General features: G+C 68.0%; 50 protein-coding genes and 5 pseudogenes (1 of these 55 running past the window's edge). 27 read left to right on the forward strand and 28 right to left on the reverse strand.

Features of this window, described 5'->3' with window-relative positions:
* Positions 1-365: 365 nt before the first annotated feature.
* A pseudogene (locus tag GVY64_RS38185) lies at positions 366-767 on the reverse strand (transposase); the annotation flags it as partial.
* A 326-nt stretch (positions 768-1,093) separates the two neighbouring features.
* Here GVY64_RS38185 and GVY64_RS31930 point away from each other — a divergent pair.
* Together GVY64_RS31930 and GVY64_RS31935 are read left to right on the forward strand one after the other, a co-directional pair.
* Positions 1,094-1,684 carry a hypothetical protein gene (locus tag GVY64_RS31930; RefSeq protein ID WP_159849610.1) on the forward strand — a complete coding sequence of 197 codons (591 nt, stop codon included), beginning with the start codon at positions 1,094-1,096 and terminating at the stop codon, positions 1,682-1,684.
* Between the two features lie 68 nt (positions 1,685-1,752).
* Complete coding sequence (locus GVY64_RS31935) at positions 1,753-2,304, forward strand: Fic family protein (protein ID WP_159849612.1); 552 nt, start codon at positions 1,753-1,755, stop codon at positions 2,302-2,304.
* Positions 2,305-4,590: 2,286 nt separating this feature from the next.
* On the opposite strand, the gene GVY64_RS31940 is transcribed toward GVY64_RS31935, so the two are convergent.
* From GVY64_RS31940 to GVY64_RS31955, 5 genes and pseudogenes are all read right to left on the reverse strand, one after another.
* Entirely contained in the window at positions 4,591-4,740 is a 150-nt protein-coding gene (locus GVY64_RS31940; RefSeq protein ID WP_159849614.1) for a hypothetical protein, read from the reverse strand.
* A 69-nt stretch (positions 4,741-4,809) separates the two neighbouring features.
* A pseudogene (locus tag GVY64_RS38190) lies at positions 4,810-5,108 on the reverse strand (hotdog fold thioesterase); the annotation flags it as partial.
* 61 nt (positions 5,109-5,169) lie between these two features.
* Positions 5,170-5,346: pseudogene (locus GVY64_RS39240) on the reverse strand (EthD family reductase); the annotation flags it as partial.
* A 43-nt stretch (positions 5,347-5,389) separates the two neighbouring features.
* Positions 5,390-5,937: pseudogene (locus GVY64_RS31950) on the reverse strand (MaoC/PaaZ C-terminal domain-containing protein); the annotation flags it as partial.
* 138 nt (positions 5,938-6,075) lie between these two features.
* Positions 6,076-6,435 (reverse strand): annotated as a pseudogene (locus GVY64_RS31955) (IS5 family transposase); the annotation flags it as partial.
* Between the two features lie 104 nt (positions 6,436-6,539).
* Between GVY64_RS31955 and GVY64_RS31960 the strand changes: the two are divergent.
* The gene (locus GVY64_RS31960) at positions 6,540-7,046 is read left to right on the forward strand and encodes a reverse transcriptase domain-containing protein (RefSeq protein WP_236567418.1); all 507 of its coding nucleotides are present in this window, start codon (positions 6,540-6,542) and stop codon (positions 7,044-7,046) included.
* A 1,089-nt stretch (positions 7,047-8,135) separates the two neighbouring features.
* Here the strand turns inward: GVY64_RS31960 and GVY64_RS31965 are convergent.
* Together GVY64_RS31965 and GVY64_RS31970 are read right to left on the reverse strand one after the other, a co-directional pair.
* Positions 8,136-8,855 carry a winged helix-turn-helix domain-containing protein gene (locus GVY64_RS31965; RefSeq protein WP_236567419.1) on the reverse strand — a complete coding sequence of 240 codons (720 nt, stop codon included), beginning with the start codon at positions 8,853-8,855 and terminating at the stop codon, positions 8,136-8,138.
* Between the two features lie 1,006 nt (positions 8,856-9,861).
* A complete protein-coding gene (locus GVY64_RS31970) occupies positions 9,862-11,061 on the reverse strand; it encodes an esterase/lipase family protein (RefSeq protein WP_159849616.1) in 1,200 nt (399 codons plus the stop codon).
* Positions 11,062-11,419: 358 nt separating this feature from the next.
* On the opposite strand from GVY64_RS31970, the gene GVY64_RS31975 reads away from it, so the two are divergent.
* Complete coding sequence (locus GVY64_RS31975) at positions 11,420-12,025, forward strand: YdcF family protein (RefSeq protein WP_159849618.1); 606 nt, start codon at positions 11,420-11,422, stop codon at positions 12,023-12,025.
* A gap of 46 nt (positions 12,026-12,071) precedes the next feature.
* Positions 12,072-13,109, forward strand: a complete 1,038-nt coding sequence (locus GVY64_RS31980; RefSeq protein WP_159849620.1) for a fused (3R)-hydroxyacyl-ACP dehydratase subunits HadA/HadB — start codon at positions 12,072-12,074, stop codon at positions 13,107-13,109.
* A 10-nt stretch (positions 13,110-13,119) separates the two neighbouring features.
* Here the strand turns inward: GVY64_RS31980 and GVY64_RS31985 are convergent, their stop codons facing one another.
* Genes GVY64_RS31985 through GVY64_RS32000 form a run of 4 tightly spaced genes read right to left on the reverse strand, consistent with a single transcriptional unit; the run spans position 13,120 to position 17,228 of the window.
* Positions 13,120-14,172: an LLM class flavin-dependent oxidoreductase gene (locus GVY64_RS31985; RefSeq protein WP_159849622.1), complete on the reverse strand. Its 1,053-nt coding sequence runs from the start codon at positions 14,170-14,172 to the stop codon at positions 13,120-13,122.
* A gap of 42 nt (positions 14,173-14,214) precedes the next feature.
* Positions 14,215-15,225 (reverse strand): alpha/beta hydrolase, encoded by a 1,011-nt coding sequence (locus GVY64_RS31990; RefSeq protein ID WP_236567426.1) that lies wholly within the window; start codon positions 15,223-15,225, stop codon positions 14,215-14,217.
* A 14-nt stretch (positions 15,226-15,239) separates the two neighbouring features.
* Positions 15,240-16,190, reverse strand: a complete 951-nt coding sequence (locus GVY64_RS31995) for an acyl-ACP desaturase (protein WP_159849625.1) — start codon at positions 16,188-16,190, stop codon at positions 15,240-15,242.
* A gap of 57 nt (positions 16,191-16,247) precedes the next feature.
* The gene (locus tag GVY64_RS32000) at positions 16,248-17,228 is read right to left on the reverse strand and encodes a transcriptional regulator (protein ID WP_236567420.1); all 981 of its coding nucleotides are present in this window, start codon (positions 17,226-17,228) and stop codon (positions 16,248-16,250) included.
* 529 nt (positions 17,229-17,757) lie between these two features.
* Here GVY64_RS32000 and GVY64_RS32005 point away from each other — a divergent pair.
* Positions 17,758-19,308 (forward strand): acyl-CoA carboxylase subunit beta, encoded by a 1,551-nt coding sequence (locus tag GVY64_RS32005; protein ID WP_159849627.1) that lies wholly within the window; start codon positions 17,758-17,760, stop codon positions 19,306-19,308.
* 211 nt (positions 19,309-19,519) lie between these two features.
* Here the strand turns inward: GVY64_RS32005 and GVY64_RS32010 are convergent, their stop codons facing one another.
* The 7 genes from GVY64_RS32010 to GVY64_RS32040 all read right to left on the reverse strand — a co-directional run bounded on the left by GVY64_RS32010 (position 19,520) and on the right by GVY64_RS32040 (position 27,295).
* Entirely contained in the window at positions 19,520-20,101 is a 582-nt protein-coding gene (locus tag GVY64_RS32010) for an Rv1733c family protein (protein WP_159849629.1), read from the reverse strand.
* Entirely contained in the window at positions 20,083-20,742 is a 660-nt protein-coding gene (locus GVY64_RS32015; RefSeq protein ID WP_159849631.1) for a TetR/AcrR family transcriptional regulator, read from the reverse strand. Before GVY64_RS32015 ends, GVY64_RS32010 begins: the two co-directional genes overlap by 19 nt.
* Positions 20,743-20,932: 190 nt before the next feature.
* Positions 20,933-21,883, reverse strand: coding sequence for a helix-turn-helix domain-containing protein (locus tag GVY64_RS32020; RefSeq protein WP_236567421.1), 951 nt, complete (start codon positions 21,881-21,883; stop codon positions 20,933-20,935).
* Between the two features lie 99 nt (positions 21,884-21,982).
* Positions 21,983-22,927 carry a helix-turn-helix domain-containing protein gene (locus GVY64_RS32025; protein WP_159849633.1) on the reverse strand — a complete coding sequence of 315 codons (945 nt, stop codon included), beginning with the start codon at positions 22,925-22,927 and terminating at the stop codon, positions 21,983-21,985.
* A 316-nt stretch (positions 22,928-23,243) separates the two neighbouring features.
* The gene (locus tag GVY64_RS32030) at positions 23,244-24,308 is read right to left on the reverse strand and encodes a fused (3R)-hydroxyacyl-ACP dehydratase subunits HadA/HadB (protein ID WP_159849635.1); all 1,065 of its coding nucleotides are present in this window, start codon (positions 24,306-24,308) and stop codon (positions 23,244-23,246) included.
* 175 nt (positions 24,309-24,483) lie between these two features.
* Positions 24,484-25,884 (reverse strand): lipase family protein, encoded by a 1,401-nt coding sequence (locus GVY64_RS32035; protein WP_159849637.1) that lies wholly within the window; start codon positions 25,882-25,884, stop codon positions 24,484-24,486.
* Between the two features lie 235 nt (positions 25,885-26,119).
* On the reverse strand, positions 26,120-27,295 hold the full coding sequence (locus GVY64_RS32040) for a lipase family protein (protein WP_159849639.1): 1,176 nt from the start codon (positions 27,293-27,295) through the stop codon (positions 26,120-26,122).
* 344 nt (positions 27,296-27,639) lie between these two features.
* On the opposite strand from GVY64_RS32040, the gene GVY64_RS32045 reads away from it, so the two are divergent.
* Positions 27,640-27,882, forward strand: a complete 243-nt coding sequence (locus GVY64_RS32045) for a hypothetical protein (protein ID WP_159849641.1) — start codon at positions 27,640-27,642, stop codon at positions 27,880-27,882.
* Between the two features lie 10 nt (positions 27,883-27,892).
* On the opposite strand, the gene GVY64_RS32050 is transcribed toward GVY64_RS32045, so the two are convergent.
* Complete coding sequence (locus tag GVY64_RS32050) at positions 27,893-29,002, reverse strand: alpha/beta hydrolase (protein WP_201298250.1); 1,110 nt, start codon at positions 29,000-29,002, stop codon at positions 27,893-27,895.
* Between the two features lie 165 nt (positions 29,003-29,167).
* Here GVY64_RS32050 and GVY64_RS32055 point away from each other — a divergent pair, with 165 nt between their 5' ends.
* The 4 genes from GVY64_RS32055 to GVY64_RS32070 all read left to right on the forward strand — a co-directional run bounded on the left by GVY64_RS32055 (position 29,168) and on the right by GVY64_RS32070 (position 31,282).
* Positions 29,168-29,695, forward strand: a complete 528-nt coding sequence (locus tag GVY64_RS32055) for a DUF2599 domain-containing protein (protein ID WP_236567422.1) — start codon at positions 29,168-29,170, stop codon at positions 29,693-29,695.
* A 34-nt stretch (positions 29,696-29,729) separates the two neighbouring features.
* Positions 29,730-30,389, forward strand: a complete 660-nt coding sequence (locus tag GVY64_RS32060; protein ID WP_159849645.1) for an SDR family oxidoreductase — start codon at positions 29,730-29,732, stop codon at positions 30,387-30,389.
* Between the two features lie 64 nt (positions 30,390-30,453).
* Positions 30,454-30,756, forward strand: a complete 303-nt coding sequence (locus tag GVY64_RS32065) for a putative quinol monooxygenase (protein WP_043690427.1) — start codon at positions 30,454-30,456, stop codon at positions 30,754-30,756.
* A 298-nt stretch (positions 30,757-31,054) separates the two neighbouring features.
* Positions 31,055-31,282 (forward strand): hypothetical protein, encoded by a 228-nt coding sequence (locus GVY64_RS32070; RefSeq protein WP_236567423.1) that lies wholly within the window; start codon positions 31,055-31,057, stop codon positions 31,280-31,282.
* Positions 31,283-31,512: 230 nt separating this feature from the next.
* On the opposite strand, the gene GVY64_RS32075 is transcribed toward GVY64_RS32070, so the two are convergent.
* Positions 31,513-32,400 carry a helix-turn-helix domain-containing protein gene (locus tag GVY64_RS32075; protein ID WP_159849649.1) on the reverse strand — a complete coding sequence of 296 codons (888 nt, stop codon included), beginning with the start codon at positions 32,398-32,400 and terminating at the stop codon, positions 31,513-31,515.
* Between the two features lie 90 nt (positions 32,401-32,490).
* A complete protein-coding gene (locus GVY64_RS32080; RefSeq protein ID WP_063019990.1) occupies positions 32,491-32,712 on the reverse strand; it encodes a DUF397 domain-containing protein in 222 nt (73 codons plus the stop codon).
* 326 nt (positions 32,713-33,038) lie between these two features.
* Here GVY64_RS32080 and GVY64_RS32085 point away from each other — a divergent pair, with 326 nt between their 5' ends.
* The 4 genes from GVY64_RS32085 to GVY64_RS32100 all read left to right on the forward strand — a co-directional run bounded on the left by GVY64_RS32085 (position 33,039) and on the right by GVY64_RS32100 (position 36,332).
* Positions 33,039-33,836, forward strand: coding sequence for an SAM-dependent methyltransferase (locus tag GVY64_RS32085; protein ID WP_159849651.1), 798 nt, complete (start codon positions 33,039-33,041; stop codon positions 33,834-33,836).
* Between the two features lie 314 nt (positions 33,837-34,150).
* Complete coding sequence (locus GVY64_RS38200) at positions 34,151-34,294, forward strand: hypothetical protein (protein ID WP_236567424.1); 144 nt, start codon at positions 34,151-34,153, stop codon at positions 34,292-34,294.
* Between the two features lie 239 nt (positions 34,295-34,533).
* Positions 34,534-35,796 carry a PucR family transcriptional regulator gene (locus GVY64_RS32095; RefSeq protein ID WP_159849655.1) on the forward strand — a complete coding sequence of 421 codons (1,263 nt, stop codon included), beginning with the start codon at positions 34,534-34,536 and terminating at the stop codon, positions 35,794-35,796.
* A gap of 101 nt (positions 35,797-35,897) precedes the next feature.
* A complete protein-coding gene (locus GVY64_RS32100) occupies positions 35,898-36,332 on the forward strand; it encodes a CBS domain-containing protein (RefSeq protein WP_159849657.1) in 435 nt (144 codons plus the stop codon).
* On the opposite strand, the gene GVY64_RS32105 is transcribed toward GVY64_RS32100, so the two are convergent.
* Positions 36,329-36,760, reverse strand: a complete 432-nt coding sequence (locus GVY64_RS32105; RefSeq protein WP_159849659.1) for a pyridoxamine 5'-phosphate oxidase family protein — start codon at positions 36,758-36,760, stop codon at positions 36,329-36,331. The genes GVY64_RS32100 and GVY64_RS32105 overlap by 4 nt on opposite strands.
* A 188-nt stretch (positions 36,761-36,948) precedes the next feature.
* Here GVY64_RS32105 and GVY64_RS32110 point away from each other — a divergent pair, with 188 nt between their 5' ends.
* Genes GVY64_RS32110 through GVY64_RS32125 form a run of 4 tightly spaced genes read left to right on the forward strand, consistent with a single transcriptional unit; the run spans position 36,949 to position 42,226 of the window.
* Positions 36,949-38,145: an aminotransferase class V-fold PLP-dependent enzyme gene (locus GVY64_RS32110; RefSeq protein ID WP_159849661.1), complete on the forward strand. Its 1,197-nt coding sequence runs from the start codon at positions 36,949-36,951 to the stop codon at positions 38,143-38,145.
* Positions 38,142-39,428 (forward strand): heavy-metal-associated domain-containing protein, encoded by a 1,287-nt coding sequence (locus GVY64_RS32115; RefSeq protein WP_159849662.1) that lies wholly within the window; start codon positions 38,142-38,144, stop codon positions 39,426-39,428. Before GVY64_RS32110 ends, GVY64_RS32115 begins: the two co-directional genes overlap by 4 nt.
* Entirely contained in the window at positions 39,425-40,906 is a 1,482-nt protein-coding gene (locus GVY64_RS32120; RefSeq protein WP_159849664.1) for a decarboxylase, read from the forward strand. Before GVY64_RS32115 ends, GVY64_RS32120 begins: the two co-directional genes overlap by 4 nt.
* Positions 40,907-42,226: a pyridoxal-phosphate dependent enzyme gene (locus tag GVY64_RS32125; protein WP_159849666.1), complete on the forward strand. Its 1,320-nt coding sequence runs from the start codon at positions 40,907-40,909 to the stop codon at positions 42,224-42,226.
* Between the two features lie 15 nt (positions 42,227-42,241).
* On the opposite strand, the gene GVY64_RS32130 is transcribed toward GVY64_RS32125, so the two are convergent.
* Positions 42,242-43,747, reverse strand: a complete 1,506-nt coding sequence (locus GVY64_RS32130; RefSeq protein ID WP_236567425.1) for a condensation domain-containing protein — start codon at positions 43,745-43,747, stop codon at positions 42,242-42,244.
* A gap of 173 nt (positions 43,748-43,920) precedes the next feature.
* Here GVY64_RS32130 and GVY64_RS32135 point away from each other — a divergent pair, with 173 nt between their 5' ends.
* A complete protein-coding gene (locus GVY64_RS32135) occupies positions 43,921-44,550 on the forward strand; it encodes a TetR/AcrR family transcriptional regulator (protein WP_159849668.1) in 630 nt (209 codons plus the stop codon).
* 27 nt (positions 44,551-44,577) lie between these two features.
* On the opposite strand, the gene GVY64_RS32140 is transcribed toward GVY64_RS32135, so the two are convergent.
* On the reverse strand, positions 44,578-47,604 hold the full coding sequence (locus tag GVY64_RS32140) for a tetratricopeptide repeat protein (protein ID WP_159849670.1): 3,027 nt from the start codon (positions 47,602-47,604) through the stop codon (positions 44,578-44,580).
* A 108-nt stretch (positions 47,605-47,712) separates the two neighbouring features.
* Here GVY64_RS32140 and GVY64_RS32145 point away from each other — a divergent pair, with 108 nt between their 5' ends.
* The 5 genes from GVY64_RS32145 to ligD all read left to right on the forward strand — a co-directional run bounded on the left by GVY64_RS32145 (position 47,713) and on the right by ligD (position 51,704).
* Positions 47,713-47,946 (forward strand): hypothetical protein, encoded by a 234-nt coding sequence (locus tag GVY64_RS32145; protein WP_039797937.1) that lies wholly within the window; start codon positions 47,713-47,715, stop codon positions 47,944-47,946.
* A gap of 19 nt (positions 47,947-47,965) precedes the next feature.
* Positions 47,966-49,066 carry an SPFH domain-containing protein gene (locus GVY64_RS32150; RefSeq protein ID WP_159849672.1) on the forward strand — a complete coding sequence of 367 codons (1,101 nt, stop codon included), beginning with the start codon at positions 47,966-47,968 and terminating at the stop codon, positions 49,064-49,066.
* Between the two features lie 32 nt (positions 49,067-49,098).
* On the forward strand, positions 49,099-49,500 hold the full coding sequence (locus tag GVY64_RS32155; protein WP_159849674.1) for a cold-shock protein: 402 nt from the start codon (positions 49,099-49,101) through the stop codon (positions 49,498-49,500).
* A 120-nt stretch (positions 49,501-49,620) separates the two neighbouring features.
* Positions 49,621-50,706, forward strand: a complete 1,086-nt coding sequence (locus GVY64_RS32160; RefSeq protein ID WP_201298251.1) for an ATP-dependent DNA ligase — start codon at positions 49,621-49,623, stop codon at positions 50,704-50,706.
* Complete coding sequence (ligD, locus tag GVY64_RS32165) at positions 50,703-51,704, forward strand: non-homologous end-joining DNA ligase (RefSeq protein WP_159849676.1); 1,002 nt, start codon at positions 50,703-50,705, stop codon at positions 51,702-51,704. The genes GVY64_RS32160 and ligD overlap by 4 nt, the downstream gene beginning before the upstream one ends.
* 6 nt (positions 51,705-51,710) lie before the next feature.
* Here the strand turns inward: ligD and GVY64_RS32170 are convergent, their stop codons facing one another.
* From GVY64_RS32170 to GVY64_RS32180, 3 genes are all read right to left on the reverse strand, one after another.
* Positions 51,711-52,463: a DUF4190 domain-containing protein gene (locus GVY64_RS32170; protein ID WP_159849678.1), complete on the reverse strand. Its 753-nt coding sequence runs from the start codon at positions 52,461-52,463 to the stop codon at positions 51,711-51,713.
* Positions 52,464-52,834: 371 nt separating this feature from the next.
* On the reverse strand, positions 52,835-53,530 hold the full coding sequence (locus GVY64_RS32175; RefSeq protein WP_159849680.1) for a TetR/AcrR family transcriptional regulator: 696 nt from the start codon (positions 53,528-53,530) through the stop codon (positions 52,835-52,837).
* Positions 53,514-54,659 (reverse strand): acyl-CoA dehydrogenase family protein, encoded by a 1,146-nt coding sequence (locus GVY64_RS32180; protein WP_159849682.1) that lies wholly within the window; start codon positions 54,657-54,659, stop codon positions 53,514-53,516. Before GVY64_RS32180 ends, GVY64_RS32175 begins: the two co-directional genes overlap by 17 nt.
* 363 nt (positions 54,660-55,022) lie before the next feature.
* Here GVY64_RS32180 and GVY64_RS32185 point away from each other — a divergent pair, with 363 nt between their 5' ends.
* Both GVY64_RS32185 and GVY64_RS32190 read left to right on the forward strand, forming a co-directional pair.
* Entirely contained in the window at positions 55,023-55,955 is a 933-nt protein-coding gene (locus GVY64_RS32185; protein WP_159849683.1) for an alpha/beta fold hydrolase, read from the forward strand.
* A gap of 89 nt (positions 55,956-56,044) precedes the next feature.
* Positions 56,045-56,996: the 5' portion of an SDR family NAD(P)-dependent oxidoreductase gene (locus GVY64_RS32190; protein WP_159849685.1), read on the forward strand. 479 nt of this gene lie beyond the right edge of the window; only the first 952 of its 1,431 coding nucleotides appear in the window; it begins with the start codon at positions 56,045-56,047; its stop codon lies beyond the right edge, outside the window.

Here is a 56,996-nt window from a genome sequence, read left to right on the forward strand (position 1 = left end):
AAGCGGGTGCTGCAGATCGCGGAGATCCGCCAGGGCATCACCGGCCAGTTCCCGGTCCTGGCGGAGCGGCCGCTCCGCACGACGGGCGACCCGGTGGTGATCCTCGACAAGCCCGACGACGAAGAGTGAAATGGTGCGCTGACAGCGGAATGTCACAGGATTAGGCTGGTCAACAACGCACCGACTACCGCGACACGTGCGCGGTCGCCACCATCATGAGTGGGCTACGCGCCCCAAAGGCTGGCCAACGGCCATCAAGGCCGACGGCCAGCGCACACTGCACTGGTCACGGGCCAAATTCGGCAAGCACCCTCACGCTCGATAAGGTTCGCCATCGGTGGATCTTGGCCTGTGAACGTCAAGTGACTCTCCCAAAGACGCACGGATCGCCCCGTATTTCGAGCCCCACCGCTCGGTGAGTTCATCCAGGGCCGCGCGTGCCGCGCTGGCATTGACGGCGGTGTAGATGGGTTTCACATCCCGCCGCAGCGCGCCTCAAAGCTGACTCGCGGCCAGGCGAAAGGTGATCAGCGGAATTAGGTTCGACGTAGCCAGCGGCCACATGTTCCCTACCACCTCTGTACCTTTGAGACCGCAGACGAGGAAGAACGCATCCTCGACCCCGCGGTTGCGGATGTCGAGTGAGCACGCTGAGCCAGAACTTCGCGCCTTTACCGTCGGCGCTGGCTCACAACCCCGAGGATGTCCTTCGCACCGGTGACGGCGACTCCGATCGCTGCGTAGATCGGCCGGTTAAGGACAAGCCCTGCTCCTTGGCCGTCCGCACCAGCTCCGCCGCTGCCAGCCTCTCAGCCGAAGTCTCGGCCTACTTCTCGCCACGGCATCAAGTGTCTTCGTCACGGCACCTCCCGCTGAACGTTGTTCGGCGCCTCAGGCCGCTAACACTGTTAGCTCCACAGTCCCCTTGAGTGGGCGGTTGTGGCGGTAAGTCATCGGCGAGGCAGCCGGTGGATTGCCGCGACTACGACGCGGATCAGGGCCACCGCAGTCTCTCACCGAACTGTGGAGACCATAAGAGCCACCGCCCTAGTCTTCGTCGATCTGCCGACAGCTGTGGATCTAGTGTGGTTCCGTGGTTATCGGCAAGTGGTTCTGTAATCGTGTTCTCCGGCGGCTGACGGACAATGCCATTCCTGGCGCCGCTCGTGTGGCGGAGAGTCCGACTCGTCAGACCGCGGGCGCCCTGAAGAAGGCCATGGGGGACACGGTGCCCGACGCGGACCTACGCGGCGAAAGTGAGGTCAGACGAGCAGGTGAGGGCCTGGGGGCGGCACGTAGTCGGGCCTCCCCTCTCGACCCTCGATCCTGGGTCGCGAACCGATCTCCGGCGGGGGTGATCGCGGCACGATCAGCGGAGTTGAAATTGCACACCCCAGCCCGGCGTGCGTTGGAATCAAGTCTGCTGGTCGATGAGCCGTTCCTGAATGTGGCCCTGGTCTCGTCTCATCCGCGCCCCGAGCTGGTTTTCGGCGAGAAGGAACTGGCCGGTTATCTGGATGCCCGCGCCTTCACTCGCCGCTATGGTAACCGAGAGCTGACCGTGCGGTTCATGACCGACATCCACCGGCGGTTGTCACGTTTCACTGCACCCGAGACGGCGGTGTCCTCAGCCGCTGCAAACGATGGTCTCCTCAGAAGTATCCTTTCACCGACGAACAGATAGCTCTCATCGAGGCGAATCCCTACCTTGAGGTCCGGCCTCCAGGGACCATACCCACCATCCACGGTGCATTGGTATATCGTCTAGCTTCCCCGAAGGCGGTGCGTGCCGAACTTCGGTCCCTGTGCGACTGGTATAACTCCGCCAGGACCCGTCCCAGCACCACCCCCTACCGGCTCGCCGCCGAACTCCAGCAACGGTTCATCTCTATCCACCCCTTCGACCACGACTACAACGGCCGGTCCTCGCGGCTGCTGATGAACTGGGCGCTCGAGCGCGAGGGACTGCCACCCAGCGCCGTCGCCGATTTCGACAAAGACCTGTTCTCCACGACCGAGGAATGGACCGAGGCCGTTCGAGCCGGCAGCGACGCGTTCGCCGCACGCGCGGCTCGCCTGGAACGACTAGGGGACGACGCCGACCCGATCACGGTGTTCGACCTGGAACACGAACGCGAACGCTACCTGGCCTGCCATCAGACCCTCAGGGAGAATCCCGCACAATCGTTACACATCCCTGGGCACAAGCACGATATCCACGCGCACCGTGCGCTACTGGAACAGCTGCGAGGAAACAGAAAAGCAGAAGCGGGTTCCCTCGGCTCGCAACCCGATCCCGGCTGAGATCCAGACGGGAGTCACGAGCCGACGAGTGCCCTGCGTGGTGTCCGCAGAACCGCGGTAGGGATCGCATCGTAGAGATTGTCTCCTTGGAGCCTCTCTCCTCTTGCTTGGCGACCGCTTGCATCCAAGTACGACTCGGATTCTCCGTGGCAAACATATTGTCCTTCAGGGTAATTTAAGCAATGGGCTGTAGGGATTCCCCCATACCGTCCTCGCTCGCACCCTGCGACGGTCATCGTGTAGCAGACTCTATTACTTTCGACTCTTCACGCGGGTGCGCACCTTGGTGTGTCTTTGGGGGAGCAACCCGCCATGCTGCGGTTTCGCGACCACACGCGATCTCGGATGACTCGAGCCATGGGTCGCGGCTCGGGGGCGAAGCCTCATCCGATGCCCACTTTCCGGCTCCGCAGGAGAGTAGTAGTTCACGTGCAGTATCTCGTATTGCGCTTTTGAAGGGCTTGGACATTGGTAGGTTGTGATAGTTGTGTCTACCGGTCGGCCGCGCCTGGGGTGCTCGGCTCTAACCCGAGTGGCGCTGAGCTGATGACAATGGCCATCTACAGGCACGGCGACGGCGTCGTGTGCAACCTTCGTCCGCTCCAGTGCATGATTCTCGCCATGGCTGCAGTAAGTCTGTTCGAGACCGAGTGGATCAGACGGGTGCGTGCCACGGGCACGATCCTGCGCCCACGAGTCAACGTCATCGACGGGTCGATAGCGCGGGATACATAGCCCAAGTGCGTGAACAGAATAGTGGCCGACTCGGACCGATGGTTACAGATTATCAGGTGGGCAGCGAACTGACCCTGCCGAACCTTCGAGATGGATGGGGAAATGATGCCCGGGCCATGGCGGAGGCGCATGGAGAATGGATGCTTCCGCGATCTATCGAACCATCCGCCAGAGAAGCGGTGCCATCTGCTGATCCGGCGTGGTGGAGCCGCGCTCTCGACGACGCTCAGAGGTTCAATGCCACTTCGGCGAGGTTTGCGGCGGATGATCGACCCGCATGGCGGTGGGTAGCCGCTAGGGTCTCGGGAGTCTTGGCGATCTGGGCTCGGCGGATCGACCATCGTGGACGAGAGATGCTCGCTGCTACCGCGCAAGACCTAAGGCTGTCGGCGCTCGCGGCCGGAAGTCGGCGACGGCCGGCAACGCTTCGGCCCTCGGCATCGGATCTGGCCCAGACCGCGTTCGTTTTGGCCCACCTCTGCAGGGAGGTCCGAGATCCGCGGTTCGAATCTCTTCTGTTAGGACAGCTGACAATAAGTACCGTCGCGGTGGCGCGAGCACATCGCGAACGCGGTGAGCTTGCCTGGGCGCGGCGTGCCAATTGCGAGGTCGTTCGCCCCCTGAAGTCGATACACCGAGAGATCCGCACGGTGACTTCGCCGGCGTTTATCGGCTGTCAACTCCGGCTCGATAGCAGATCATGACCGCATCCATGCAGATGCTGGCCGTCTCGACCGGCTGAGCAGGAGAAGCACGCCCCGTGACCTGCAGGCAACGACGCGGTGCTGTTGCACCAGCCACTGGACACCGTGGTGTTGTGGGACCTCCAATCGTTCCGACAGGGGCACTGCCGCCGGTAGAGACAGTGCCGAACGGGCGGGGCCTCGTGCCGATTCCGATTCGAATCCGTCAGCCGACTCCTGCTGCAGCCTGGGGTGAGCGAAGCACACAACGGTGCACAAGGTCAGAGGCGGCGTCGATACCCCCAGAAGAGTCCTTGGCATGGCATCTCTGGATAGTTGTCTTCCACCTGCTCGTCTATAACTGCTGACCTCACCCAGCCACTGGCACACGCCTCACGGACGAATGCTTCGGCCGCATCGGGTGAAGCAACGTAGTGCAGCGGCTCAGGTAACCCGATGTCAATCGTCACGTGACACTGTCGAACAGACCAGGTGCCGGTCGGCAGACCGCTGTGGCCAGGCGAAGGATTCGAGTCGGGGTGGGCACCATGGGGACGGCTATGTGCGACCATGTTTTGAGCTTCGACGTATGCTGGCGATTTGCGTATGGGGGAAGTTCCTACAATCTCTCGGATGCGGCTCATCGCAGAAGCTAGACCGCGCGAGCGATGACCACTTCGGACGGGCTTGACAGCCTGGTCAAACAGTCGGCTGGTCATGTTTGCCGACGATGCGAACCGCGGAGAAGTTGCGCGATGACGTGCTCCGTGATTCGCTCACCGAGCCGTCAGTGCTGAACAACGACCGCTGAGCGGAGCATCCGCTTCGCACTTGAGCAGCGAGTCTGCACGTCGGCCCTTCCCTGTCCTCAAATCCAGTTCAATGCTCCTTGACCGCGGTTAACGGGGAAGCGATGCTTGCGAAGACGTTGAGCACTGGAGTGGAGCTCCAGCGCATGGTCCTTCGTGTCGAACGCGGCGGCGGACAGTTGTGGTGTCATGCCGGTGAACGAATCCACGCGCATCACCGGCCAGTCGCCTATGGCCGCGGCTGGTCGGTAAGAAGTGTGCGACCAGGGCGGGGCTTGTCAACGTGCTGTGATCTGTCTGCTGTCTCCCCGGAACTCGGCGACCACCCTGCCCTCGGCGACGGTGACTGTCAGGTCGTAGATCCCCTGGCGGGGGTATCGCGCCCGCTCCACGGCTTGCGCGATGAGGGTTTCACCGGCGTGGGTGGGGCTTAGGTAGCGGATGTCGGAGCGGGCGGCGACCGCGCGGGCCGGCCGTGACTGTTGCAGGCCAACGCGAAGGTAGTGTCGGCGAGGAGGGAGACATAGCCGCCGTGGGTGATGCCGTGGCCGTTCACCATGATCTCGGTGATCGTCATCCGCAATGGTCACCGAGCCCGTGGCGAAGTTGCGCACGTCGCGTGCAGCGTCCTTCATCGCTGCAGAGCTCAGCGCCCGTTGCAGCGCCTTCTCGATCTCGAACTCCAGCCGAGCAACCGCGTAATACGGTGGGGCCGATCCGTCCAGCAATGTTCACTTCGACCAGCCGATCCGTGCGAGCCCCGGCACCTTCTGGGTTAGCGGGATGTGCACGGTGCGGTAATATTCATCGAACACGGCCGGTTCCGTGGGGGTGCCGTAGCGGACTGCGATCAGTGGCTCATACGTTTACTTCCTTCGACTTCGCGACCAATGTAAGCACCTCGTAGGTAGCGACGCGCTCGTTGTTTCGATTGGTGACCACGGTGTCCCAGCACACTTCACCGTAGTCGGCGGCGCTGCGGGCAATAATCTGCTTGGCGGTGCGGGTGACCGTGAGCTCGTCGTCGGGCTTGACCGGGGTGAGGAAGCGCAGATTGTCGACGCCGAAGTTGCTAGCACCGGGCCTGGGACGGGCTCGACGAACAGCCCGGCGGCCAGTGACACGACCAGGTAACCGTGCGCCACGATGCCGCCGAACAGTGGGTTGGCCGCTGCCGCTTCAGGATCGGTGTGCGCCTAGAAGGTATCGCCGGTGAATTCGTCGAAATGCGCGATGTCGTCCATGGTGACTCGCCGCGGGCCACCGACAATGGTGTCGCCCAGCACAAGGGTGCCGAGATCCTTGCGGAACGGGTGTACGTTGTCCTCGGTGCGAACCGATCCCGGTACCCAGCGGTTACCGACTGCGGTCAGCGCATCGGGACTGGCCTGGATCGCAGTGCGCTGTGTTGGAGCACCGCGCGACCAGCCTGCCCGCCGGTGAGCAGTACCCGTATCGACAGGCCGCGCCCGTCGAGGCAAGGTGGATCTTGGTGCTCGGCCCGCCGCGGGACCGGCCGAGCGCTTCCCCCTCGACCGCGACCTGGACACCGGACCTGCAGATGGCGCCCCCCCTTTCTTCCGGGCACCGGCGGCATGCTGGTGGGCCCGGACGATGGTGGAGTCCACACTGAGGATCCATTCGACCTCACCGATGGAGTCGTCCTTGACGATCACCTCGTCCAGGATCCGCTGCCAGATGCCGTCCGCGGTCCACATTCGCAGCCGCTCGTGGGCGGTCTTCCACGGCCCGTAACGCTCCGGCAGGTCACGCCACGTCGCGCCGGTCCGCAGTTTCCACAGGATCGCGTCGATCACCTGACGGTGATCACGCCACCGACGGCCCCGGCCCGACACCCGCAGCACGGGCTCGATTCGAGGCGATGCGTCGCCCGGGAGCTTCACCGAAGACGCGGGCTTCGATCACGCTATCACACCGTTGCCGGTCACTGGTCCGCCGCACAAACCTACCGCAAGGAGACCACCGGGTATCCCTATACCGAGTCCCGATGCGCCACGAGTCGAGGGCAACGACACCGGCACTCCGCAGAGGCGGGATACTGTCGCCACTGCTGGCCAACATCGCGTTGTCGGTGCTCGATGAGCACGTGATGGCACCGTGGAAACCGGACGGGGTGATGGGAACGACCTATCGACGTCACCACCGTCGTGCCAAGGGTCTGCCGACATGGCGGATCGTGCGTTATGCCGACGATTTCCTCGTGCTCGTGCACGGCCAGAAGCACGACGTGGCTTCGTCGCGCGAGGACGTCGCGGATGTGCTCACCCCGCTAGGGCTTCGATTCTCGGAGTCCAAGAACAGGGTCGTGTCATATGCGCGACTGATTCGACTTCCTCGGTTTCCGCATCCAGTGGAAACGCAAACGGGGAACACGGACGTCGTTCGTCTGCACGTTCATCGCCGACCGCCCGTTCCAGGCGGTGAAGGCGAAGATCCGTGCCCTGATACATCGAGTCAGCCAAGCAGACATGGGTGCGGTCATCGGCAGGATTAACCAGATCCTACTGATCGCAAGTGAGGCCATATGCATCGACCGGAGTACGCCGATCAATCGACGGCTCCGCTGAAACGAGCAGTAGTCTTAACTGACGGCTCGATGGATATCGATAGCCCGCAGATTGGTGCGAATGCCCTCCCTGCAGGGGCTTCACTTCGCCGGACATTTGCCGACGATCGATTGGCACGCACGTACGGAATAGCGCGCACGCGTCAAGCTTGGACTGCAAAATCACTCGCTTCTTCGACCGGAGGATCGTTTGGATCCAGCTGCGTGCATGGGCCACGAAAATCGGAAGAGTCCAGATGAACCGCTGCGGACCCACTGCGTAATTGCGGCTATGGCTGAGGCGATCGACGCCAAGCCAGCCAGCAGGGCCCATTGAGTGAGGCCTGCCGAAGTGTAGTCTGCCACCTTGCCAAGCCCCGGAAAGGGGAGCTTTCCCCTACCGAATGCCCAGTCCATCAATGATCCGATCTGTCCCCCGAAATCCTGGCGGCGCGAGACCATCGCCTTCAAATCCGATCGCTTACTGCTGATATGTAGTACGGCGATCAGAACGAATAACGCAGTCGCCAGTGTGGACATCGTGGCCAGGCGGGTTAGCGCATAGAGGCGAAGTCGTAGATTTATCACTACAACCAAGACCGTGATGGAGATGGCCGCGCTAGCGAGGATAGCCCAGACGCCCGCTACGTTCGCCGAGCGTGGCCTCTGCTGAGACCAAATGTTCAGAAAATTTGTGGTGGCTCGGATTTGTCCGAACGCATTGACGCTGACCGTGCCTCCAGCACCGCGAGCGCTCACCCATGGTTGGAAGAGCAGCACTAGGGTCGTCAAGTTGCCCACCGCTGCCCACACGTAACCCCAGTACCCGCGTAGCGCGACCCGGTAGGCTCCCCGCATGTGCCGGTCAGCACCGCCGTCTGCAGCTGCATGCAAGCTGCCGCTGTTTTGAATTCCCTTGGGCCGCCAAGGAGTAGGCTTCACCACCTCAGGCTAGAGCCAGCCGCATGCGCAACGTAGAAGCAAAATTACCTCTCGTCTTTCGCTTATCGCACCTGTCGCGTGAGTGCTGCGTTGTGTTCACCTGCCCGCCTCCGCCGAATGCGCATGTTGTGACAACCGACCACCGTTCGCTGGTTCTTGTTGTCCTGTAATCCCTGCTGTCCAACTCTGGTCAAGCCCCGCCGGGCGGCGCAAGCCAACGAGGAAGGACAGCAGCACGTTGAGGACCACGCGCCCGACTGGCCGACGATCCTCGTCGGTGCCGCCGTATCCCATGGCGACGAGAACGTCGAGTACCGAGTGTTCGAGGAACGCCGCATCCTGCGCGCGCAGCCGTGCCAGCAGGTCGGCGACGACCTCGGAATGGAGGCGTTCGACACCACGCTCGATCTGCTCGAGTGGGTCGACTACTTCGTCGGCGACATGTGCGTCGGCTACGGCGTCGCTATTCGAGGAGCCAGTCCGCTCCGGTGTGTCGTCCTGATACTCGGGTAGCGCTTTCGGGATCTTCTCGGTGATCCCTGCGGGGTGAGCGGCGAGCAGAGGTAGCGCGGGCTTGGCTGGCTTGTCGACGAGCTTCGCGCGGTACAGCCCGCTGAGGGCCCACCCGATCCGGTTGTCAGCGCGCCCCTGCCCCGACGGCAGCACCTCGGCCCGCTGCTCTGCTGTCAGCCCGACATGTTCCTCCGCCGCCGTGTGCAGGTCGCGCTTACGCCAGATGTGGCCGTCGGCAAGGACTTCCAGCACCGGCGTGAGAAAGCCCGACCACACCGGCATCGCCGACACCGGCGCGGTCACAGCTCGCCTCGGAAGTCGCGGAATTGGAAGGATGAAGAGGCGGGTCGAGTGCAGCGGGGATGGTGCGGTGGCACGCACCCATCGACATGACGCTTTCCAGGGTTTGCACGAACTGACCCTAGACTTCTGTTGGTGGCACTACAATTGATGCCGACTTCACCTGCGCTGCACTGATCGCGTTCAGTCCCGACGTGGTCTTCGCCGAGCGAAGAAGGGCCTACACTCTCCAGCGGATCCAGCTAGTAGGCGGCAAACCCCTGATGGATCACGTCATGGCACCGAACACGAATCAAACGGTTCTGATGCGTAACCTCCGGGATTGATCCATCCCATACGGCTACTCTCCCGATCTCGTGGGCGATGCCGTGGCCTTCCCTAACAAGCAGGCCTCCTACTTCAAGTCGGGGGACTTCGCCGGTATGCCTGGAACGCCCGGATAGACCATATCTCGGCCGATAGCTATCCGTGAATCCCGGTTGTACATCCGTGCCATTTCGCCTTGGCTGACTCGGCACCAGCAGACCCCAACCAACACCGGACCCACAGCCACTCGCAGCACCGCCATAAGCCGTACAGCGCAATACGCTTGATCGTGGGTCGCTGAGATGGGATTCCGAGCGCGGACCGGCCGAGGTTACATAGTCTCACAAACCACGATCGTTCTCCTGCATACACGTGCGGAATAAGTAAGCATAGCGCGCCGTTCGACTCGGGTCGAAAGCGTTTGATGCAGCAGCCTTCTCGGCTCGTCGAAGCAAACGGCCGACGTCCGGCGCCCCGGCGGTCGGCACTGAAAAGGTCCAGAAACCCCGATGCCCACCGAGCAGCGGGTGCGAGGAGCCGCTCGGTGGGCATACCGCCCCGCGCGGGGACGTGCGCGCCGGACAGAGGCGGGTTGAGGATCCCGTCCGGCGGGCAGCACGCGTGGCGGTCGCTGCTCCCGTCGAGCGGCGGACGGAGTCGGGGCACAAGCCACGCCGCTCGACGGGAGCAGGTCATCCGGTGATCACAGCGAGCCTCCGCCGCCGAGCAACCACGGGTTGAACGTGCAATCCAGATTCGGATGTCCGGCCGGGTCCAGCGCGCGCAGCGCGATGGACAACGCCCGCGGCGAATACATCATCGTGAGGTGGTCGGACACGTCTTGATCGCATCCGTCCTGCAGCGTGATGTTCTGCACCGTCACACCGGGCGCCGCCTTCAGGAACGTCAAATCGTAGGGATTGGTGATTTCGTCGTAGCGGGTGCCGACGACGGTGTAGTCGACACCGGAAATGGTGTCGCCGCCCGCGTTGAGTTCGTTGACGAAGTCCGAGCCGATCGTCTGCTGGATACCGGCGTGCCCGACGAAGATCTCGATGAACCCGAGGATGTCGATGCCGAAGTTGTTGATCGCCCGGCCCAGCGCACCGATGCCGTCCAGACTGGTGCCGTGATGCGTGGCACCGTAGGTGATCAGGTTCTTCACCTTGGCCGCGCCGCCCTCGAACTTGGTGTACCAGTTCGACATCGACCCGCCCTGCGAATGCGCGACGAGGTCCACCTCCGATGCCCCGGTCGCGGCCAGCACCCGATCGACGAAGGTGGCCAGCTGCTTGGCCGAGTCCTGGATGTACCCGGTGCCCATCACGCCGGGCAGCACCGATCCGAGACCACCGCCCTCGAGCAGGTTGGACCGGCCGTAGTTGAAGGTGAAGGTGCAGAAGCCCGCGTCCTTGATGGGTTGCCCCATGAAGGCGAAGCCGTTGTAGGCGTTCATCCAGGTACCGTGCACCAACACCACCGGACGCGGGTGCTCGGCGGTCGGCTTGCAGTTCCAGTCGTTGGCCCCCGGCGGCCCGACGTCCGGATGGGTGAGTCCGTAGCCGAACGCGGCCAGCCACGACGTCATCGGCGGACCGTAGCCGACGGTGTCGCTGGCGTAACCGCCGGAGGACCCGGAACTGCTACCCGACCCGCCGTAGCAGTCGCCGGAACCGTTGCCCGAGCCCGCGCCACTGCCCGAGGTGCACGCCGAGCCGGTGCCCGCACTGCCCGAATCGGCCACCGGCGCCACCTTGCGGCCGGCCGCGATGTAATCGGCCAGCTGTTGTTCGGTGGGCTTCGCCTCCGGCGCCGCGTTGGCGCCCGAGGCGCCGACGGCGAGCACCGACACGCTCAACAGCACCGCCGCCAAAGACGAGCGCCCATAGGTACTTCGTTTCATGAGTTGCCTTCCTGCAGAACCACAGTGTTCGACCACCGGCGCCGTTTTCGCTGGTCATCGGCACCGAAGCTGCGCCAACGCTAAAACCGCCGAACGCGGCGTCCTACGCGGAACGGCTGGGTCTGGAGAGCTCACGAATGCGATTTGCCCCGGCTAGGGATGGGGCACAAAGGGCGCTGAAAGGGCGATCCGGCAATTTCCCGAATAGGGCAGACGACACAAGCCGGCGGCGGTGGAACGGTGAATTATCCAGATCACCAGGCGATTACGGTTCCGCAACGACCGACGGCCGCATCATGGATGGACGCTGCACCCCAGCCATCGGTGGCCATCCGATGGCTAACCGCTTGGAGATCCCTTGTCCGCCAGTCCGGTTCCCCTCGCTCGCGCCGTGCTGGGCGCGCTCGCGGTCACCGCCGCGCTGATCCAGCTGCCGTCCGCCCATGCGGACAACTCCGGCTCCGCCGACGCCGACCCCGCGCGCACCGCACCCTTCGCCCTCGTCCCCGGGCCGCCGCCCACGGTGCGCGGGCCGGTCACCGCCATCGTCGTGCTCGGCTACGGGCTGCTGCCCGACGGCGGCATGCGCCCGGAGTTGATCGACCGGCTGCGCGCCGGATACCTGCAGGCCCTGCTGGCCCCGGTCTCGCCTGTCATCGTGACCGGCGGCAACGCGCGCAACGGCGTCACCGAGGCGCGGGCCATGGCCGACTGGCTGCTCGCCCGCGGCATCCCGGCGGCGCGGATCCACCTCGAACCGGAGGCAGGCACCACCGCGCAGAACGCGGCGCGCTCCGCCACGATCATGCGCGCGATCGGCGCACGCGACGCGGTGGTGATCACCTCCGCCGACCACGTCGACCGCGCGGTGGGCACCTTTCACGAGGCCGGGGTGGACGTCGTCGGCACCGTCACTCCCGAGCAGGTGCCTTCCCGGATCTGGCGGTTCGGCCCCTTCGCGTGAGGGCGATCCCGCACCGATCCACCGTTTTCGCAATACAGGAGCAATCATGAACGACATCGCGGTGAATCCCGCCGATCAGGCGAGGTCGCTGGTCGATCATCGTTACCGTTCCACCTTTCGCTACGAAGTGGAACGGGAAAAGATCCGCGAATTCGCTCGTGCCGTCCAGGATTCGCATCCGGCACACCGCAGCGAGGCCGCCGCGGCCGAACTCGGCTTTCCCGGACTGATCGCGCCCGCGACATTCAGCGCGATCATCCTGACCAGGGTGCATCGCGAAATTCTGGACACGCTGATCACCGGTTACGACCCGACCCGGATCTTGCACGCGGACCAAGTCTTCGACTTCGGCAGGCCGTTGGTCGCGGGCGACCGCCTGACCTGTGACATCTACTTCGAATCGTTCCGGCACTTCGGTGATTACGACGTCCTCGCGATCAAGAGCGTGCTGATCGACCAGCACGGTGCGGTGGTGCAGACCGGGTCCAGCGCGCTGCTCGCGCGCGTCGGCGGCCGCGATCAGGGGTTGGCCGACGCCGTGCGCAGAGTTGCCATGGGACAGAGTTTCCCGGACCCGACGGCAGACGGCAGCGCCGTGGTCCCGGCCGCTGCGGACCATCTCACGCCGTCGCCGACCCACCGCACGCCACGGCCGCGCATAGCGTTCGCCGACTTGTCGGTCGGCACGGAACTGCCCGTCCGCACCATGCGCCTGTCCCGGGGCGATCTGGTGAACTATGCCGGAGTGACCGGCGAATCGAATCCGGTGCTGTTCGACGAACGAGTCGCCGTCGCCAGCGGCCTGCCGACCGTGGTCGCGCCCGGCATGCTGAAACTCGGCATGGCCACCTCGTTCCTCAGTTCCTGGCTCGGTGACCCCACCGCGGTCACCCGTTTCCGCGCACAGTTCGCGCACAACACCCACTACCTGCGCGTCCCACCGCTGGGGGTGGGCACGATCCGATTCCGCGGCCGGGTCACCTCGATCGATCCGCGCAGGCGGCGGGCGACCATCGCGGTCGATGCCCGCGCCGAGGGGCGCAGGCTGTTCGGCTACGCGGCCGCCGAGGTGCTCTTCCCGTAGACGGCGGCGGTCAAGCCGCGGTACCGGAGCGCGCCCCGGCTCGATCGGCTGCGCCCGCGCCGCCTCGCGACAAGCCGGCGAGCAGTGCCAGGCGGCGATGCGATTCCAGCCGCGCCGCACGATCGTAGGTGCTGGTGTGCACGAGGATCTCGTCGGCGCCGGTCCGGTGCACCAGCCGCGCCAGTTGCCCGGCGACCTCGTCCTCGGTGCCGTACAGCTGGCCGCGCAGCCCGTCCTCGATAAGCCTGCGCTCCCGATCGGTCATGTCGCGCGCCTCGATCTCGGCGGGCGGCAGCAGGGGCGGGAACTCACCCCGAGTGCGCGCGTACGCGGCGGACCACGCCTCCGGCAGCAAGAGCCGACGGGCCTGCGCGGTGGTGTCGGCGATGACGACCGAACCGGACACCACGACGTACGGGATGGCGCCGGCCGGACCGGGGCGGAACTCCGCACGATAGCGCTCGATGGCCTCGACCATGCGGTCTTCGCCGCCGACCGCGGCGATCACCAGCGGCAACCCGAACCGGGCAGCGCGCTCGGCGCCGGACCCGGTCGCCAGCAGGAACGCGGGAACACGCAGCCCCTGAGCAGGCCAGGCGTGCACGCCCCGCCTGCCTTCGCCGAAGTACGCCAGAAGTTCGGCGAGCCGGGCGTCGAAGTCCTCCGCGTCGCCCTTGTCGTGCCCGAGCGCACGCCGCACGCCGTCGGTGAATCCGACCGAGCGGCCCAAGCCCATGTCGATGCGTCCCGGAAAGAGCGATTCCAGCACGCCGAACTGTTCGGCGACCACCAAGGGCTGGTGGTTGGGCAGCATCACGCCGCCCGTACCGACCCGGATCCGCGCGGTCGCCGACGCCACCGCCGCCGCGAGCACGGTCGGCGCCGACCCGGCCACTCCCGGCACACTGTGATGCTCGGAGACCCAGAAGCGGTGATAACCCCACTCCTCGCTGAGCCGCGCGAACTCGACCGTGTCCCGCAACGCGGCCGGATGGCCCTGGCCGCGCCGGACGCGCGAGCGATCGAGGACGGAGAACCGGACAGTGGACAGCGCCGAGGTCATATCGGTGTCAACGCGAGCGCGCCGCGCTGATTCCGCCCGCGATCACGAGGACGCGGACACCCCCAGCGCTTGCGCCAGCACCCGCCACGCCCGCGGCAGCTGCGCCTGGAAATCCGGCCACGTGTGCATGCCCTCCGCGGTGTACTCCACGGTGGCGGGAATGCCCAGTTCCGACAGCCGGCCTGCGAACCGCTCGGTGCAGGCGCGGGCGCCCGCCTCCAGCGCCGCGCCGCCGCCGGCGGTGCGCAGCGCCTCCGCGACCGTCGGGGAGTTCGCGACCGCCACCAGGTCGGCGCCGGTCGGCAGACCGGCAGCCGCCGAGAGGTAGATCGTCGTATCGCGCAGGCGTTGCGCGTGCAGCAGGCTGTCGTGCGCGGCCCATTCCGGTGAACTCGGCGGGCCCCAGAGATTCTCGACGTTGCCGCCGCGTGAGGCGACCGTGATCGTGGTGACCGCGTGACCGAGCGGGTCGGCGGTGGAATAGCAGCCGCTCATCCCGGCGACGGCGCGATACCAGCCGGGGTGCCGCTGGGCGAGCATCATCGCCGCCTGCGCGCCCATCGAGACCCCCGCGATGGCACGGCGCCCGTCGGTGCGCAGCAGCGATTCCACGATGGGCGGGAGCTCGGTGGTGAGGAACGTCTCCCAGCGGTTGAGCCCCAGCGCGGCGTCCTGCCGCATCCAGTCGCTGTACATGCTGCCGGTACCGCCGCCGGTGAGCACCACGTCGACCGGTTTACCCGCGAAGAATTCGGCGGCACCGCCCTTGGTCAGCCATGCCGACGTGGCGTCGCCGTCGACGCCGTCGAGCAGATACAGCACCGGACGCGGCCCCTCGCCGCTGCCGCGCAGCACATCGACGGTGATGATCCTGCGCATCGCCGCGGAGGCGATCGACAGGCGTTCATGACCGGCCGTGACCTGCTCGATCGAGAGCAGCCCGGTCCGGGTCATGGCCGGGTCCACCGCGGGCGGCGGGGTCGCGGGCACCGGATCGGCGAGCACCGGCGCAGCGGTGACGGCGGCGATGAGGGCCATCGCCGCCGCGGTCATCGGCACGCGCAGGCTCATCCTGCCGCGGCGGCCCGCTCCGCCTGTCTGGCCGCCGCGCGTTCGCGCTGCTCCTCGAACCGCCGCGCCCGGATGTCGAGCTCGGTGAGATAGGTGTGCAGTTCGTCACGCGCGCGTTCGCCGTCGCCGGCCAGATCGGTGCGTTCGAAGACCCGCCACGCGCGCAGCACCGGACGAACCACCACGTCGAGATGCTGGCGCAGATCGTAGATTCCGTGCTTGGCCAGCAACACCGCGTTGCGCCGGAAGCTCGGCTGGGCCGCCCCGGGCATCTGGAAGCGGGTGACCACGGAGGTGATCGCGCGCAGCGCTTCGTTCGGCACCAGGTCCAAGGCCGCGGCGCTGATGTTCCGGTAGAAGATCATGTGCAGGTTCTCGTCGGCGGCAACTCGCTGCAGCATACGCTCGGCGAGCGGTTCCGCGCAGGCCGCTCCGGTATTCCGGTGGCTGATCCTGGTCGCCAGCTCCTGCAAGGTGACGTAGGCCACCGAGCGCAGGAACTGCTGTTCTTCATCGGGTTTGGCGAACCCGGTCGTCATGTGCGCCATCCTCGCCTGCTCCAGCGACACCGGATCGATCGCGCGGGTGACGACCAGATAGTCGCGCATCACGATGGCGTGGCGGTTCTCTTCGGCGGTCCACCTGCCCACCCAGGTGCCCCATACGCCGTCGCGCGAGAACGAGTCCGAGATCTCCCGGTGATACGACGGCAGATTGTCCTCGGTGAGCAGATTGGTGATCATCGCGGTCTGCGCGACCTCGGAAAGCCGGGATTGGCCCGGGTCCCAATCGATTCCGCCGAGGGCGGCGAAATTCCGGCCGTCGTCCCACGGCACGTAATCATGGGGATTCCACGGCTTCGCCTTGCGCAGATGGTCATTGAGCAGGCGTTCGGCAGTCGGCTCGAGTTCGCGCAAGATATCGCGATCGGACAATGCGGTGGTCACTCGCACTCCTTTGCTCACCCTCGACATCAGGGCATACTCCACGATAACGGGGAGAAATCAGGCCGAACGACCGATCACGTGATCGTTGGGCGAGGTGACGATGGTCATATGGCCCGGCTGGGGCAGTTCACAACCCGGCGCCTCCCCCGCGTCGGCCACCCGATACAGCCCCGGAGCCCGGCCCGCCGCCCGCACCCGGTCCAGCAGGTCGTGGGCACGCCCCGCAAGTTCGGGGATGCGCGCGGTGCGCCCGGTGGCCACCGCCGCGGTCAACGGCACCTCGGCGGCCGCACCGACGATCGCCAGCACATCGTCGGTCATGGTGAACGCCCCGGTGCGGGCAGGCACGTCGTCGAGTGGAACGAGCACGGTGCCGCCCGCGGCGGAGAGCACCGACAACGCGCGTGAGCCGAGCGGATCGGCCAGCGCGGCCTGCACGCGACGCAGTTTGCGCCGGGCCGCCTCGGTGCCCGAGACGGGTCTTCGCTCGTCCGGATGCGCCGGAATGCCCAGCGCCACCACCTGGTAGGACCGGGCGATCGGAATGCCGGTGGCTCGGGCGAGTTCGCCGACGGCGTGGCCGCCCAGCAGCGCGGAGACCAGCGTCTGCGCGGCGGTCTGATGTTCCCGCGCGACCGCACGATGCTCGTCCACGTAAGCCGTGGACGCCGCGACGGTCACCATTTCCAGCACGTGGACCGCCAGCCGGGCACCCGCGAGAAAATGATCGGCCCGCTCGTCGGTGGCCTCGTCGGCGAGAAATTCCAAACCGTCGCGTATTTCGTCGTGATACGCGCCGAGCACCGTTTCCAGCGCGATACCTTCCCGGGCCCAGCGCGAGGCGGAACCGGCGATCTCCGGGGGTCGCGACGCGGTGGTCGCCCGGCGCGGAACCAGCCGTTCGACGGCGGCCGCCAAACAGTTTCGCGCGGTGCTCGCCACATCACCGGACGTGTCGTGACCGGAACGCTCGGCCAAATGTTCGACGAGTTTCGACGCCCACGTCTCGGTACTCGTTCTGGGCTGCCTGTCCATCATGCCTCCCAAAGGCTAGCGACGGATCGTGATGGAATCGATATATGGCGCACCGAATCGGGTAAGTCATCAGCGGCCGCCCGGCTCGTTGGGCCCGATCACAAGCGTTTCGAGGGGATTTCGCGACGGCGGCAGGCTGCTACGGAGAGAACGGCCGCGCCATCCTGGGCTTCGGATCCCGCCTGCGCCGGCGCAGGCCGCCGATTTCCGGAGTATGTGACGCAGCGCCGTCCGCGCATTTCCGGCGCTGCGTCGAGATCACCCTAGATCCGTGGGCACGGCCTGAGAAGACTCCCTCGGCGCTGTGAGGAGTGTTCATCGACGCCTGCGGGCACGATTGGGACGTCGCACAGTCCGTGTCGTCGCAGCGGACCGGACCGTCGCGTGCTATGAACCGAGGAATCGCAACGCAAGCCTGTGAGCTGTTCCACGACATCATCCGAACCGCTGTGCCGTGCATCGCGGCGCCGATAGCATCGAGCGCCGCGCTGCCGTACGGCGTCGCGACGAGTTTCGAAGGGCTACAACACATATGAGCGGTACGCGAGAGAAGCTGGACGAGCTGCGGGGGATCCTGGAGCTGGCCGAGGAGCCCGCAGGCGAGAGCGGCATCGCGAAGCGCAAGAGCAAGGGCATTCCCAGCGCGCGAGAGCGGGTGCGCGCACTCCTCGACCCCGGGAGTTTCGTGGAAATCGGCGCACTGGTGCGCCAGCCGGGCACGCCGGGAGCGATGTACGGCGACGGCGTGGTCACCGGCCGCGGCCGGATCGACGGCAGGCCGGTCGTGGTGATCGCGCACGATCAGACCGTCTTCGGCGGCTCGGTGGGTGAGATGTTCGGCCGCAAAGTCGCCGCCGCACTCGATTTCGCCACGAGGAACGCCTGCCCGGTCGTCGCGATCAACGACTCCGGCGGCGCCCGCATCCAGGACGCGGTGACCTCGCTGGCCTGGTACGCGCTGATGAGCCGCCGCCAGGAACGGCTGTCCGGCTTCGTACCACAGGTATCGATCATGCTGGGCAAATGCGCGGCGGGGTCGGTCTACGCACCGGTGAACACCGACGTCCTGATCGCGACCGAGACGTCGTACATGTTCGTCACCGGCCCCGAGGTGATCAAGGAGGTCACCGGCGAGGAAGTGACCATGGAGGAACTGGGGGGCGCGCAGGCGCAGGCGGCCACCGGCACCGTCCATCATGTCGCCGCCACCGAGCAGGACGCGTTCGACTGGGCGAGGACCTATCTGAGCTATCTGCCGTCGAGTTGCCTGGAGCCCGGCCCGATCGTCAACCCGGGGCTGGAGCCGCAGATCACGCCGCACGATCTGGAACTGGACTCGATCATTCCCGATTCCGATCGGCAGGGCTACGACATGCACGAGATCTTGCTGCGCCTGTTCGACGACGGCGACTTCCACGAGATCAGTGCGGCCACCGCGCAGAACCTGATCACCGGCTTCGCCAGGGTGGACGGGCGCAGCGTCGGGGTGATCGCGAACCAGCCCTTGGTGCTCGGCGGCGCGATCGACGCCAAATGCTCGGACAAGGCGACGCATTTCATCCGATTGTGCAATGTCTTCGGGTTGCCGCTGATCTTCGTCGTTGACACCCCCGGCGTGCTGCCCGGCGTGGAGGAGGAACGCAGCGGGGTGATCAAACGCGGCGGACGGTTCTTCCGCTCGGTGATCGAGGCGACCGTCCCGATCGTCACCGTCGTGGTCCGCAAGGCTTACGGCGGCGGCTACGCCGTGATGGGCTGTAAGCAACTCGGCGCCGATGTCAGCCTGGCCTGGCCGACGGCGCGCATCGCCGTGATGGGCGCGGAGAGCGCGGTGAGCATCGTCGGTAGACGTCAGCTCGCCCAGGTGCCCCCGGAGCAACGGGCGAGTGTGCGCGACGCGATGATCGAGCAGTACAACGCCACGGTGGCCACGCCGTGGATCGCCGCCGAGCGTGGTTACATCGACGCGGTGATCGAGCCGTCGCGGACCAGACTGGAGATCCGCGGCGCGCTGCGCCTGCTGCGCGAGAAGGAGGCGAGCGCCCAGCCCAACCCGCGCAAGCACAGCCTCTTTCCGGTCTGAGGCCACGTTCGACTCCGGTTATGGTGTGTCACAACGTAACCGGATCTATGTGGTGGGATCTCCGGCGATCGGCGCCGAATCCGGCCGCCGAGCAGGCCGATGCCTTACTCTCAGGTCAGTGCCGGGTCGCGTCGTTCGCCGCGTCGCGCCGGCACGCGACGTGCCCGCTGCGCCTGTTCCCTACCCTCGCCCGGCGGGCACGCCGCACCACTCAGCCGTGGCCCCAGGTGAGATCCGCCGCGATCCACTCGGATTCCCACCGCCGCAGCCGCCGGCGATCCAGTCCGCGCCGCACCAGCAGGTAGCTGCCCGCGAACACGACCGAGACCCCGAGCATCGCGCCCGCGGTGAGCATCACCGCCTTGCTGGCGGGCCGGCTCGGCGAGGGCGGCTCCACGATCGCACCGCGCTCGTTCAGCCAGATCGGCACGGTGGAGCCCGGCTCCACCACCGTGGTCGACTGATAATCGCCGGTGTGTGCTACGCCGTCGGCGTCCTTCCAGGACACCCGGGCCGGCACAACCGGCGCGTACAGCGGCGCCTTCCCGGTCTCGACGACGGTGGCGTCCACCTGACGCAATCGCGCCGTCTCGGCTTGCACCGCGGCCGTTTCGACGCGGTACACCCGGCCGCCGACGGTCACCGCCAGCACGGGTACGACGATCAGGAAGACCAGCGCCAGCAGCACCGCGACGCCGGTTTGCACTCGGTCTTCTTTGCGGCGCAGTGGGTTTCGATCCAAGCCGACGCGTCGGCACGTCCGGTGGTACATGTTCACCGACCCGGTAGACATGACGGTGACTCCTCGGTGCGGAATTCGGTGGTGAGGGTGACGAGGGTGTCGAAGAACTCTTCGACGAGGCCGGGCAGGCCCATGGGGTCCGGGCCCGCCGCCCAGCTCTGCAGCGCCGCGAGCAGCATGCCCGCGCCCGCGCCCACGGCGGCGGCCGGACGCGGATCGGTCAGTGGATCCACGCCGAGGCGCGCCGCGATGATCCGGACCGATTCGCGCTGCCCGTCGATGCGGATGCGCTGATAACCGGCGAACAGCCCGGGTTCGTCCTCGAAGCGCTGGAACAGGACCCAGCGGCGGGCCAGCAGTGACGCGCGTGCGCCGCCGTACTCGGCGGCGAGCCAGTCGTGGACGGCGTTGCGGTAGGCGATCAGGGGCGGCTCTGCGTGCGGGCGACGGCACAGTGCCTCGTTGAACAGGTGGACGTCCTGATCGACGTCGCCCAGGATCGCCTCCTCGATGGAGGCGAAGTGCCTGCTGAACGTGCGCCGGGTGACGCCGGCCCGCACCGCGATGTCCTCGACGGCCACCGCCTCGAGCCCCCGCTCGGTGAACAGGTCGAACGCCGCACGCGACAGCGCCTCGCGGCTGCGCCGAGTGCGCAGCCGACGACCGTCCAGATCGACACCGTCGTCGCTCATATCCAGAGCATACGCCCTATTGTCCCATTGGGACAATACTTCGCCCTTCCCCGGCATGCGGATCACCTCGCACAGGAGATGCCCGATTCGGGCAGGCTGAACCGCGGTTCGGATCAAGCGGAGGCCCGGGCCGGGCCGCGTGCCCGCTGCCCAGGAGACGCGCGGCCGTGCGCGGCGGCGCGGGAGCCGGTCACCGGCGCGGGCGGTCCACGGGTTCGTCGACGGTCGGCGGGACGCCGTCGCGCAACACCTCGATCAACCGGCGGGAATGCGCAGGCGAGGGCGCGAGCAGCGAGAGCTGGTTCAGCACCGCGTAGTAGACGTCCAAGTCGGCGATCTTGTCCAGATACAGCGCGCTGGTCAGCTGCTGGAGGTAGACGATGTCGGGCAGATCCGCTTCGGCGAAGCGCAAGATGGTGAACGCACCGTCGGTAAGCGCCGGGCCGCCCACCGGGTCGGCCAAGACCTGAATGGTGACGTTCGGCTGCGCCGCCACGCGCAGCACGTGGTCGAGCTGGGCGCGCCAGACGGTCGAGCCGCCGATCCTGCGGCGCAGCGCGGCTTCCTCGATGATCATCCACAACCGGGGCGGGTGCGGGCCTGCGAGGATGTCCTGCCTGCGCATGCGCAGCGCGACACGGCGTTCGATCGCTTCCTCCGGCTCGCCCGGATGCGAGAGGGTGAGCAGCGCACGAGCGTACTCGGGGGTCTGCAGCAGTTCGGGAACGGCCCGCGGTTCGTAGCTGCGGATCAGCCGCGCCGCCTGTTCCAGCCCGAGGTAGGTGTCGAACCATTTGGGCAGCCAGTCGTTGTCCCGCGCCCACCAGCCCGACGCACTGGCTTGCCTGGCCAATTCCACGTACCGCTCGCGTTCCGCGGGATCGCTCACCTCGTAGAGGTCGAGCAGATCGACCAAGTCGCGTTCCCGGCACCCGGTGCGCCCGAGCTCCAACCGGCTGATCTTCGAATGCGACCCGCGAATGGCTTCACCCGCCGCTTCGCGAGTGAGGCCACGGGCCTCCCGGAGACGACGAAGCTTGCCACCGAGCACCATACGAAGGACCGTCGGACCGCCGCCGGACACCGGATCAGCACCGAGTCCGGGCGCGTCGGCCGACTGTCGTACGTTCGAAGGACGCATGCCCCGAGTCTGCCATGGCGACCCGATCGTGATCTACGGCCGAAAGTCCCTGTACAAACGAATTTTCATGGTCGCCCGGGTGCGGCAGGGCGCGGCCGGTCAGGCGGAAGCCGAGGGCAGGTCCACGATCCGCGGCTCACGTTCGCGCAGCGCCGCGACGAGGTCACGGGTGTACTCGGGCGGTGCGGCGTGCACCGACAGCAGATTCGCCACCGCACGGTAGGCCGCGAGATCGGCGTCCTTGTCCAGGTACAGCGCGCCGGTGAGCTGCTGGAGGTACACGATGTCGGGCAGATCCGTCTCGGCGAAGCGCAGCATGGTGAACGCGCCGTCGGCCAGCGCCGGGCCGCCGACATGATCGGCGAGCACCTGCACCGTGATGTTCGGCGCGTCCGCGGCCCGCAGCATGTGCTCGAGCTGGTCCAGCCACACCTGCGATCCCCCGATCCTGCGCCGCAGCGCCGCCTCCTCGACGATCAGCCACATCTGCGGCGGATCGGGCCTGGTCAGTATTTCCTGGCGGCGCATCCGCAGGGCCACCCGCCGCTCGATCGATTCCTCGTCCTCGTGCGGATGCGCGAGCACGAACAGCGCGCGGGCGTAGTCCGGAGTCTGCAGCAGCTCCGGGACGACTCGCGGCTCGTAGGAGCGGATCAGTTGCGCGGCCTGTTCCAGCCCGAGGTAGGTGTCGAACCACTTCGGCAGCCAGTCGGTGTCGTGATGCCACCACCCCGACGTGTTCGCCTGCTGGGCCAGCCGCTTGAACTCCGCGCACTCCGCCTCGTCTGTGACGCCGTACAGCGCGAGCAGATCCACCAGGTCTCGTTCGCGAAAGCCGGTCCGCCCCAATTCCAGACGGCTGATCTTGGAGTGCGACCCGCGGATGGCCTCGCCCGCTTCCTCGAGCGAGATGCCGCATGCCTCCCGCAGCCGCCGCATCCGTCCGCCGAGGATCATCCGCAAGGCGGTCGGGCCCCCCTCGGCGGCGGGAGCCGTTCCACGAGCGATGGATTCGTTCCGAGGCCGCACTACCGAAGCACGCATGTTCCGAGTCTCGCACGAGCACCCCGGACACTCCAGCACCGAGCCCTGCCCAGCGACGCGAATGCGCAGGTGCAAGCACATCCGCAAGATCGTTCCCGGGTAGCCGGGGCCCGCCCTTCCGGCGCAGCACGACCGTCGCGCGAAACGATGCGGTTCGGACGGCTCTAGGCAGCGGGCCTGTCGGTACACGACTCCCGGGTCGACCGCGAGGAACCTGCCGGAAGCCCGGCCTGCACAAGCGAAAGCGCAGCCCTGAAACCCGCAGGCGACCCGGGCAGCCGATGGCGGGATGTTCGCGCCGCAGGCGGCGCTCGCTTCAGCGCAGCAGTACGTCCGCCGTCGCGCGACCGAACAGTTTGCGCTCCCCGCAGGTCGCCGTCAACGCGATGGTCGCGGCACGGCGCTCCGGATCCAATTGCTTGACCCGGCCCCGGAATTCGATCTCGCTCGCCTTGGTCGCAGGCACCGGCGCGAACCCGGCGAACCGCACCCCGTACCGGGTGAGGGCGGCCGGATCATCGAGCCACGAGGTGAGATACCCGGCGCCGAGGCCCATCGTCAGCAGGCCGTGCGACACCACGTCGGGCAGCCCGGCGCTGCGCGCGACCACGTCGCTGAAGTGGATCGGATTCGAATCTCCCGACACACCGGCGTAGTTCACCAGGTCTCCACGGGAGAGCAGCACCGTGCGCGGGGCGAGCTCCATGCCGACGGACAAGTCCTCGAAAGCGGGAGCGGTGCGGGGTGTACGCGGCTCGTCGGACGCGTCCGGGCGCAACTCCTCGTCGAAGCTCTCGACCAACCCGCCGTCGTCACCGGCCTCGCGCGCGGCCGCCGCGTCCGTGCGGTCGGCGGCCGACTGCCCGGTCATGATCACGCCCTCGACCGCCGCACGCAGATCGGCGGCGAGATCGACCCCGGTCTGCGCCACCGCCGTGGTGTGCGCGGTCTGCAGCACTTCCTTGTGCTGGTTGCTCAGCACGTTCCTGGTGACCATGAAATCCTTGTCACCGAACTGCCGGAACGACTCGATATACGAGTCGCACCGCACCTGGTCACCCGCGACGATCGGCCGGTGCACCTGGATCGACTGCTCGGTCTGCAGCACCTGGCCGAGGTCGTAGCCGGTGAGCACGGACTCGAACATCTTGCGCTGCACCAGCATCAACACGATGGAGGAGAACGTCAGCGGCGCGACGAGCCCGTCGAAGCCGAGTCCCGCGGCCGCGTCCTCGTACCGGTGCGCCGGATGACCATCCTGCAGCGCTCGCGCGAATTCCCGGATCTTCTCGCGCCCCACCTCGTACGGGTCGGTCAGGCGGTAATGCCGTCCCACCAGCGCCTTGGCTTGCTCGGACGCGGTGGTCGTGATGTCGTTCATGTGCCTCTCTCGCAATACGGGCGTTACCCCGCCCGGACCGGCCCACCGTACCGAAGCGATGACGACATCGCGGGAACGCCCTCGCCAAATCTGGGCATACGGGCCCAAGGGGACACGTGTTGATCGCAAACGCAGGCACACCGCGTTACCGGACCCTTCCGGCGCCGTCCTCCGGTCAGCACTCGTCGGGCGCCCGGAATCCCCGCAGCCGGTCGTCCAGCCAGATCATCGCGTCCGGATAACCGAGCGCACCGGCGATGATGTGCTCGCCGAGCACACTGCGGTACACCGCGGGCACCCCGAGCCCGCACTGCTCCAGGTAGAGATTGCGAGCGCCCTCGGCCGGGATCCAGAACTCCTGTTCCCCGTTGTAGATGAACAGCGGCGTGGCCGACCTCATGCCCGCCATCTTGGTCACCCGATAGATGTCCGCGGCCAGCGCGGAATGCAGTGGATCGGGGAAATTCGCGGCGATGTCGATCGGCAGCATCAGCACGCCGATCGCTCCGAAGCTGCTGCCGCACATGTTCTTCACCGGGGAGGTGGCCACCCACTGGGCGAGATTGTTCATCCCGGCCAGGATCTCCGGCCGCTCGCGGCCGATCCCGAACACCGCGCCCATGAAGATCGCCGAGGCGAGGTTGCCGTTCATGCTGCGCGCCAGGATCTCGAAGTCGGCGGGCACGCCGCCCAGTGCGGCGCCGACGATCACGTCCGCCAATTCCGGTGCGTAGCCTTCGATCAACTTCACCGCTCCGTGGGTGGCGATCGCGCCGCCGGAGTATCCCGCGAGACCGAATCGCGCGGCGCCGAACTCCTCCGGCAACAAGCCGCGCACCGCCCGGATCGAGTCGAGCACCGCGTGCCCGGCCACGATCGGTTCGGCGTAGGCCATCGAAGGACCCTCGTGATCCGGGATCAGCACGGCGTAACCGCGCAACGCCGCCACGTGCGTCGTGGGCGGCAGGAAGTCGGTGGTGCTGGTGTCGGGATTGAGCCCGTGCGCGAGGGTGTATCCCGGCGTGCAGGTACGGCCGAGGGCGTCGATGGGCAGGTTGTTCACCACCACCGGCCGCTGCCCTGGCCCCGGCCACGGTGCGGCGGGAACGATCAGCGTCGCCGTGGCGTACGACGGCGCGCCGTGGGCGTCCGTCGTCCGGTACTTCACCAGCAGCGCGCGCTCGATGGGCAGCAGCATCAACGGCGCTGCGGTCGGGCGCACGTCGCGGACCTCGATGACCTCTCCCGCGGCCAGCTCGCCGAGATTCGCGGGCCGCAGGTCGAACATCGGGTCGCCGACGGGCGCGGGCAGCGTGGCCGTGCGCAGCGCGGCCAGCGACGGCGCCAGCGTGGTCGCCTCGTGCGCGGGGAAAGCCGGCTCCGGCAGCGGCGCGATCGGCGGCGGCGGAATCACCTGATCGATGAGTTGTTGCAACGCGGGCAACAGTCCGCCGGGCGGGATGACGCCGGACACGCCGGCCGGTGGCGGGGCGGGCGGTGGCTCTGCGGCGGCGGGGACGGCCAGCACGGAGCCGGCGGCGAGCAATGCCACAGCAATGGTACGCGAGATTCTCATGGCACACGCCTTCGGGTGCGGAACGGCAACGTCGTCTGGCACCCGGGCGCACTGGCCTTCGACCCCCGAAATGTCCCCTGTCAGACCGGGAGCCAGGACGTCAGGCTACGTCAGCGCCCCGGACTGCACGCAGTAAAGCGTCCGAGTTGTGCTGTCGCGTATCCATATCGCAACAACCGGACCGAGACCCGTATCCGGACAACGGGTCCCGGTCCGGCCGTCCGCCGATCGTCGCTCAGCAATTGCTCGGCGCGGGCTCCCCTCGGAAACGGGCGTCCAGCCAGTTCAGTGCCGCGGGAATGCCGAGCACCGCCGCGGTCAAATGGTCCGGAACCGGGATCTCCTCGGTCTGCACCCTGGCGCCCGCCGCACACCACCGCTTGTCGGTGTTGACCACCGCGTCGATCGGGATGAGACCGTCGATCGGCGAGTGCCATTCGAACACCGGCGTCTTCGGCACGCCGTCGTAGAGTTCGAGGCTGTTCTCCTCGACCACGGCGCGCGCGGTGTCGTCGTTGATCATCGAGGTCGTCTTGGCGAAGTCCAGCGCGCCGCGGCCCGCTCCCGTGGCGAGGATGTCGTTGGTGCAGCTGTTGGCGATCTGCGCGCGGGCGGCCAGCCCCCGTTCGTTCAGCTGGTCGCTCAGCGGGAACCGAGTCGGATACTCACGCTCCAGCCCGAACCCGGCGGCGAACGCCAGACCGAACACCGGATGCGGGTTCAGCCCCAGTCCCTCGAGCATCTTCACCAGATTCATCGGCACGCCGCCCATGGCCGCGCCCGCGATGTCGAGCTCCGGCGCGTACTTCGGCTGCAGGGCCGCCGCCCACGCGGTGGCCATTCCGCCGCCGGAGTATCCGACCATCGCCACCGGGCTGCGCTGCACACCGAGTTCGGCGACCTGCTTCACGGCGCGGATCCCGTCGAGGGTGATCTGCCCGCCGAGTTTCGCGGCGCCGTAGGCGAAGTTCGGGCCGAGGTGGTCGGGCAGCGCGACGCTCCAGCCGCGGGCCAGCAGGACGTTCCAGCCGGGCGCTTCCCGCACGACCAGATTCGGATCACCGGTGTAGAGCACCCGGGAGACCGAGCACTCGGAGCCGAGCCCGTTGATGATGTGCTGGAACGACAGCAGCGGGCCGTCGGGCCGATGAGCCTTCGGCGTCAGCACCGTGGTGGTGGCCGCGATCGGTTTCCCCTCCGAACTCGTCGAGCGGAACCGGATCACGGTCACCGTGGTCTCCGGAAAGATCGCCAGCGGCGGCATCACCTTGGTCGCGATGACGTCGCCGGGCTTGCGGTCGGCGATATCCGCGGGTGTCGCATAGAAGGGATCCGGATCGGGCTCGGGGTACAACGGTGTGCCGACCGCCGCACCGGCCATGCTCGCGACCAGCACCAGGCCAGCGGCCATCGCTCCGATCGCACGTGCGAGACGTCGTCGCCCCACTCCCCTACCCAGCGAACGTGGGCCCTGACTCATCGACGTGTGCCTCCTGAATCATTCAACGCTGTGCTCATCCTCGGCAACATCACCGCGCCGGAACACCGCCCGCCGCGATCATGTTGACAGTTCACAACTTTCGATCGCCCGGACGGTGCCGGCCGTGCGCCTCGGCTGGTGACTGTACCCCACCGAACGAGGTCCGTTCTGTGACATTTCCAGCCGATAACCTGGAACATGTTCTCAGTAGTGGCGGCCCCTTACCGTCAGAACTACCGGCGCGGCTGCCGCACCGGCAGGAAGGAGACGGTGGCATGGACGGCACTGCGCGCAGACTCGCCGACCGCGACGACATCCTGGATCCGCCGAACCAGCGGATCACCGTCTACTTCGACGGTCCCACCCCCGAAGACGCGCTGGTCCTCGAATACGCGGCGACCAGGACGGAGGCATGGGAGTTCACCTCGGCCGCTGCCCACGCCGGACTCACCGTCACCGTCGACGGCCAGGTTCGTCCCGGCCTGCGCAGGCTACCGTGCCGATCGCTCTGGCGCTGAGTGAGCGGACTCAGGGCCGGTCGAGCACATCCCGGAGGAACGCGAGCGCGTCGGGGAACGCTTCCCGCGCCGCACCCAGATGATCACCGGGATACCAGCCCACCCGCAGATCGGTGCCGGAGGAGCGCAGTTCCGCGATCAGCTCGAGCGTGAGCGGCGCGGGCACTTCCAGATCGGTGAGTCCTTGACCGAGATACAGCGGCACGGTGTAGCCGCTCGTCGGCACCTTCAACATCGTGCGCACGGCGGCCAGCAGCGCGGGGTCCTCCAGCGGCCGCGACAACATGGCGCCGATGCCGATGCCGGACACCTGGGCATCCGCCTCGGTGGCGCAGTCCTCCTCCACGACGCGCAGCACGTCCCGGCCGATCGGGGTCAGATAGCTGTCGATGTCCAGCTCGGGCGCGCCGGCCCGCAACCCGGCCAGCAGCATGGCGAAGTAGGTCGTCGTCTTCTGCAACGGCAGCCGCGGCAACCAGGGGCCCGCCAGCGGAAACACCGCGTCCAGATTCGACGGCGTTCCGGTCGAGGCCGCACCGCGCAGATCGAGTTCGGGGGCGTCCCCAGATGCGAGGTGGGCGGTGAACAACGCCGCGTGCCCGCCCTGCGACTGACCGTATACCGCCCAGCGTGTACCGAGCGAGGGGGCGACCGCCCGTGCGGCGCGCACGCCGTCGATGATGCTGCGGGCCTGGGCGGGGCCGTCCAGATAGGGATGCACGCCGGGAGTGCCGAGTCCGACATAGTCGGAGATCACGACCGCGTATCCGGCGCGCAGCAGGTCCGGATAGACGGACGTCAGGTAGTAGTCCCGCGGTTGCAGCGTGAACGCGCACTCGTCGGCGATCCCGGAGGTGCCGTGCGCGTAGGCGACGATCGGCCAACCGCCCTCCGGCGGAGTGCCTTCGGGCAGGTACAGCACCCCGGTGCTCTGCATCGGCCCGCGCGGGCCACGCGACCAATACGTCAGCCGTTCGGCGGTCGTGGCCCCCTCCACATGCAGCCGCCCCGCAAGCTCCACCAGATCCGTCACGGTGCCCGGCGCCTCGCCCACCCGAGCGTCCGCGGGCCCTGCCAAGGCGACCGTCACCGAGACCACGACGCCTGCCGCCCCCACCATGATCCGTCCACATCGCACCGACCGACTATCCCCACCTCGGGCCCTACCGGCAAGCCACCACAATCGGTGGCCCCGCCGGGGAACCTCGCCGCGGCGGCGTGGGCTCGCTAGGCTCGGATGAGCACGCCGGAAAGCGGTGCCGAGGAGAACACAGGAGGTTCGACCGTGGCGCAGCGGTACCCGCAGGGCCTGCGCACCCGGCGGCGCGCGGCCGTTCTGCTCGCGGCCGGCCTGTTGCCCTCGGTGGTCGCCTGCGGAGCCGACGCGTCCGGGCCTCCGCCGAGCCCGACCGCGGGCACGACGACCGCGACCGCCTTCAGCAGCGCGGCGGTGTCGCCGGTCTCGACACCGCAGGCCGCCGTCCCCTCCGTCGACCCCTACGCGGGACGGCCGCTGATCGATCACGTCACCTGGACCGAGACGATCGACGGACCTCGGCTGCTGGTCTTTCCCACGCAGGCCGGTCGGCGGACCACCTTTACCGGCTCGGACGAACGGGCGTGGCAGGAGGTCGTCGACCGGTCGGCGGACGCCGACGCACCGGGCATGCGCGATCAGTTCGTCTGTCATTGGGCGTGGGCGCGGCTGGTCCAGCCGGACAAGCCGAGCTGGAACCTGGAACCGTGGCGCCCGGCGGTCGGCTACCAGGCCACCGTCGAGGCGCGCTGTAATCCCGGCGGTCCCGAGCGCTGAGCACGGGCGCCGCCCCGACCGGAAGGAGCGATCCATGCGCGTCGTCATCGCAGGCGGACATGGGAAGATCGCCTTGCTGCTGGCCCCCTTGCTCACCGGGAGCGGTCACGAGGTCGCCGCCCTGATCCGCAATCCCGAGCACACGGACGACGTGCGCGGCACCGGCGCCCAGCCGGTGCTGTGCGATCTGGAGAACGCGGGCGCCGACGAGCTGGCGGACGTGGTGAAAGGCTGCGACGCGGCGATTTTCGCCGCAGGCGCCGGGCCGGGCAGCGGCGTCGACCGCAAATACACCGTCGACCTGGGCGGCTCCGTCCGGTTGGCCGAAGCGGCGGAACGCACCGGGGTGCGCCGCTTCCTGCAGATCTCCACGATGGGCGCAGGCCGGCCCCCCGCTTCCGGTACCGACGAGGTGTGGGCGGCGTATATCGACGCCAAGACCCAAGCCGAAAACGATTTGCAGAGTCGGGATCTCGACTGGACCATCCTGCGGCCCGGCCGGTTGATCGACTCCCCCGGCACCGGGCTGGTGACTCTCGCCCCGCCCCCGGTCGGGCGCAGCGATGTCCCCCGCGCCGATGTCGCGGCGGTATCGGCCGGACTGCTGCCCGCCGTGCACACCTCCGGGCAGACCCTCGAACTTGTTTCGGGTCACACCCCGATTAGCCAGGCAATTGCACAACTGGCCGTCTGAGGTGCCGCGCAGCGCGCTACCACCCTTGCCGATCGACCGCAACGGTCACGATGGGAGAACAACCGTGTTCAGTCGAATCGTCTCGATGAAGATCCGCCCCGGCTCCCGCGCCGAGTTCCTGGCGGCCATATCCCGCAGCGCCGACGCCTCGGTGCGGACCGAGCCCGGCTGTCTGCGCTTCGACATCTGCGCAGATCGGGTGGACCCGCACCGCTTCTTCCTGTACCAGCTCTACACCGATGACGAGGCGGCGGAAGCGCATCGTTTCACCGAACATTTTCTCGCCTGGCGGGCCGCGGCGGACCAATTCGTCGAGCCCGGTACACAGATCGATTACAGCACGGACGTCCTCTTCGGCCGCGACTGAATATCCCGCGGCGGGCACCGCATCCGCAAACTTCCGGCCGCGAAATACGGCCTGCGCACGTGCAATCGATCGTGCAGATGTGCTTGCATGTGAAAGGTACAGCGGCATAAACTCGGTCCCGCAACGCTTTACAGGGGACCATCAGGGGAGGCCGCGTGGGCGAGCCGAAGGCCGAAGCCGCCATGGGTTTGCCGCCGCCAGACAAAGCAGGGGCGTTCGAATGGAACATCCACTTACCGGCGGTCGGTTCGGATCAACCGACACCGCACTGGCCGACCAGCCAGCGAACGGTAGACATATGAACACATTACCGGCCCACAGCGGCCACACCGATACCGAATTCTCCCGGGAAACCGCCGTGGCATACGTCATCGATGCCGTCGAATCCACCGGGGCGGCTACTCGGCACGATTTCGATATCGACCGGATCGTCACCACCGCGCACGCGATGGCCGACGACTGGGATTTCGAGGCATTGCAGCCCGCGACATTCTGGCGAATCGCCTCTAGTTTCATCAAGCAGTAGAACGTCCCGCCGTCCGAGCCCGGCGGGAGTCACAAAAACACGGTGCCACGAGCACATTCGTCGCGTCATCCGACGCCGGTGGAAACTTACCACCATGCCACCGACGTCGGGAGTCGACCCGAAAACGAGTATTTCCGGCGGCTACCGCCGCCGAGCGATTAGACAGCAAAGTAAAACCGAGCGGCCACCTCCGATATCGGAGGTGGCCGCTCGGTTGGTATCCCGCGATCTCAGTGCCCGTCGGCGTACTTCTGCATGATCTCGATCGACTTGTCCGGACGCTCGGCCTGCACGCTGAGCCGGTCCATCACCGACAGGTACAGCGCCAAGTCCTGCCTCCGCTCGAGATACAGCGCGCTGGTCAATTGTTCGAGGTACACGATGTCCGGCAGTTCCTGCTCGGCGAAACGCAGGATGCTGAAAGAACTCCCCGCCGCGGCATGCTCACCCGCGGTGAACGGCAGCACCTGGATCGTCACGTTCGGGAGCTTCGCCAGCCGGATCAGGTGCAGCATCTGCTCCCGATGCACCTGTGGGCCGCCGACGGGCCGCACCAGCGCGGCTTCGTCGAGCACCGCCCAGACCACCGGTGGGTCCGGGCGGAAGAGAATCTCCTGCCTGCGCTGACGTACCGCGACCCGCCGATCCATGTCGCCGTCCTCGTACCCGAGTGCCACGACGGCCCTGGCGTATTCGGGTGTTTGCAGCAGGCCGGGAACAAGATGCGACTCGTAGGTGCGAATCTTGCTCGCGGCCTGCTCCAGACCGAGATAAGTACCGAACCAGTGGGGCAGCAAGTCGCTGTAGCGATGCCACCAGCCGGGCTCGTTGGCCTGCCTGGCCAGTTCGAGGAACGACTCGCGCTCCTCCGGATCGTGGACGCCGTACAGAGTCAGCAGGTCGCGGATGTCACGTTCTTTGAAGCCGGTACGGCCGAGTTCGAGACGACTGATCTTGGCGTGCGATCCGCGGATCGCCTCGCCGGCTGCCTCGCGGGTGATGTTCTTCTTCTCCCGGAGCTTGCGCAACTGGCCGCCCAATGCGATGCGTAGCACGGTCGGACCACGTTCCGCGACAACGGATTGCACATGACCATCGTCATCGGGTTCAGCGATCATCGAGTTCGTCTCCGATACTCCGGGGGTTGCCCACAGTGTGTCACAACCACCTGTCGCGAAACACACCGCACCGACCGCCAATGTTACCGCTCAGCTAGTCAAATAGTCGAACTCCCCGGCCTTCGCGCCGCGCACGAACGCATCGATCTCCGGACGGGTGTAGATCAGGACCCCGCCTTCCGGGTCCCGCGAGTTACGCACTGCTACCTGGCCGTTGGCCGTTTCGGCCACCTCGACGCAGTTGCCGCTCGCATTACTGAAGGAACTCTTGCGCCAAGTTCCGACGATCTCGTTGGTGGATGTATCCGACATCTTCCCCACTCCTCGGTTACCGCAGTTAGGCGATTCGGTTCGTGCAGATGCACGTTCAAACGTTCTTGCATCTGCACCAACACCGGACGATAGCACGAAGTTCGCCCTCTGTGCGGCCGCCGATCGCGACCGGCGGGCCGAGGATGTGAAACACGCCCGCCTCGCCTGGCGAACACCGAGATCAGCTCCCCGATCCAGCCCGCTGGACGCGCGTGAATCTTGTACTGTCACAGAGCACATCGGATGTACCAGTCATTCGCGACACACCCACGCACCCACCGGCACGGCAGTGTCGCGGACACATTTTTGCCGAGGAGTACAACCCCATGCCCGAAGACCACAGCCCTCTCATCCGGACCGACATCCCCCACTCCGCGCGCATCTGGAACTACTGGATGGGCGGCAAGGACTATTACGAGATCGACCGCATCGCAGGCGATGCCGGCATCGAGGTCGATCCGGACATCACCACCATGGCCGTGCAGTCGCGCCAGTTCCTGATCCGCGCCGTGCGCTACCTCGCAGGCGAGGTGGGCATCCGCCAGTTCCTCGATATCGGGACCGGCCTGCCCACCATGCAGAACACCCACGAGGTCGCCCAGAGCGTGGCGCCGGAGTCCCGGATCGTCTACGTGGACAACGACCCCTTGGTGCTCACGCACGCGCGTGCGCTGCTCACCTCCACCACGCCGGAAGGCGTCACCACCTACATCGACGCCGATTACCACGATCCCGAGCGGATCATCGCCGACGCCAAGAACGTCCTGAATTTCAACGAGCCCATCGGCGTGATGTTCATGGGCGTACTCGGCCACGCCAAGAGTTACGACGAACTCCTGCGGATCGTGCACACGGTGCTCGACGCCGTGCCCTCGGGCAGTCATCTGGTGCTGTGGGACGGCACCGACGACAGCAAGGCGTACGTCACGCTGTGCGAGAACTACACCGGCACCGGTGGCACTCCTTATGTCCCCCGCCCGCAAGCGCAGATCAAGGCGGTCTTCGACGGCCTGGAGCTGGTGGAGCCGGGCTTCGTGTCCATCACGCAGTGGCGCGCGGGCGCCACGGAGGTGGGCGAGTCCCGGCCGATCTCCGCCTACGGCGCGGTCGCTCGCAAGCCGTAAGGCCCCCTGGACGCCAAACCGCAAGCGGCACAGCGGCGGTCGCCGGTCTCGCACCGGCGACCGCCGCCGCATTTTCCGGCGGCCGATCGTGCAGATGTACTTGCATTTGCAAGCGACGGAGGCATAGACTCGAACTCGAAATCGGGGAGGTACGCAGGGAGTTCGAGCTTGCGTCGCCGGCACGACGACCTCCTCGCCGCACGTCGGACGCGAGGGGTTGTCGAATGATCGAGCCATTTCGAACTTCTCCTCGGGTTGCCGTCATCGATGGTGGTGGCGAACCTTTGCGCCAGTACCCGGCACCGGAGTTCGCCATGTCCGATTGCGGGGTCGAGCCCCGCGGCCTCACCTACCGGCAGGCGCGGGACATCCTCTCCGCGCACGAGGTCCACGGCCCGCAGTGCAGGCAATGGCTGGCCGCCGCCGCCTACTTGTCAGCCGGGCTGGACGACGAGTAGATCCACCCTTCCCTCGGCACAGCAGCATTCGGCGCGGCGCGTATCCCCGCCGGCGCGGTGACGGGACTGCGACATTTCGCCCTCGGCATCTGCACGGACCCGCGCGGTCGCGGCAAAGGGCCGAGTGCCGGACGATCTCACCGATCACTCCCCCTGCCCACGCCCCTTTCGTATAGTGATCGATCGACCCGGGCGCGATATCTCGCACGCCCGGCGTGGCATTGGGGAGCGAACTCGTAATGACCTACTCCGCGTTGGATCTGTCCACCGACTCGTCCGACCCGGTGCTGGAAATCGGCGGACAGCCGGCTTCGGTGCCCCTGCAGAACACCGACAGCGTGGCCTCGCACATGGTCGGATACTTCGAGAACGTCATGGCTCCCTGCCGCACCCTGCCCGGCGAGCAATTACGCGGTGACGTCACGAAACTCACCCGCAGCTGCCTGAACCTCGCCGCCGAGATGTTCGACAAGCGCACCGTGCCGGACGAACACCAGCTCGGTCCGGTCCGGGCGGCGGCCGCCCGCTGGGCCAGGGAGGGCGTGCCGCTGAGCACCATCCTGCGCGCCTACCACGAAGGACTGCGCATCGCCTTCGGTCTGGTCACCGCGCCGGCGGAAGCCGACGACGTGGAGGAGGTCCTGGTCGCCGCCGATCTACTGCTCGAACTGCTCGAGGCGATCACCGCGGCGGTCTCCGACGCCTACGTCGACGAGCAGCACCTGGTCGCCAAGGAGCACCAGACGGCGGCGCAGACGCTCGCCTCGGCGCTGCTCAGCGGTCGCGGCAGCTCGGCTCTGGCGCGACAGACCGGCATTCCGATCGCGGAGTCGTATCAGGTTGTCGCCCTGTCCATTCCGGAACATCCGGACGAACGCGACCCGCGCGTCGACGGGAACGTCGCGGCACGCCGCAAGCTGCGTCGGCTGCAGTCCGAGCTGGCCACCGTGTTCGCCTCCCGCGCGCTCGCCCTGCTCAGCGCCAAGGGCGGCACACTGCTCATCCCACTGGGCGAGGAGGCCGAGACCGCCCTCACGGCCGCGACGCTCGAGCTGCTGGCCGACGCCGCCGAGGTCCCGCTCACCGCGACCGTCGTGCCGACCGACACCGATCGGATCCCCGAATCCGCCGACCAGGCGCACGAGCTGCTCAATCTCGTGCGCGTCGGCGTCCGGCCGCCCGGTCTGTACCAGATGTCGGATCTGGCGGTGGAATACCAGCTCACCCGCAGCGGCCCGGCCACCCGGCGGATCGCGACCATCCTCGACCCGCTCGACGCCCATCCCGAGTTGTTCGACACCATGCGCGCCTATCTCGGCAACGACATGAACCGGCAGCTCACCGCCCGCCAGCTCTACGTGCACCCGAACACCGTCGACTACCGCCTGCGCCGCATCGCCCAATTGACCTCGATCGACCTGGCGACCTCGGCGGGCATCTCCCAGGCGGCGATCGCTCTGCTGGCCCGGGATCTGGACCGCAGTGTCGCACGCCGCCTCTGACCTGCGTTCCGTGACCGAACCGCGACCTGTAACGGATTCGTGCTGGTCACCGGAGCGCTGACTTGCGATCCTGGTAGTGCCGCGACGTCTGGATGGTGAATATGCGAATTTCGGAGATCCTGCGCAGGAAGGGCAGCGACGTGGCCACGGTCGCACCCGAGACGACAGTACGCGCGCTGCTGGCCACCCTGGCCGAGCGGAACATCGGCGCGGTCGTCGTCTCTTCCGACGGCGCCGCGATCGCGGGCATCGTCTCCGAGCGCGACGTGGTGCGCAGTCTGCACGCCCGCGGCGCGGAGCTGCTCGACACGCCGGTCTCGGCGATCATGACGGCCGCGGTGCGCACCTGCGCACCGGACGACCGGGTCGACGGGCTGCGCCGCACCATGACCGAGCACCGCATCCGGCATCTGCCGGTCGTGGACGGGGGCAGGCTGGTCGGCATCGTCAGTATCGGCGACGTAGTCAAGAGCGCGATCTCCGAGTTGGCGACCGAGCGCGAACACCTCGTCGACTACCTGCAGGGCAGGTACTAGAGCGTGCTCGGGTCGCCCAGATCGGCCGACAGCCAGTGCTCCGGCCGCAGGTAGACGGCGACCTGCTCACCGTAGGCCTCGGCCGCCTTCAGATAGGCGTCCACCGATTCGGCAGGCAGGTACCGCGCGGCCATCTCGCGGTGCAGCGCGTCGGTCATCGGGGCGGTCCGGACGACCGGGCCCTCCACGCTCACGTACCGCACCGTTGGTTCGACCTGCTGCACCATCAGACTGAAACGACCGGTCTCCCGGAGATAGCGCATCTTCTGCGACTCCGGGCCGGTCAGGATCCATACCTCGCCCCCAGGCTGGTACTGGTACCAGATCGGGACGGTGAGCGGACCACGAGCGGCGCCCGCGGCCACCGAGAATGCCGCGACATGCGGCTGCGCGAGGAACTCTTGACGCTCTTGCACGGTCAGAGGCATACCTTCCAGGCTAGTCGTGAAAGACGTTGTACGCGACAAGTGTTCGAAGTTCGAACCGATAATGCGTATCGTGGGTGACGTCCGAGTTACCCGGCGAAGGGAGCGTCACGTTGCGGTCCCCCGGCCAGAGATCGCCGGCGACGCGGACGGCGGAGACTCCCCGGTTCGCCCCGGCCGCGGCGCGGTCGATGTTCCCGGCACTGGCCGACGCCGCCGAGGTCTACCTGGACAGCGCCGCCACCACGCAGAAGCCGCTGCCGGTCATCGAGACCATCCGCCGTTATCACAGCAACGGCACGGCCAACGTCGGGCGCGCCACCTACCCCTGGGCCACCGGACTCACCGCGCGCATCGCCCGGATCCGCGAACGCACCGCCGCGTTCATCGGCGCCGAGCACCCGGACGAGGTGGTCTTCACCGCCGGCGCCACCGCCGCGCTCAACGCCGTCGCGCTGTCGTGGGGCCTGGCGGCGCTCGCCGACGGTGACGAGATCTTGTACAACGCAAGCGATCACGCGTCCAACGTCTATCCGTGGCAGCACCTGCGCGGGCTGCTCGCCCGCTTCGGCCGGCGCATCCGTCTGATCCCCTACCGGGTGACCGCCGCCGGCGAGGCGGACACCGACGACATCCTCGCCAAGATCACCCCGCGCACCCGGCTGATCACGACCGGGCACCTGCATCACGTCTTCGGCGGACTCAGCACGCTGGAGGAATTGCACGGCCGGATCGACCCCGCCATCCTGCTGTGCTTCGACTGCTCACAGAGCGGCGGGCATCTCCCGGTCGACGTGACCGCGCTGGGCGCGGATTTCGCGATCTTCGCCGCGCACAAGATGTTCGGCGCGCCGGGCACCGGCATCCTGTACTGCCGCAGGCGCGTGCACGACCGATTGGTGCCGTTCCTGCCCGGCGGAAATTCCGGCGTCGGGCCGGATCCGGACGGACTGCGGCCGGGGCCGATGCCCGCCCTGCTGGAAGGCGGCACGCCCGACATCCCCGGCATCCTCGCCCTCGGCAGCGCCCTGGACGTGCTGGAATCGTTCGGCCTGGACATCGTCGCCGCGCACAACCGCGCCTTGACCCTGCGCCTGATCGAGGGATTGCGGCCGGTCCCCGGCCTGGAGTTCCTACCGGGCCCGGCGCACGCGGTGTGCGAGGTCGGCTACGGCATCGTCTCCTTCACCCTGGACGGGATCTCGGCGACCGACGCGGGATTCGTCCTCGGCGAACTGGGTTTCCTGGTGCGCACCGGCGCGCACTGCGTCCCCGCCGCCACCGACGACGCGGGCTCGGTGCGGGTCAGCACGCACATCTACAACACGCCCGACGAGATCGACCGATTCGTCGCCTGCGTGCGAACCATCGCCGAGGAGGTCACGTGAGTAACGACATCCCCCGCTACGACCGGCGGGCCGCGTCCAGGGTGCTGGCCGACTTGGCGCAGCCGGGGTTGTTCACCGAGCCGGTCCCCCCTCCCCCGCATCGCCGATTCGAATTCACCTGTGCTGCTCTGCGTCCCGAGCCCGGTAGCCATCTCACCTACTCGCAGCGGCTGTATCTGGAGCGGTTCATGCGCCCGTGCCGCGCGGATCAGGTGACCAGTGCGACGCACCGGATCGCGTGGACCGACAGCGACGGCATCCCGAATACCGGGCACTTCCGCGCCGGCGGGCTGGGACCGGTGGTGCCGATCGCGATGCGCGAGACCGTCTTGGCGCTGTGGCGTCGACTGGACGCCGATACCGCCTTCGCCGCACGGATCGCGGCACTCGGACCGGACGAACACGCCGTTCTGGCGGGCACGACCACCGACCACGACCCCCGCGACATCTTCCGGGTCGGCATCGAGGCGGCGGGACGCGTGCTGGCCCAGCACGCGCTGCTGGCCGCCCGGACGCCGCACCGTGATGCCGCCGCGTTCGCCGAGGCCCTGCGCGCGTCCGGCATCTTCGCCGCGGTGGCCACGCGATGGTTCTGGGAGTTGCAGGCCTCGACCTATCGGCGGGGCATGATCCCGGTGACCCTCGCCGTACAGCCCGACGGCACCCTGCGCTATTCGGCGGAGACGGTGGCCACCCTGCGCGCGATGAAGGACGCCACCATCGCCGACGCGCACTCCGTGATGGAACGCGCCACGACGACCGAAGGTCTCACGGTCGCCGAGGCGATCGCCAAGTACCACGACGATCTGGACCTGATCTCCCGACAGTACGCGCTGCTGCCCGCGGGCAGCCATCCGGCCTGCCCGGCGACCACACCCCATCAGCTCGACGGCGGGCACTTCAGCATCCTCCCGCTGCTGGTCGACCGGTTCGTCGCGACGTTCACCGCGATCGTGGGCCGCTGTGCGGTCGCCGAGGTGAGCGCCGAATTCGACGAGGCGACCGCCGACCGGGCCGCCACCGCCGAGGATCAGGTGTTCTACGTGCCCGATATGACCTGCAAGCATTGCGTCCGCACGATCGGCGGCGTGCTGGAGTCGATGGACATCCGCGTGGTCGAGATCGACCTGGACAGCAAGCGGGTGGTGGCCGAGTTCCGCAGCCCGCGCAACCGGGCCCGGGCATTCGAGGCGATTCGGGACGGCGGCTACAACCCGGTCGCGGAACGCCCCGACGACGCGCCGCGAGCCGAGGTCACCGAGTCGTCGGAAGCCGCCGTATGACGCCGTGGCCGCCTGCGCTGCCCGCGAAGGTGCATCCGACGGTGCGCGCCTTTCTCGACACCCCGGGTCTGGCGACAGCGACGCTGACGCGCTTCGGATCCCCGGCGCATCTGGTGTTCCCCCAGGTCTACTCGGACAATCTGCTGCGCCTGCGCGCCGTGCTCGAGCGACGGCTTCCCGGGCACCGGCTCTGCTACGCGCACAAGGTGAATCAGTCCCGCGCGTTCGTCCGCACCGCCGCGCGCGAGGGCATCGCCATCGACGTCGCCTCGCCGCACGAACTGGCCGGCGCGTTCGCCGCCGGGTTCGATCCGCCACGCATCGAGGTCACCGGCCCGAAAGGCGAGGCATTCCTGCGCGACCTCGTCGACCGCGGGGTGACGATCAACGTGGACAACCTATGGGAATTGGGCCGCATCGCGGAACTGGCCGCGCCGGGCGCGGAAGTTCCCGTGCTGCTGCGCCTTTCCGGTTTCGACGCGGGGCAGGTGAGCCGGTTCGGGATGCCGCAGACACACGTCGAGCAGGCTTTCGATCTGTTGTCGGCACGGCGCGGGCGAGTCGCCTTCCTGGGGTTCGCCTTCCACCTCGACTCCGGTGACCTCGGCGAGCGCGTCCGGGCGATCGACTCCTGCCTGCGATTGATCGAAAAGGCCTACGAGCGCGGGCTCACCCCGTCGGTGCTCGACATCGGCGGCGGGTTCCGGCAGGTGTTCACCGCCGACGCCGAACGATTCGACGCCTACGTGCTCGCGCTGCGCGAATCGCTGCTCGGCCGCGGGGAGCCGATGACCTGGGGCAGCAACACCTTCGGCTATCACGTGGCGGGCGGCGCCGTGCACGGCACGCCGGTGTTCCACAAGTACGCCAACACCGTTCCCGCCGACCGCATGCTCGCCGATTTGCTCGACGCCCCGCTGGAGCGGCACGGCGGGCGCACGGTGGCGCAGGTGACCGGCGACAATCTGCTGGAGTTGTGGCTGGAGCCGGGCAAGGCGCTGGTCGACCACGCGGGCATCACGGTGGCCACCGTCGAGTTCGTCAAGGAGGTCGCCGACGGCAGCGTGCTGGTGCATGTCGACCTCAGCCGCGACGCGGTGACGCCCGCCGATCAAGAGGTCATGGTCGATCCGATCCTCCTGCCACGCGCGGGCGACGGCCACGCGGCCGGCCCGGTCGGCGTCTACCTCGCCGGACGGCTGTGCCTGGAACGCGATCTGATCACCAATCACAAGGTGTGGCTGCCCACTCGGCCCCAGCCCGGGGATACGGTGGTGTTTCCCAATACCGCCGCCTACCACATGGATCTGTCCGCGGCGACGGCCTCCATGCACCCGCTCCTGGCGAAATTCGCGGTCACCCGACGGACCGACGGGTTCCGGATCGTCCCCGACGCCGAGTACGAACCCGGCTTCCCCGTCGCGCCGCGCGCCGCGAACTCTGCCACCAGCCCGGTCCGATCCGTCGAGGCGTCCTGAATGCGATACGACCACATCACCGAACTCATCGGCAACACGCCACTGCTGCGGCTCGACCCCGCCGTGCACGGACTGCCGAACGTCGAGTTGTACGCGAAACTGGAGTCGCACAACCCGTTCGGCTCGGTCAAGGACCGGGTCGCCTGGGCTATGCTGCGCGACGATCTCGCCGAGATCCGCGCGAGCGGGCAGACACTCATCGAAGCGTCCAGCGGGAACACGGCCAAGGCGCTGCGTGTCCTCGGCGCGGTGCACGGCATCGACCTGCGCGCGGTCACCAACCGCATCAAGGTGAGCGAAGTCCGTGATCTGCTGCAGCTGTTCGGCACCGAGATCGTCGAATTGCCCGGGCTGTCCGAGTGCCCCGATCCCACCACGCCGAACGACGTCTATTCGGTGATCGAGTCGACCATGGCGCAACAGCCCGGCGCGTACCGGCATCTGTCGCAGTACACCAACGAGAAGAACATCGAGGCGCACCACCACGGCACCGGACGCGAGATCCACGAGGACTTGGCCGCCGACGGCATCACCAGGATCGATTATCTGTTCGGCGGGCTCGGCACCACCGGCTCCACCAGGGGGACCGCCACCTACCTGCGCAAGCACCATCCCGAAATGCGCACTGTCGCCGTGGTTTCGGAGCGCTCGGACTTCGTACCCGGCATCCGGTCGGAGACCGAGATGTGGGATGTGGGGCTGTTCCAGCCCGACTTCTACGACCGGATCGTCACCGTGTCGGCGGGCGACGCCGTGGACGCGACCCTGCGCCTGGCCACCGGGTACGGCGTGCTGGCCGGGCCGACCAGCGGCGCGGGCTACGCCGCCGCGCTGGAGACGCTCGGCGCGCTGGATCCGGCCGCCCCGGACGACCCGATCGTCGCGGTGTTCATCGTCTGCGATCGGCTCGAGCCGTACCTGTCCTACATCAAGAAGCGCAGGCCGGAATTGTTCGGCCGCGCCGATCGCGACCCGGCGCCGACCGAGGCCGAACTGGCCGCGGTGCCGCGCCTGTCACCCGAGCAACTCGACGAACTGGACCGGACCGGCCGGCCGACCATCGTGGACAGCCGTGGCGCGATGGCCTACCGGATCGGGCACGTGCCCGGCGCGATGAACATTCGCGACGACCAGCTCGACGACATGTTCGGCCACGGCATCCCGTTCCCGCGCTCGCGCCCCGTCGTCTTCGTCTGCCCCGTCGGGGAGCTGTCGGTGCGGTTCGCCGCACGGGCCCGCCGAGCCGGATACGACGCCGCGAGTCTGGCCGGAGGCGTCGTCGCCTGGCGCGACGCCGGACTGCCGCTGGAACGAGGTTGACGCCGGGAGGTGCCGTCAGGTCACCGGCTCGGCGGGAAAGCCCGACAGCAACGGAGCGACCGGACCGCGATAGCCGGTGGCGAGCAATTCGACGGTGGCGGTGAACAACTCGACGAACGCGACCACGGTGCGGTGCTCGAACAACGCGGTCGGATAGCGGAACACGCCGTCGATGCCCGCGGGCGCGCCCAACCGGTCGTATCGGTCGACGAGACCGAATTCGAGATCGTGCTTGGCGCGCACGACACCGGTGCCGACTTCGGTGACGGTCAGCCCGTCGTGGTGGCCCGCCGCGGGCGCAGCGGCCGTGCCGCGCTGGAGGATGAGCGTCGCCTGGAACAGCGGACAGGTCGGGTCCTGCAGCAGGCAGCGCTTCAGCCGCCTGCCGGGTGTGTCGGGATGGGCGAAAGCGGCCAGCGCCACCCGGCGCACCTGGTCGAGCAGTTCCTCCGCGTCGGCGGCGCGGTCGAGGCGAACGCGCATCAGCACGTCGTCGGCGAAGTTGCCGACCAGATCGTCGAGCAGCCGATGATCGCGACCCGCCACCGCGGTGGCCACGGTGACGTCGGCGCTGCCGGAGAACGCGCCGACCGCGACCGCGAAGGCGGTCTGCAACACCATGAACAGGCTGGCCCGCGCCGCACACGCACGGTCGAGCAGCGCGCGGTGCGTGTCGGCGCCGAAGGTGACCGGCACGACGGCCCCGGCGGCCGCCGTGCCCGCTCGGCGCACGGCATGCGCACGTGCGCAAGGGAATTCGAGCCGCGGCGGCCGGCCCGCGAGAGCGTTGGCCCAGTAACGCAACTGTTGCGTGGCCCGGCTCCATTCATCGGAGTAGTCACCGAGCTGGGCGTGCTTCCACAACGTGTAGTCGGCGTAGTCGATCGGCAGCGGCGGCCAGTCCGGCGCGGCCCCGGCCTGCCTGGCGAGGTAAGCCGTGCGCAGATCGCGCAGCAGCGGAGCCACCGAGCGCCCGTCGATCGAGATGTGGTGCACGACCAGCACCAGCACCGCCTCGTGTGGTCCGAGCACGCACAGCCGCGCGCGCAGCGGGAGGTCGATGGCCAGGTCGAACTCGCTCGCGGCGAACTCGGCGACGCGGTGCGGCAAGTCGGCTTCGCCGACCATGACGAGGTCGGTCCGCGGCCCCGCCTCGGGTACCGGGACGATCACCTGCGCCGGGCCCGAGGCGGTCCTCGGGTAGCGGGTACGCAGCGGCTCGTGCCTGGCCACCACGTCGTCGACCGCGGCGACGATCGCCTCGAGCCGCAGCGCGGGTCCGGACAGGCGCACCGCGTGAGCCACATTCCAGTCACCCGAATTTCCGGCCCGCGCGGCATACCACATGCGTTCCTGCGCGGGCGCGAGCGGAATGTGCGCGGGGCGCGGCCCGCGGGCGAGCGGCATCGGGCGCCGTGGTGGCGGATGATGCCGAAACGCTGGTCGCACTGGGTGCAACGCCGGTTGCGCGGCGCGGGCGCCGATCGTCTCGGACGAGATCACCGCAGCGGAGTTGTTCACGCGCCGTTACCCTCCACTACCGAACCACCGAAAGACCCAGGGAAGGTAACCAGGGAGGAGTAAACCGACAGTTACCACACCGTGACGGCGCGGGATCCATTTCGGCAAGACCCCGGAGGCCCGGGCCGGAGCGGGCCGCGTCCGGGTGTGCCGCCAGGCATTATCGTGGGGCCGTGCAGACAGGTCAGGAAGCAGACGACGACGGGGGCCCGCGGATCTGGGGTGGGACGACGCTCACCGAGCGCAGGGAGACGCGGCGGGCGACGCTGCTGGAGGCGGCGCTCGACCTGATCGGGGAGTCGGGCGCGAGCGGGGTCACCATGCGGGCGGTGTGCCGCAAGGCCAATCTCACAGACCGCTACTTCTACGAGAGCTTCGCCAGCCGCGACGAGTTGCTGGACGTGCTCTACCGCCAGGTCGCCGACGAATTCCTGGAGCCCATGACGGCCTTCGCGGCCACCGACGACCCGTCCCGTGACCGCGCGCTGTCGGAGATCCTGGTGGACAAGGTGCTCGCCGACCCGCGCAAATCGCGGCTGTTCCTGGTCGAGCCGTATTCCAGCACCGGACTCGGGCAGACCACCTTCGCGGTGATGCCGGTCTTCACCCGGGTGATGCAGGACCATCTGTTCGGCCACATCGACGACCCGGTCAAGCGCAGGCTGGCAGCCGTGACCATGGCCAGCGGGAACGCGGGCATGTTCTCGGCGTGGCTGAACGGCTCGCTGCGGGCCACCCGCGAGCAGATCATCGAGCACTGCCTGGCGATGCTCACCGTGTATCGCTCGCTCTATCGCTCCTGACGCCGACCACCGCGCGCGGCCGAGCGTTCAGTCCCCGGCCTGGCCCCGCCAGTACCCCAGAGTGTTCTTGGTGCGGATGGTGGCGGCGTGGTTGGGGCCCAGGGCACGCAACTCCGCGACCAGCAGGACCTCCAGTTCCGCGACCGCGCGGGTGAGGTCGCCGTGCCGGGCGCGGCAGCCGGCGAGTTCGTTGCGGGTGGCGAAGGTGTCGGGATGGTCCGGGCCGAGCACCCGCAACCGGTCGGCGAGCAGTTTCTCCCAGTCGATGATCGCGCCCGCGAGGTCGCCGCTGTCGGCGCGGTATCCGGCCAACCGCCCGCGGGTGAGCAGCGTGTCGGGGTGGTCCGGGCCGAGCACCCGCAGGCGGTCGTCGAGCAGCCGGGTGAACTCCGCGCCCGCCCCGGCCAGATCGCCGCTGCGCGCGCGGAAGGCCGCGAGGTTGTTGCGCGCGCCGAGTGTGTTCGGGTGGTCGGGCCCGAAGACGCGCAAGTAGTCGGCTACGAGTTGCTCGAATTCGGCGCGGGCGCCGGTGAGATCGCCGCTGTCGGCCCGCCAGTACGCCAGGCTGTTGCGGGTGCGCAGGGTGTCCGGATGGTCGGCGCCCAGCACGCGGGCGCGGTCGGTGCGCAGCTGTTCGAATCGGGTGATCGCCCCGGCGAAATCGCCGATGTCGCCGCGGTTGGACGCCAGATTGTTCCTGGTACGCAGGGTTTCGGGATGGTCGGGGCCGAGCAGGCGCAGCTGGTCGGTCAGCAGCTGCTCGAATTCCGCGCCTGCGCCGGAGTAGTCACCGCAGCGGGCGCGATAGCCGGCCAGGTTGTCGCGGGTGTCCAAGGTGGCCGGGTCGTCGGCGCCGAACACCCGCAACCGGTCGGCGAGCAATTGCTCGAAATCGGCGACGGCGCCGACCAGATCGCCGCTCTCGGCGCGGTGATAGGCGCCCCGCTGCCGCGTGGTGAAGGTGTCGGGGTGGTCCGGCCCGAGTGCCTCGACGAAGTCGGGCGCCCACGCGGCCCACAGGTCGCGGTCGTCGGCCGACCTGCCGGTTTCCAGCTTCATCAGGAAATCGATCGCCAAGGCGGAGTCACCGTAGGCCAGGCAGTGGCGCACCGCCGCGCCCCGCGCGTAGTCGGCGGCCCGGTCGGTGTCGTCGGCCTGGATCGCCGCGACCAGGGCACGGTGTGCGTCCGCGATGTGCACACCGCGACGGTGGCATTCCGCACGCAGCGCGGGCAGGAACGCGCTGTGGGTCACGCCGAGCGACTCGCGCACGGTACCGGGATGACTGCGGGTGACCAACGCGCCGAAATTCACCGCGAAGTCGCGGATCCGTGCGGCGCTCAGGTCGACGCCGAGCGACAACAGGGCCGAATCCAGCAACTCCAGCGGCAGCACCGGGCCGACACCCGCCGCGACCAGTAGCCCGAGCAGAGCCGCCACGTCACTCGCGGTCGCGGGATCCACCCCGCGCAGCGCGGTCTCCACGCGTAGCGCGATGACCCGGTCCAGGCCGATTCCGGAGGCGACCGCGCCGTCGGTCAACCCGGACGCGACCTCCAGCAGGATGCGCGCCACCAGCCAGCCGCCGGAGACCACGCGCGAACCGCTCGCGTCGGTCGGGGTCTCCGCCAGCAGCCGTTGGATCCAGCCGATCCAGTCGACCGGGCCGACCGGCGCCGTGCCGCGCGCCGAGTCCACCACGGCGGCGATGTCGTCGGCCGCCGGTTCGGCGACATCGATGCGGTACATATGCGCCAGCCCCGGATCGTCCTCGACGCCGGTCCCTGGCCGGATGCCGACGATCACCCGCACGTGCCGGAGGTCTTCGCGGCGGGTGAGATCGGCGATCGCCGCCACGAGCAGCCGCCTGGTCCCTTCCTGCGGCTGATTGAGTCCGTCGAACACCAGGGTGACCCGGCGTCCGGCCGTGGACAGGCGCGCCAGCGGGCGGCGGACCAGGATGTCGAAGATGTCGAACTCGTCGCGGGGCCGATGCGCCCGCGCCGCGCGCGCCGCTTCCGGGAAGCCGTGCAGCCGTGCGTCCAGCTGCGCGGCCAGCTCCGCGGCCACCGACTCCACCGAGCTGTTGACCGTGAGGAACACCGCGGCGGTGATGTAGTCGGGGGTGACGGCGAGCCCGTCGACCAGGCTGGGACGGATCAGCATCGCCAGCAGCGTGGACTTCCCCACGCCCGCCGGGCCCAGCACCGCCCGCAGCCGATGGCTGCCCGCGTCGACGATCGCGTCCAGATGCTCCCGCACATCGGGCGTCAGCAGCAGGCCTCGGGTGAGTTGGTCGACGAACCCGGCCGCCGACCGCCCGCTCACCGCGTCGCGATGACGCGCGGTGTTCGGCACCAGCCACAGGCCGGGGTCGACGCCCTGCGTGGTGGACACCGCGCCGGAACTGAAGGACAGATGCTGCGGCTGTTGGTGGGTGCACCGCACGGCGATCGGATCGACCAGATCGGAGGGCAGCAGATTCTCGCCGCGTAGCGGCAGGCCCAGGTCGAAGGTGGCCAGCATCGTGCGGGTGAAGCACCCGGAGTAGGCGGGTCCGTCGCCCGAGGCGACCAGCAGCTCCATCCGGCCGCCCGACTGCGCCAGCAGATCGGTCCACCGGCGCGCGGCCCCTTGCACGCCCTGACCGGCCTCGCAGGCGTCCACGAGCAGCACCAGCCCGTCCAGCGCGGCACGGTCGAGCCGCTCGCGGATCTCCTGGGTCAGATGGAAGGCGTTGTGCGAGGTGGGATCCGCGGGGGAATCGTGGCCGAGCAGGTAGAAGTCCTCGGAGGTCGTCGCGACGCCGTGCCCGATGAAGCCGAGCAGCAGCGTGGCCTGCCGCTGGGATGCCGCCGCGAACGCGGCGTCCACGGCGGTGATCAGTTGCGCGACAGTCGGATTGAGCACCGGTCCGTCGACTTCGGTCGCAGGCCGCCAGCCGCCCGCGTCGGTCAGGCTTCCGTACAGCCCTTGGGCGAGTTCGTCGGTGAAACCCAGTTCCCCCAGCGCCGCGCATTCCGACCCCACCACCAGCGCCAGCCGACCTCCCATGCAAGAAACATACCCGCGCCGTCGCGGCCGTCCTCCCCGGCCGATATCGAAAGATGCTGTGCGAGACGTAGGGTGACGATCCGGGAACCGGAAGAAGGAGATCGCGGGATGACCGACCCCGTGGTGGGTTTGACGGGTACGCTCACATCGCCGATCCGAGGTGCCGGGACGCTGGGCGAGGTCCTGGTCGCGATTCGCGGGGGAACCGAGCTGTACATCGCACAGTCCACCGAGCCGATCCCGGCCGGTGCGGCTGTGCTCGTCATCGCGGTCCATCCGGGGCGCGTCGTCGACGTCGTCCCGTGGATTCCACTCACCCCGGATCCGGCCGGAGAAACCTGAGACAGTAAGGGAGACAGACGTGCTGGGTTACCACGTGCCGGACCCGGATGAGGCGATGCTGGTCAGCGGCGGCAAGAGCCGGGACAACGCGCCGTTCAAGGTGATCATCGGGCGCGGCGCCTGGGTGGTTCCGCTGTTCCGCAAGGTGCGCTACCTGTCGCTGGCGATGTTCGAATCCGAGATCAAGGAGCGGTGCGTCACCAAGCAGGCCATCCAGCTCGACGTGCGCGCGGTGATCGCGTTCAAGGTCGCCAACGACACCCAGTCCATCGTGAACGCCGCCCAGCGGTTCCTCTCCGAGCAGGAGCGGGAGATGTCGGTGCTGACCGGGCGCATCTTTTCCGGGCACCTGCGCTCGATCGTCGGCTCGATGACGGTCGAGGAGATCATCCGGGAGCGCCAGAAACTGGCCGACGAAGTGCTCGTCGCGTCGAAAGTCGAGATGAGCAATATCGGCCTGTGGGTCGATTCCTTCCAGATCCAGTCCATCGACGACGGCAACCTCGGCTATATCGCCGCCCTGGCCGCGCCGCACAATGCCGCGGTGCAGCGCGACGCGCAGATCGCGCAATCGCAGGCCGCGCAGGCGGCGGCGCAGGCCGAGCAGGAATCCCAGCGCAGGCAGGCGGAATACCAGCGCGAGACGGCGATCCTGCGCGCGCAATACCAGCGCGATATCGACAAGGCCAACGCCGAGGCCGCGCAGGCAGGCCCGCTCGCCGAAGCGATGGCGTTGCAGGAGGTGCTCACCGCCCAGGCCGATCAGGCGCGCAAGGAGGCCGAGCTGCGGGAGCAGCAGTTGCAGGCCGAGGTCGTGAAACCCGCTCAGGCCGAGGCGGATCGGGTGCGCATCCTGGCCGAGGCGGAGGCCGACCGCACCCGTATCCAAGCCGCGGCGGCCGCGTCGAACAATCGGATCGCGCTGGATCAGTTGTTGATCGAACAACTTCCCGAAATCGTGCGGCAGGCGTCGAACGGGTTGGCGAACGCGAATCTGACCGTGCTGAACGGACCCGACGGAGTGAGCGAACTGGTGAACGGAATGGTCGGTCAGGGACTGACGGTTTTCCATTCGTTACAAAAGGCTCTTTCCTCCGACGACGGCGAAAACGCGAGTTAAAGTGGCCGGGTAGCGACGGCGACGAGGAGCGGGTGTTGGTGTCCATCGGGAAATTGGTGTCGTTCGACAGCTCTCGGGGATTCGGATTCATTCGGCCGGAGGACGGTGGGCCCGACGTGTTCGTCCACGTCAACGACATCGGCCTGGACGAGGACGAGTTGCGGCAGGGGCGGGTGTTCGAATTCGAGGTGACCGAAGGCGACCGCGGCCCCAAGGCGGTGAATCTCACCGTGGTCGGCGGGTCGCCCGCGCCACCCGCGCGGCACAAGGGAAAGGACCGGACGGGTTCGGGACAGCTCACCGTCGCCGAGCACAAGCGCCTGATCACCGAACTGCTCTTGGACGCCAGCCCCGCGCTCACCGCGGGCGAAATCCTCACCATTCGCGACCGGCTCACCGCGTTCGCCGACCAGCACGGCTGGCTGGAGAACTGAGCGGCGGGTTCCACGATCCTGTCGGGGCCCACGCCTACGATCGAGCCGCGGCCGCATACCGATGAGTTCGCTTCGCGCGCGCCGTCGGTATGGGTAAGGATCGAATCCGAGGAGGATCGCGTGGACCTACCGGTGATGCCACCAGTGCGGCCGATGCTGGCCAAATCCGCGCCCGCGGTGCCCCGCGAGCCGGGCTCGAGCTACGAACCCAAATGGGACGGCTTCCGCTGCATCGTGTTCCGCGACGGCGACGAGGTGGAGCTGGGGTCGCGCAACGACCGGCCCTTGACCAGGTATTTTCCCGAGGTCGCCGAGTTGTTGAAGCAGGCGCTGCCCGATCGCTGCGTGGTGGACGGCGAGATCGTGGTGGTCACCGAGCAGGGCCTGGACTTCGACACCCTGCAGAACCGCCTGCACCCGGCCGCGTCCCGGGTCGCCAAGCTGGCCGAGGAGACGCCGGCCAGTTTCGTCGCCTTCGATCTGCTCGCACTCGGCGACGACGACCTGACCGGCGCGCCGTTCACCGAGCGCAGGCGACTGCTGGAGACGATCCTGGACACCGCGCTCGCGCGCGTCCACCTCACCCCGCTCACCCACGACCCCGACGTGGCCGAGGACTGGTTCACCCGTTTCGAGGGCGCCGGATTCGACGGCGTGATGGTCAAGTCCGACGACCTCGCCTATCTCCAGGACAAGCGGGTCATGCTGAAGGTCAAGCACGAGCGCACCGCCGACTGTGTGGTGGCGGGTTTCCGCTGGCACAAAGACGGGGCCGGAGTCGGTTCGCTGCTGCTCGGGCTCTTCGACGACGAAGGCCACCTGCACCACGTCGGCGTGGCCAGCAGCTTCACCACGGCGCGACGCACGGAACTGGTCGAGGAGCTCGCGCCGCTGCGGGAGAACGCGCTGGACAACCACCCGTGGCGGGACTGGGCCGACGCCGCGGCGCAGGCCGCCGCGGACGGCAAGATGCCCGGCGGCGTCAGCCGCTGGACCGGCGGCAAGGATCTGTCCTGGGAGGCGCTGCGGCCGGAACTGGTCGCCGAGGTGCGCTACGAGCACGTGCAGTCGGGGCGGCTGCGCCACGGCGGCAGGCTGGTGCGGTTCCGGACCGACCGGACCCCGGAGTCGTGCACCTACGCGCAGCTCGACGAAGTCGCGCCCGCGGAACTGAGCACGCTGTTCGGCGAAGGCGCGGCGCGATGAGCGAGTTCGTCGACATCGAGACCGACGGCCGGACCGTCACGATCAGCAACCCGGACAAGGTCTATTTCACCAAGCGCGGCGAGACGAAACTCGATCTGGTGCGGTACTACCAAGCGGTCGCCGAACCCTTCCTGAACGTGGTCGGCGGGCGGCCGCTGCTGCTGGAGCGCTACCCGGACGGGGCATCGGGCAAATCCTGGTTCCAGAAGCGGGTGCCGAAATCCGCGCCGCAGTGGCTGCGCACCGTGGAGGTGTCCACGCCCAACGGCACCACCAGCGACGCCCTCGTGGCCCACGATCTGGCCCATATCCTGTGGGCGGTGAACCAAGGGTGCCTCGGATTCCACGTCTGGCCCAACCGGGCCGACAATCTGGAGATTTCCGACGAGCTGCGCATCGACCTCGATCCCTCGCCGGGCATCACCTTCGCCGATCTGCGGCACGCCGCCGTCCGCACCAGGGATCTGCTCGGAGAACTCGGCATCGAATCCCGGATCAAGACCTCCGGGTCCCGCGGTCTGCATCTGTACTCCGCGCTGGAGCCGAAGTGGGACGGCTATCAGGTGCGGGCGGCCGCGGTGGCGCTGGCCCGTGAACTGGAGCGCCGGTACCCGGAGGACATCACCGCGCAGTGGTGGAAGGAAGAACGCGGCAACCGGGTTTTCATCGATTTCAATCAGAACGCCCCGCACAAGACGGTTTTCGGGGCCTGGTGCGTGCGGCCGAAGGTCGGCGCGCAGGTGTCGACGCCGATCAGCTGGTCCGATCTGGATTCGGTGGTACCCGACGAGCTGACCATTGCGACCGTGCCCGCCCGCTACGCCGAATCCGGCGACCCGTGGGCCGACCGCGCCCCCCAGTCCATCGCCCCGCTACTGGAGATGTCCGAACGAGACATGGCGGCGGGCCTCATGGACGCGCCGTGGCCGCCGCAGTACCCGAAGATGCCGAACGAACCGCCGAGAGTGCAGCCGAGCCGCGCCAAGAAGACCGAATAGCGCGCGTTACTCGGTCCATAACACCCAGGTGCCGCTGCGGCCGCTGAGCTCGCACACCAGAGCTCGGCCGTCGGCGGTGCGTCCGGTCTTCGCCCCGGACGCGTCGCACTTCGAACCAGCCTGCTGCACGGCGGTCGCGACGACGTGCGGGCCCGCCCACTGGTAGCCACCGGAGGTGGTGAGACAGATCAGGGTGCCACCGTCGGCGGCGCTGCCGATCTGGCCGAGCTGCGCCTCGGTGCACGACGAACCTTTCGTGACCGGTCCCTGCGATGCCGAGGGGGTGGTGGTCACGGCAGGGCTCGGCGCTGCCGCCGTTGTCGTCGCCACCGGACGCTCGATGGTCGTGGGCACCGAGGCGACGGGCGTGGGCGCGATCACGGATTGGCGGTTCATCACGTCGGGCAGCCAATTGCCCGTCAGCAGGACGACCCCCGCCACCGCGGTGATCTCCGCGACGCCGAGCAGCAGCGCGAACATCGCCATGACCCGGCCGCGCGGGTGGCTGAAGGCGATGAAGCCGAACACGATGGCGACCGGGAACAACCCGAGCAGTGCCGCCACCAGGGCGACGATCGCGTACGGATTGACGATGGGCGGGATCTCCACCCGCAGGCGCCCGGTCCGGCGACGGCTCGGCGGCTGCTCGGGCCAGCGCTCGTCCTCGTCGTCCTCCCAGCGGCCGTCGGGCTCCGACCAGCGATCCTCCGGCTGCGCCTGCGGCCAGCGATCCGTATCACGCCGTTCTGCCCGTGTCATTCAGGTTCCCTCTCCACACCAACACACCGCGCAGGAACCTCGGACTGCCCGGACCCGCCCCGATATACCGACACAGAATAGGGCGCGCGACGCGAAAAGTTGATCCGAAGTATCCAATATTCGTGATCGGGCCGTGATAACAAACTCTCCGCAACGCTCGCGGATTCGTTAGCCGAGGCGCATGCCGGTCGCCCGACGCCCCGGCGTGACCGCGGCCCTTCTGAGGAGGAGTCATGGCCGATACGGCGACGTCGAGCGGCCGGGACACCCCCATGGCATGCCAGGGCCGGCGATTTGCTCGGCGACAGCTTCGATCTGCCCGGCATCGCGTTGTGCGCGCTCGCGGTGGTGGCGGTGGCGCGCCCGATTCGCTACAGCGGCGCGCGGTGATCCGTGGCGTCGGGCCACTGCCTGCGATCGACCTTGGGCAGCGATTCGGTGACCAGTGTCAGCAACATGTCGCACAGCAGGTCGTGCACCTGCTCGCGGGTGAGCGTGCCGCGGGTGATCCATTCCCGGCCCGCGACCTTGACCAGCCCGCCGTAAGCGCGCACCATCGCGCGCAGTTCGGCGTCGTGTGCCGAATGGGCCAGTCCGACCATCAACAGCAGGCGTTCGGCGGCCGCGTCGTCGGCCGCGTCGAGGATCTGCTGCACCTCCGGATCGTCACCGACCCCTTCGTGGCTGGTCACCTTCACCCAGGTGCTGCCGTGTTCGGCGATGGTGTCCAGCAGCCAGCGCACACTGGCGTCGACACGCTCGCGCCAGGTGCCGGTCGGCACGATCATGCTGTCGAGCTTGGGCAGGGTCACCATGCGCCGCACCACCGCGAGGTAGAGATCGCGCTTGTTGCCGAAATAGTGGTTGATCAGGCCGCGGGCCACGCCCGCCCGCTGCGCCAGCTCGGCGGTGGAGACGGCCGCGTACGGCCGTTCGCCGAACATGTCGATCGCGCAGGCGAGGATCTGCGCGCGCCGCTCGTCGGGTTCGAGCCTGCGACGGCGCGGTAGCGCCGGATCGGCGCCACCGTCCGCGGTCGCGCTGGTGGTGTCAGAGAGACCGGGCAATGAGATCCTTCATCACCTCGTTGCTGCCCGCGAGAATGCGCAGGACGCGGGCACCGGTGTAGAGCTGGGAAATCGGGTACTCCGTCATGTAGCCGTAGCCGCCGAACAGTTGCAGGCAGCGGTCAACCACGATACCGAGCTGATCGGTCAGCCAGTACTTCGACATGGCGGCGCTGGGAATATCGAGTTCGCCGCGCAGGTGCTTGTCGATGCAGTCGTCGAGGAAGGTGCGGGAGACCTTGGTGATGGTCGCGCATTCGGCGAGCTCGAACTTCGTGTTCTGCATCGCGAACAGCGGCTTGCCGAAAGCTTCGCGGCCCTTGGTGTAGTCGACGGTGAGCTGCACGGCCTTCTCCATCATGGCGACCGCGATGATCGCCGTGACCAGGCGCTCCTGCGCGAGCATCTGCATCATCTGGTAGAAGCCCTGGCCCTCGGCGCCGCCGAGCAGGTTGGACGCGGGCACGCGCAGGCCGTCGAAGAACAGTTCGGCGGTGTCCTGGGCCTTGCCACCGATCTTGTTCAGGATGCGACCACGCTTGAAGCCGGGGGTGTCGTCGCCGACTTCGGCGAAGATCAGCGAGACACCGGCCGCACCCTTGGTCGGGTCGGTCTTGGCGGCGATGATGATGCCGTCACACAGCCAGCCGTTGGTGATGAAGATCTTCGAGCCGGTGATGACGTACTCGTCGCCCTCACGCACCGCGCGGGTCTTGATGTTCTGCAGATCCGATCCGGTGCCGGGCTCGGTCATGCCGATGGACAGCACGATCTCGCCTGCGGCCGCCTTGGGCAGCACTCGCCGCTTGAGATCCTCGGAGCCGAACTCGTACAGGTACGGCGCGATGATCGAACTGTGCACGGGGATGCCCATCGATCCGTCACCCGCGCGCGCCTGCTCCTCGATGATCGCGGCCTCGTGGGCGAAGGTACCGCCCCCGCCGCCGTATTCGGCCGGGATCGCGGGGCACAGCAGGCCGAGCTCACCCGCCCGGTTGTACAGCGCGCGATCGGGGTGCCCCTGGGCGACGAATTTCTCCTCGTGCGGCACGACCTCCTTGTCGAAGAACGTCTTCGCCAGGTCGCGTACCGCCTCGACCTCGTCGTCACTCCACGCCGCGCGTGCCATCGCTGGATCCTTTGCTCGCTCCGGTCCGGCGCCGTCGCCGGTTCCGCCTCAGGCTCCCGAACTATTGGCGAGTTGTCAACAGTGGTCCGTGCCGCTGCCGGCCGTCCGGCGTCGAGCCGGATCGCCGGTGCCCGCGTGCGGATTGCGAGGCCCCGACGGCAGTGCATCCGGCCGCCGACGGGCTCACTCGGCGGTGGTTCGGCACCCATCTCGCGAGACCGGTGGTGACCTGCGCCATATTCGGGCGTTTCACCTTTCCCTTGATGGGTCAATTCTTCGTACTGTCCGTATCGGAATTACTGACGTCGGGCACGACGGCGACGTGCCATCGGATCGGTAGCCGGCAGCGAATGAGGTAAGGACATGGCCGAACTGCTCGACACCACCGAAACGCCCCGCCCGGACCGCACCTGGACGGTCGACCGGGACGGCGCCCGGCTCGCCGTCTACGAATGGGGTGACGCCGCCGCCGACCCGCTGGTACTGGTGCACGGACTCACCGACACCCACCGCGTCTGGTCGACGGTCGCGGCTCTCCTGGCCGACGGCTTTCGGGTCATCGCCTACGACGTGCGCGGCCACGGACGTTCGACCGCCGCCGCGGCGACGTCGGAGTACCGCCTGGACCTGCTCGCGCAGGACTTCTACGCCGTCATCGATGCCGCATGTCCGGGCAAACCGGTGCACACGTGCGGCCACGGCTGGGGCGCCGTTCAGCTGTGGGAGGCCGTCTGTGACGAACGGGCCAACACCCGCATCGCCTCGTTCACGGCGATCGCCGGACCGAACCTCGATCATCTCGGCCTGTGGTTGCGTGCGCTGCCGCCCCGCGCCGGGCGCCAACTCCGCGACCCGGGCTGGTGGCTGCACGGCGCGCGCTGGGCGCTGACGCCCGGTCCGATCGCCCGCAGGCTCTGCCCGCCGCGGGTGCGCGGGTTGCTCGTGCACCGCCTCGGCGGCGTCACACCGCTGCCCGCGCGCGTGGCGGGCACCTGGCGCACCGATCTGCTCGCCGGAGCCCGCGTCGCGCACGCCAATCTGCTGCACCACCTCGGCCGACCGCGCGTGCGTCGGACGGCCGTCCCGGTCCAGTTGCTGGTCGACACCACCGATCCGTTCGTCCCGGCCGCCGTCTACGACGCCTCGGCGCGCTGGGTCGACAAGCTGTGGCGCCGCGCCGTCCCGGCGAATCACTGGTTGCCGATCACCGAACCGCTGCTGGTCGCCGAGGCGATCGCCAACTTCGTCGACGATCTGCGCGCCGATCGCGCGGCCATCACCCCGCGCAGCAGCTGACCGCGCCTACCCGCCGGGGCGCGGGGTAGCGGGTTTGCGACAATGGGCCGGTCGTCTGCCCAGCTCGATGAAGGATGTCCCCTGCCGCGATGGCCGAAAGCATGATCGATCCCGAGGATCTCGCGACCTGTCTTCGGGTCCTGGAGCACGCCGGAGCGCTCGACAAGGATCATCCGGATTCGGTGGCCGTGCAGCGCGCGGTCGGGCACATGTTCAAAAAACTCAAGCAGCGCCGCCGCACCGAAGCGCGCGCGGCGGTCGCGGCCGCCGACCGCGCGGTGGTCGCCGCCACCGCGACCGGCTCGCCGAACCGGATCGATGACGAGACCGCGGGCATTCCGATCAGCTCGACCACGAGCGGAGCCAGCGCGGGCACCCTGACCCGCCCGCGGCCCTGCTACATCTGCAAGCAGCGCTACACCCAGGTCGACGCCTTCTATCACCAGCTGTGCCCGGACTGCGCGGCCAGCAGCCACGCCAAGCGGGACGCCCGCACCGACCTGACCGGACGGCGGGCGCTGCTCACCGGCGGCCGCGCCAAGATCGGCATGTACATCGCGCTGCGGTTGCTGCGCGACGGCGCGCACACCACCATCACCACCCGCTTCCCCAACGACGCCATCCGGCGTTTCGCCGCGATGGACGACAGCGCCGACTGGCTGCACCGGCTGCGCATCGTCGGCATCGATCTGCGCGACCCCGCCCAAGTGGTCGCCTTGGCCGACGACGTCGCCGCCCAGGGCCCGCTGGACATCCTGATCAACAACGCCGCGCAGACGGTGCGCCGCTCCCCCGGCGCCTACAGCGCCCTGGTCGAGGCCGAATCGGGACCGCTGCCCGCGGGCGCGCTGCCGGAGGTGGTGAGTTTCGGCAAGACCATGCAGGCGCATCCGACCGCCCTGACCGCCTCGCTCACCCCCGCGCTGACCGCCGCCGACGTCGCGGAACTGGCCTTGGTCGCGGGATCGGCGACGCCCGAACGCATCGCGCGCGGCGTCGCGATCGACGCGGGCGGCCTGGTGCCCGACCTCGCGTACACCA

Origin of the sequence: Nocardia sp. CY41, assembly GCF_009829325.1 — a bacterium.
Lineage (GTDB): Bacteria > Actinomycetota > Actinomycetes > Mycobacteriales > Mycobacteriaceae > Nocardia.

Coding starts and splice junctions, on each gene's coding strand:
- ligD (WP_159849676.1), top strand. CDS start 50,703: ATGAGCGAGTTCGTCGACATCGAGACCGACGGCCGGACCGTCACGATC.
- GVY64_RS32040 (WP_159849639.1), bottom strand. CDS start 27,295: ATGGCCGCTGGCCTGGTGCTGGTCGCGAGCATGGCCGGTGCGGCGGTC.
- GVY64_RS31990 (WP_236567426.1), bottom strand. CDS start 15,225: ATGACCGCGGCGGCGATGGCCCTCATCGCCGCCGTCACCGCTGCGCCG.
- GVY64_RS32075 (WP_159849649.1), bottom strand. CDS start 32,400: ATGATCGCTGAACCCGATGACGATGGTCATGTGCAATCCGTTGTCGCG.
- GVY64_RS32085 (WP_159849651.1), top strand. CDS start 33,039: ATGCCCGAAGACCACAGCCCTCTCATCCGGACCGACATCCCCCACTCC.
- GVY64_RS32100 (WP_159849657.1), top strand. CDS start 35,898: ATGCGAATTTCGGAGATCCTGCGCAGGAAGGGCAGCGACGTGGCCACG.
- GVY64_RS32105 (WP_159849659.1), bottom strand. CDS start 36,760: ATGCCTCTGACCGTGCAAGAGCGTCAAGAGTTCCTCGCGCAGCCGCAT.
- GVY64_RS32185 (WP_159849683.1), top strand. CDS start 55,023: ATGGCCGAACTGCTCGACACCACCGAAACGCCCCGCCCGGACCGCACC.
- GVY64_RS32020 (WP_236567421.1), bottom strand. CDS start 21,883: ATGCGTCCTTCGAACGTACGACAGTCGGCCGACGCGCCCGGACTCGGT.
- GVY64_RS38200 (WP_236567424.1), top strand. CDS start 34,151: ATGTCCGATTGCGGGGTCGAGCCCCGCGGCCTCACCTACCGGCAGGCG.
- GVY64_RS32070 (WP_236567423.1), top strand. CDS start 31,055: ATGAACACATTACCGGCCCACAGCGGCCACACCGATACCGAATTCTCC.
- GVY64_RS32125 (WP_159849666.1), top strand. CDS start 40,907: ATGCGATACGACCACATCACCGAACTCATCGGCAACACGCCACTGCTG.
- GVY64_RS32060 (WP_159849645.1), top strand. CDS start 29,730: ATGCGCGTCGTCATCGCAGGCGGACATGGGAAGATCGCCTTGCTGCTG.
- GVY64_RS32080 (WP_063019990.1), bottom strand. CDS start 32,712: ATGTCGGATACATCCACCAACGAGATCGTCGGAACTTGGCGCAAGAGT.
- GVY64_RS32045 (WP_159849641.1), top strand. CDS start 27,640: ATGGACGGCACTGCGCGCAGACTCGCCGACCGCGACGACATCCTGGAT.
- GVY64_RS32030 (WP_159849635.1), bottom strand. CDS start 24,308: ATGAACGACATCACGACCACCGCGTCCGAGCAAGCCAAGGCGCTGGTG.
- GVY64_RS32145 (WP_039797937.1), top strand. CDS start 47,713: ATGACCGACCCCGTGGTGGGTTTGACGGGTACGCTCACATCGCCGATC.
- GVY64_RS31970 (WP_159849616.1), bottom strand. CDS start 11,061: ATGAAACGAAGTACCTATGGGCGCTCGTCTTTGGCGGCGGTGCTGTTG.
- GVY64_RS32005 (WP_159849627.1), top strand. CDS start 17,758: ATGAGCGGTACGCGAGAGAAGCTGGACGAGCTGCGGGGGATCCTGGAG.
- GVY64_RS31960 (WP_236567418.1), top strand. CDS start 6,540: ATGCGCCACGAGTCGAGGGCAACGACACCGGCACTCCGCAGAGGCGGG.
- GVY64_RS32170 (WP_159849678.1), bottom strand. CDS start 52,463: ATGACACGGGCAGAACGGCGTGATACGGATCGCTGGCCGCAGGCGCAG.
- GVY64_RS32025 (WP_159849633.1), bottom strand. CDS start 22,927: ATGCGTGCTTCGGTAGTGCGGCCTCGGAACGAATCCATCGCTCGTGGA.
- GVY64_RS32095 (WP_159849655.1), top strand. CDS start 34,534: ATGACCTACTCCGCGTTGGATCTGTCCACCGACTCGTCCGACCCGGTG.
- GVY64_RS32010 (WP_159849629.1), bottom strand. CDS start 20,101: ATGTCTACCGGGTCGGTGAACATGTACCACCGGACGTGCCGACGCGTC.
- GVY64_RS32180 (WP_159849682.1), bottom strand. CDS start 54,659: ATGGCACGCGCGGCGTGGAGTGACGACGAGGTCGAGGCGGTACGCGAC.
- GVY64_RS32015 (WP_159849631.1), bottom strand. CDS start 20,742: ATGAGCGACGACGGTGTCGATCTGGACGGTCGTCGGCTGCGCACTCGG.
- GVY64_RS32120 (WP_159849664.1), top strand. CDS start 39,425: ATGACGCCGTGGCCGCCTGCGCTGCCCGCGAAGGTGCATCCGACGGTG.
- GVY64_RS32110 (WP_159849661.1), top strand. CDS start 36,949: ATGTTCCCGGCACTGGCCGACGCCGCCGAGGTCTACCTGGACAGCGCC.
- GVY64_RS31980 (WP_159849620.1), top strand. CDS start 12,072: ATGAACGACATCGCGGTGAATCCCGCCGATCAGGCGAGGTCGCTGGTC.
- GVY64_RS31985 (WP_159849622.1), bottom strand. CDS start 14,172: ATGACCTCGGCGCTGTCCACTGTCCGGTTCTCCGTCCTCGATCGCTCG.
- GVY64_RS32140 (WP_159849670.1), bottom strand. CDS start 47,604: ATGGGAGGTCGGCTGGCGCTGGTGGTGGGGTCGGAATGCGCGGCGCTG.
- GVY64_RS32035 (WP_159849637.1), bottom strand. CDS start 25,884: ATGAGAATCTCGCGTACCATTGCTGTGGCATTGCTCGCCGCCGGCTCC.
- GVY64_RS32050 (WP_201298250.1), bottom strand. CDS start 29,002: ATGGTGGGGGCGGCAGGCGTCGTGGTCTCGGTGACGGTCGCCTTGGCA.
- GVY64_RS32000 (WP_236567420.1), bottom strand. CDS start 17,228: ATGATGGACAGGCAGCCCAGAACGAGTACCGAGACGTGGGCGTCGAAA.